The sequence below is a fragment of the Rhodocyclaceae bacterium genome (assembly GCA_020248265.1).
Classification (GTDB): domain Bacteria; phylum Pseudomonadota; class Gammaproteobacteria; order Burkholderiales; family CAIKXV01; genus CAIKXV01.
The window spans coordinates 112,120-169,348 of the sequence record JADCHX010000001.1; the positions used below are offsets into that span (position 1 = coordinate 112,120).

General features: G+C 68.3%; 54 protein-coding genes (2 of these 54 running past the window's edge). 24 read left to right on the plus strand and 30 right to left on the minus strand.

Translation table 11 applies throughout. From position 1 onward, the window contains the following. From ING98_00580 to ING98_00590, 3 genes are all read left to right on the plus strand, one after another. Window positions 1-291 carry the final stretch of a 2-dehydropantoate 2-reductase gene (locus tag ING98_00580; GenBank protein ID MCA3100348.1) on the plus strand. The gene continues 867 nt to the left of window position 1, outside the view, so the window shows 291 of its 1,158 coding nt (coding positions 868-1,158); its start codon lies beyond the left edge, outside the window; its stop codon occupies window positions 289-291. Continuing rightward, window positions 281-1,270, plus strand: coding sequence for a tripartite tricarboxylate transporter substrate binding protein (locus tag ING98_00585; protein ID MCA3100349.1), 990 nt, complete (start codon window positions 281-283; stop codon window positions 1,268-1,270). Before ING98_00580 ends, ING98_00585 begins: the two co-directional genes overlap by 11 nt. 146 nt (window positions 1,271-1,416) lie before the next feature. Then, window positions 1,417-2,409 carry a tripartite tricarboxylate transporter substrate binding protein gene (locus ING98_00590; protein ID MCA3100350.1) on the plus strand — a complete coding sequence of 331 codons (993 nt, stop codon included), beginning with the start codon at window positions 1,417-1,419 and terminating at the stop codon, window positions 2,407-2,409. A 27-nt stretch (window positions 2,410-2,436) separates the two neighbouring features. Here ING98_00590 and ING98_00595 read toward each other — a convergent pair whose 3' ends face one another. From ING98_00595 to ING98_00610, 4 genes are all read right to left on the minus strand, one after another. Then, complete coding sequence (locus tag ING98_00595) at window positions 2,437-3,489, minus strand: tripartite tricarboxylate transporter substrate binding protein (GenBank protein MCA3100351.1); 1,053 nt, start codon at window positions 3,487-3,489, stop codon at window positions 2,437-2,439. Between the two features lies 1 nt (window position 3,490). Next, window positions 3,491-4,069: a cupin domain-containing protein gene (locus ING98_00600; protein MCA3100352.1), complete on the minus strand. Its 579-nt coding sequence runs from the start codon at window positions 4,067-4,069 to the stop codon at window positions 3,491-3,493. Between the two features lie 16 nt (window positions 4,070-4,085). Further along, the gene (locus ING98_00605; GenBank protein MCA3100353.1) at window positions 4,086-4,646 is read right to left on the minus strand and encodes a hypothetical protein; all 561 of its coding nucleotides are present in this window, start codon (window positions 4,644-4,646) and stop codon (window positions 4,086-4,088) included. Window positions 4,647-4,752: 106 nt separating this feature from the next. After that, window positions 4,753-5,685 (minus strand): LysR family transcriptional regulator, encoded by a 933-nt coding sequence (locus ING98_00610; protein ID MCA3100354.1) that lies wholly within the window; start codon window positions 5,683-5,685, stop codon window positions 4,753-4,755. Window positions 5,686-5,797: 112 nt separating this feature from the next. Here ING98_00610 and ING98_00615 point away from each other — a divergent pair, with 112 nt between their 5' ends. The 13 genes from ING98_00615 to ING98_00675 all read left to right on the plus strand — a co-directional run bounded on the left by ING98_00615 (window position 5,798) and on the right by ING98_00675 (window position 19,445). Beyond that, window positions 5,798-6,544, plus strand: coding sequence for a hypothetical protein (locus tag ING98_00615; protein ID MCA3100355.1), 747 nt, complete (start codon window positions 5,798-5,800; stop codon window positions 6,542-6,544). A gap of 23 nt (window positions 6,545-6,567) precedes the next feature. After that, complete coding sequence (locus ING98_00620) at window positions 6,568-8,268, plus strand: thiamine pyrophosphate-binding protein (GenBank protein ID MCA3100356.1); 1,701 nt, start codon at window positions 6,568-6,570, stop codon at window positions 8,266-8,268. Between the two features lie 58 nt (window positions 8,269-8,326). Next, window positions 8,327-9,229 carry an SMP-30/gluconolactonase/LRE family protein gene (locus tag ING98_00625; GenBank protein ID MCA3100357.1) on the plus strand — a complete coding sequence of 301 codons (903 nt, stop codon included), beginning with the start codon at window positions 8,327-8,329 and terminating at the stop codon, window positions 9,227-9,229. Between the two features lie 29 nt (window positions 9,230-9,258). Further along, window positions 9,259-10,176, plus strand: a complete 918-nt coding sequence (locus ING98_00630; protein ID MCA3100358.1) for an SMP-30/gluconolactonase/LRE family protein — start codon at window positions 9,259-9,261, stop codon at window positions 10,174-10,176. 93 nt (window positions 10,177-10,269) lie between these two features. Continuing rightward, window positions 10,270-11,271 carry a tripartite tricarboxylate transporter substrate binding protein gene (locus ING98_00635; GenBank protein ID MCA3100359.1) on the plus strand — a complete coding sequence of 334 codons (1,002 nt, stop codon included), beginning with the start codon at window positions 10,270-10,272 and terminating at the stop codon, window positions 11,269-11,271. Continuing rightward, on the plus strand, window positions 11,271-12,257 hold the full coding sequence (locus tag ING98_00640) for a tripartite tricarboxylate transporter substrate binding protein (protein ID MCA3100360.1): 987 nt from the start codon (window positions 11,271-11,273) through the stop codon (window positions 12,255-12,257). Before ING98_00635 ends, ING98_00640 begins: the two co-directional genes overlap by 1 nt. 23 nt (window positions 12,258-12,280) lie before the next feature. Then, window positions 12,281-13,387 carry an amidohydrolase gene (locus ING98_00645; GenBank protein MCA3100361.1) on the plus strand — a complete coding sequence of 369 codons (1,107 nt, stop codon included), beginning with the start codon at window positions 12,281-12,283 and terminating at the stop codon, window positions 13,385-13,387. Window positions 13,388-13,422: 35 nt separating this feature from the next. Beyond that, a complete protein-coding gene (locus tag ING98_00650; protein ID MCA3100362.1) occupies window positions 13,423-14,424 on the plus strand; it encodes a tripartite tricarboxylate transporter substrate binding protein in 1,002 nt (333 codons plus the stop codon). 130 nt (window positions 14,425-14,554) lie between these two features. Beyond that, complete coding sequence (locus ING98_00655; protein MCA3100363.1) at window positions 14,555-15,523, plus strand: tripartite tricarboxylate transporter substrate binding protein; 969 nt, start codon at window positions 14,555-14,557, stop codon at window positions 15,521-15,523. A gap of 103 nt (window positions 15,524-15,626) precedes the next feature. After that, a complete protein-coding gene (locus ING98_00660) occupies window positions 15,627-16,655 on the plus strand; it encodes a Gfo/Idh/MocA family oxidoreductase (GenBank protein ID MCA3100364.1) in 1,029 nt (342 codons plus the stop codon). A 36-nt stretch (window positions 16,656-16,691) separates the two neighbouring features. Continuing rightward, window positions 16,692-17,783 (plus strand): hypothetical protein, encoded by a 1,092-nt coding sequence (locus tag ING98_00665; protein MCA3100365.1) that lies wholly within the window; start codon window positions 16,692-16,694, stop codon window positions 17,781-17,783. Between the two features lie 11 nt (window positions 17,784-17,794). Continuing rightward, window positions 17,795-18,607: a polysaccharide deacetylase family protein gene (locus tag ING98_00670; GenBank protein ID MCA3100366.1), complete on the plus strand. Its 813-nt coding sequence runs from the start codon at window positions 17,795-17,797 to the stop codon at window positions 18,605-18,607. Continuing rightward, a complete protein-coding gene (locus ING98_00675) occupies window positions 18,591-19,445 on the plus strand; it encodes a polysaccharide deacetylase family protein (GenBank protein MCA3100367.1) in 855 nt (284 codons plus the stop codon). Before ING98_00670 ends, ING98_00675 begins: the two co-directional genes overlap by 17 nt. A gap of 15 nt (window positions 19,446-19,460) precedes the next feature. Here ING98_00675 and ING98_00680 read toward each other — a convergent pair whose 3' ends face one another. After that, the gene (locus ING98_00680) at window positions 19,461-20,459 is read right to left on the minus strand and encodes a tripartite tricarboxylate transporter substrate binding protein (GenBank protein ID MCA3100368.1); all 999 of its coding nucleotides are present in this window, start codon (window positions 20,457-20,459) and stop codon (window positions 19,461-19,463) included. Between the two features lie 70 nt (window positions 20,460-20,529). Beyond that, window positions 20,530-21,540 carry a tripartite tricarboxylate transporter substrate binding protein gene (locus ING98_00685; GenBank protein MCA3100369.1) on the minus strand — a complete coding sequence of 337 codons (1,011 nt, stop codon included), beginning with the start codon at window positions 21,538-21,540 and terminating at the stop codon, window positions 20,530-20,532. A 114-nt stretch (window positions 21,541-21,654) separates the two neighbouring features. On the opposite strand from ING98_00685, the gene cynR reads away from it, so the two are divergent. Further along, a complete protein-coding gene (gene cynR, locus ING98_00690; GenBank protein MCA3100370.1) occupies window positions 21,655-22,548 on the plus strand; it encodes a transcriptional regulator CynR in 894 nt (297 codons plus the stop codon). Between the two features lie 33 nt (window positions 22,549-22,581). On the opposite strand, the gene ING98_00695 is transcribed toward cynR, so the two are convergent. From ING98_00695 to ING98_00790, 20 genes are all read right to left on the minus strand, one after another. Next, window positions 22,582-24,003, minus strand: a complete 1,422-nt coding sequence (locus ING98_00695) for an FAD-binding oxidoreductase (protein MCA3100371.1) — start codon at window positions 24,001-24,003, stop codon at window positions 22,582-22,584. A 10-nt stretch (window positions 24,004-24,013) separates the two neighbouring features. After that, entirely contained in the window at window positions 24,014-24,895 is an 882-nt protein-coding gene (locus tag ING98_00700) for an NAD(P)-dependent oxidoreductase (GenBank protein MCA3100372.1), read from the minus strand. A 32-nt stretch (window positions 24,896-24,927) separates the two neighbouring features. Then, window positions 24,928-25,803 (minus strand): cupin domain-containing protein, encoded by an 876-nt coding sequence (locus ING98_00705; protein ID MCA3100373.1) that lies wholly within the window; start codon window positions 25,801-25,803, stop codon window positions 24,928-24,930. A gap of 9 nt (window positions 25,804-25,812) precedes the next feature. Continuing rightward, on the minus strand, window positions 25,813-26,382 hold the full coding sequence (locus tag ING98_00710; protein MCA3100374.1) for a cupin domain-containing protein: 570 nt from the start codon (window positions 26,380-26,382) through the stop codon (window positions 25,813-25,815). Window positions 26,383-26,436: 54 nt separating this feature from the next. Beyond that, on the minus strand, window positions 26,437-27,456 hold the full coding sequence (locus tag ING98_00715) for a tripartite tricarboxylate transporter substrate binding protein (GenBank protein MCA3100375.1): 1,020 nt from the start codon (window positions 27,454-27,456) through the stop codon (window positions 26,437-26,439). Window positions 27,457-27,458: 2 nt separating this feature from the next. Next, window positions 27,459-28,481 (minus strand): tripartite tricarboxylate transporter substrate binding protein, encoded by a 1,023-nt coding sequence (locus ING98_00720; protein MCA3100376.1) that lies wholly within the window; start codon window positions 28,479-28,481, stop codon window positions 27,459-27,461. A gap of 96 nt (window positions 28,482-28,577) precedes the next feature. Beyond that, complete coding sequence (locus ING98_00725; protein ID MCA3100377.1) at window positions 28,578-29,309, minus strand: SDR family oxidoreductase; 732 nt, start codon at window positions 29,307-29,309, stop codon at window positions 28,578-28,580. Window positions 29,310-29,312: 3 nt separating this feature from the next. Next, a complete protein-coding gene (locus ING98_00730) occupies window positions 29,313-30,674 on the minus strand; it encodes an amidohydrolase family protein (protein MCA3100378.1) in 1,362 nt (453 codons plus the stop codon). A gap of 97 nt (window positions 30,675-30,771) precedes the next feature. After that, a complete protein-coding gene (locus ING98_00735; GenBank protein ID MCA3100379.1) occupies window positions 30,772-31,971 on the minus strand; it encodes a GTP-binding protein in 1,200 nt (399 codons plus the stop codon). A 122-nt stretch (window positions 31,972-32,093) separates the two neighbouring features. Next, window positions 32,094-32,999 (minus strand): TauD/TfdA family dioxygenase, encoded by a 906-nt coding sequence (locus ING98_00740; GenBank protein MCA3100380.1) that lies wholly within the window; start codon window positions 32,997-32,999, stop codon window positions 32,094-32,096. 50 nt (window positions 33,000-33,049) lie between these two features. Continuing rightward, window positions 33,050-33,925, minus strand: coding sequence for a phytanoyl-CoA dioxygenase family protein (locus ING98_00745; protein ID MCA3100381.1), 876 nt, complete (start codon window positions 33,923-33,925; stop codon window positions 33,050-33,052). Window positions 33,926-33,942: 17 nt separating this feature from the next. Then, complete coding sequence (locus tag ING98_00750; GenBank protein ID MCA3100382.1) at window positions 33,943-34,956, minus strand: tripartite tricarboxylate transporter substrate binding protein; 1,014 nt, start codon at window positions 34,954-34,956, stop codon at window positions 33,943-33,945. 90 nt (window positions 34,957-35,046) lie between these two features. Next, window positions 35,047-36,072, minus strand: coding sequence for a tripartite tricarboxylate transporter substrate binding protein (locus ING98_00755; protein MCA3100383.1), 1,026 nt, complete (start codon window positions 36,070-36,072; stop codon window positions 35,047-35,049). Between the two features lie 44 nt (window positions 36,073-36,116). After that, window positions 36,117-37,016 (minus strand): NAD(P)-dependent oxidoreductase, encoded by a 900-nt coding sequence (locus ING98_00760; GenBank protein MCA3100384.1) that lies wholly within the window; start codon window positions 37,014-37,016, stop codon window positions 36,117-36,119. Between the two features lie 33 nt (window positions 37,017-37,049). Further along, window positions 37,050-38,090, minus strand: a complete 1,041-nt coding sequence (locus ING98_00765) for a tripartite tricarboxylate transporter substrate binding protein (protein ID MCA3100385.1) — start codon at window positions 38,088-38,090, stop codon at window positions 37,050-37,052. Next, window positions 38,087-39,124, minus strand: coding sequence for an alcohol dehydrogenase catalytic domain-containing protein (locus tag ING98_00770; protein ID MCA3100386.1), 1,038 nt, complete (start codon window positions 39,122-39,124; stop codon window positions 38,087-38,089). Before ING98_00770 ends, ING98_00765 begins: the two co-directional genes overlap by 4 nt. A gap of 10 nt (window positions 39,125-39,134) precedes the next feature. Next, window positions 39,135-40,091 carry a TauD/TfdA family dioxygenase gene (locus ING98_00775; protein ID MCA3100387.1) on the minus strand — a complete coding sequence of 319 codons (957 nt, stop codon included), beginning with the start codon at window positions 40,089-40,091 and terminating at the stop codon, window positions 39,135-39,137. A gap of 73 nt (window positions 40,092-40,164) precedes the next feature. Further along, complete coding sequence (locus ING98_00780; protein MCA3100388.1) at window positions 40,165-41,298, minus strand: hypothetical protein; 1,134 nt, start codon at window positions 41,296-41,298, stop codon at window positions 40,165-40,167. Next, on the minus strand, window positions 41,295-42,419 hold the full coding sequence (locus ING98_00785; GenBank protein ID MCA3100389.1) for a Gfo/Idh/MocA family oxidoreductase: 1,125 nt from the start codon (window positions 42,417-42,419) through the stop codon (window positions 41,295-41,297). Before ING98_00785 ends, ING98_00780 begins: the two co-directional genes overlap by 4 nt. Beyond that, on the minus strand, window positions 42,416-43,420 hold the full coding sequence (locus tag ING98_00790) for a tripartite tricarboxylate transporter substrate binding protein (protein ID MCA3100390.1): 1,005 nt from the start codon (window positions 43,418-43,420) through the stop codon (window positions 42,416-42,418). The genes ING98_00785 and ING98_00790 overlap by 4 nt, the downstream gene beginning before the upstream one ends. A 239-nt stretch (window positions 43,421-43,659) precedes the next feature. Here ING98_00790 and ING98_00795 point away from each other — a divergent pair, with 239 nt between their 5' ends. Next, on the plus strand, window positions 43,660-45,270 hold the full coding sequence (locus ING98_00795) for a tryptophan 7-halogenase (protein MCA3100391.1): 1,611 nt from the start codon (window positions 43,660-43,662) through the stop codon (window positions 45,268-45,270). A 155-nt stretch (window positions 45,271-45,425) separates the two neighbouring features. Here the strand turns inward: ING98_00795 and ING98_00800 are convergent, their stop codons facing one another. Both ING98_00800 and ING98_00805 read right to left on the minus strand, forming a co-directional pair. Further along, window positions 45,426-46,514 (minus strand): ParB/RepB/Spo0J family partition protein, encoded by a 1,089-nt coding sequence (locus ING98_00800; GenBank protein ID MCA3100392.1) that lies wholly within the window; start codon window positions 46,512-46,514, stop codon window positions 45,426-45,428. 106 nt (window positions 46,515-46,620) lie between these two features. Further along, a complete protein-coding gene (locus tag ING98_00805; GenBank protein ID MCA3100393.1) occupies window positions 46,621-47,790 on the minus strand; it encodes an AAA family ATPase in 1,170 nt (389 codons plus the stop codon). Between the two features lie 617 nt (window positions 47,791-48,407). Between ING98_00805 and ING98_00810 the strand changes: the two genes are divergently transcribed. Next, window positions 48,408-49,823 carry a replication initiation protein gene (locus ING98_00810; protein ID MCA3100394.1) on the plus strand — a complete coding sequence of 472 codons (1,416 nt, stop codon included), beginning with the start codon at window positions 48,408-48,410 and terminating at the stop codon, window positions 49,821-49,823. Between the two features lie 55 nt (window positions 49,824-49,878). Here ING98_00810 and ING98_00815 read toward each other — a convergent pair whose 3' ends face one another. After that, a complete protein-coding gene (locus ING98_00815; GenBank protein ID MCA3100395.1) occupies window positions 49,879-50,808 on the minus strand; it encodes a tyrosine-type recombinase/integrase in 930 nt (309 codons plus the stop codon). Between the two features lie 366 nt (window positions 50,809-51,174). Here ING98_00815 and ING98_00820 point away from each other — a divergent pair, with 366 nt between their 5' ends. The 3 genes from ING98_00820 (at window position 51,175) to ING98_00830 (ending at window position 53,188) form a co-directional block, all read left to right on the plus strand. Next, a complete protein-coding gene (locus ING98_00820) occupies window positions 51,175-51,537 on the plus strand; it encodes a hypothetical protein (protein MCA3100396.1) in 363 nt (120 codons plus the stop codon). Between the two features lie 61 nt (window positions 51,538-51,598). After that, complete coding sequence (locus ING98_00825) at window positions 51,599-52,588, plus strand: tripartite tricarboxylate transporter substrate binding protein (GenBank protein ID MCA3100397.1); 990 nt, start codon at window positions 51,599-51,601, stop codon at window positions 52,586-52,588. Between the two features lie 132 nt (window positions 52,589-52,720). Beyond that, complete coding sequence (locus ING98_00830) at window positions 52,721-53,188, plus strand: helix-turn-helix transcriptional regulator (GenBank protein MCA3100398.1); 468 nt, start codon at window positions 52,721-52,723, stop codon at window positions 53,186-53,188. A 37-nt stretch (window positions 53,189-53,225) separates the two neighbouring features. Here ING98_00830 and ING98_00835 read toward each other — a convergent pair whose 3' ends face one another. Continuing rightward, window positions 53,226-54,131, minus strand: a complete 906-nt coding sequence (locus tag ING98_00835) for a LysR family transcriptional regulator (protein ID MCA3100399.1) — start codon at window positions 54,129-54,131, stop codon at window positions 53,226-53,228. A 206-nt stretch (window positions 54,132-54,337) separates the two neighbouring features. Here ING98_00835 and ING98_00840 point away from each other — a divergent pair, with 206 nt between their 5' ends. Then, window positions 54,338-55,888, plus strand: coding sequence for an NADH-quinone oxidoreductase subunit L (locus ING98_00840; protein MCA3100400.1), 1,551 nt, complete (start codon window positions 54,338-54,340; stop codon window positions 55,886-55,888). Next, window positions 55,885-57,229, plus strand: partial view of a DUF2309 domain-containing protein gene (locus ING98_00845; GenBank protein ID MCA3100401.1) — the 5' portion only. Its footprint extends 1,286 nt past the window's final position; 1,345 of the gene's 2,631 nt are visible here — the first part of the coding sequence; the start codon lies at window positions 55,885-55,887; its stop codon lies beyond the right edge, outside the window. The genes ING98_00840 and ING98_00845 overlap by 4 nt, the downstream gene beginning before the upstream one ends.

Genomic DNA, 57,229 nt, shown 5'->3' on the forward strand with positions numbered 1-57,229 from the left:
AACGAGATGAAGCGGATGACCGACCTCGGCTATTCGGGCATGGCGCAGGATGTACGCAAGGGGCGGCGCACCGAGAACGACTTCATGAACGGATACGTCGCGCGCCGCGGCCGCGAGACCGGGCTGCCCGCGCCGACCCATGAAGCGCTGTCGCTGCTGATAGGCCGCATCGAGCGGGGCGAGGCGACGATGGATGCCTCCCACCTCTCGGCGCTGGTGGCCACCGGCGCGCGACCAGCCACGGCACGACAGCCTGCATCGACCACACAGGAGCGCACGCATGACTGGTGACACCCCGACCGCATCCTCCAGTGCAGCGCGCCAGGGCCTCGCTGCCCTGTGCCTGCTGCTGCCGCTGGCGGCCGCCGCGCAGCCCTTCCCGTCCAAGCCGATCCGGCTCATCGTCGCCTATCCCGCGGGGGGGCCGAACGACCTGTCGGCGCGCACGTTCGGGCAGAAGGTGGCCGACCTGCTCGGCCAGCCGGTGATCGTCGAAAACCGCGCTGGCGCCGCAGGCAACATCGGTTCGCAGTTCGTCGCTCGCTCGCCGGCCGATGGCTACACGCTGCTCAACGGCGCCAGTGCGTTGACCATCGCTCCGGCGCTCAGCCGCAACCTCGGCTACGAAGTCGCGAAGGATTTCGCGCCGGTAGGCCTGACCGCGATCAGCTCGTTCGTGCTCGCGGTGCATCCCTCGGTGCCGGCCACCTCGATCCGCGAACTGCTGGCGCTGGCGCGCAAGCGGCCGGGCGGCCTGAACTATGCCTCGTCTGGCGTGGGCGCCCCGCCGCACCTTGCCGGCGAACTGCTGAAGACCATGGCCGGCGTGGACATCCTGCACGTACCGTACAAGGGCGTGGGCCAGTCGATCGGCGACCTGGTCGGCGGCCAGGTGGACATGATGTTCACCAGCCCGCCAAACGCGGTTCCGCATGTGAAGCAGGGTCGGCTGCGCGCGCTCGCGGTCTCCACCGCGCGCCGTTCAGCGCTGCTGCCTGAAGTGCCGACCATCGCCGAGTCAGGCCTGAAGGGCTTCGACATCGGCACCTGGTTCGGCTGGCTGGCACCGGCCGGTACGCCACCGGAGATCGTCAACCGTCTCAACGGTGCGCTGGCCGCCGCCGAGAAGATGCCGGACCTGCGCGAGCGGCTGGTGAGCCAGGGCATGGACCCCACCCACACCACGCCGGCCGCGTTCGCGGCGCTGATCCGCAGCGAACTGGCCAAGTTCGCGGGCATCGTCGAGCGGGCGAAGATCCCGCCGGAGTGATCAGCCGGCCGCCCGCGCGCTGCACGAGCATTCGTGCTCCGTGCCGACGTGATCTCCGATGCGGCGGCGCACGATGGACTGTCCAACTGCCACCCGGCACATCCTGCTAGATTCAGGGCTGGATCTCGGCCTTGGAGGAGGATGGGATGCAATCCTTTCGTACACGGGCGACGAAGCAGCATGGCTTCGCCCCGGCAATCGTGAAGGGCTGCCTGATGGCAGCCGCGCTATGCGCACCGGCAGTGGCCCTGTCTCAGGCCTATCCCAGCCGGCCGCTGCGCTTCGTCACCGGCGGCGGTCCGGATGCGCTCGCGCGCATCCTCGGTCCGAAGCTGAACGAGGCCTGGGGCCAGCCGGTGATCGTGGAAGAGCGCGGTGGTGCGGGAGGGATGCTCTCGGCCGAAGTGGTCGCCAAGTCGAACCCGGACGGCCATACGCTGCTGCTGGCCACCGGCACGCACACGATCAATCCGAACTTCTACAAGCTGTCCTACGACATGGCGAAGGACTTCGCCCCGGTCAGCCTGCTCGGTACCATCCCCTTCGTGCTGAACGTGCATCCGTCGCTGCCGGTAAAGTCGGTGGACGACCTGGTCCGGCTGGCGAAGTCGAAGCCAGGAGTCCTCAACTACGGGTCGGGTGGCAACGGCTCGCCCGGCCACCTGATCGCCGAGATGTTCATCGGGCGCACCGGCGCGAAGATGCTGCATGTGCCGTACAAGACGGTCGCCGGCGGCGTCACCGCGCTGGTCGCCGACCAGGTGCAGGTCAACTTCGTGGTCGGGCCGTCAGCGGTGCCGCAGATCACCGCCGGCCGCATCCGTCCGCTCGCGGTGACAACCTCCACGCGCTCGCGCGCGCTGCCCGACCTGCCGACGATGGCCGAGAGCGGCCTGCCGGGTTTCGATGCGCCAGCCTGGAACGGGGTGCTCGTTGCAGCCCGGACACCGGCACCGATCATCGCGAAGCTCAACGGCGAGATCCTGCATGCACTGAAGATGCCCGACGTGCTGGAGCGGATGGCCGCCCTCAGCTTCGAGCCGGTCGGCAGCACGCCCGCCGCGTTCGGCGTGTTCCTGAGTGAGGAGTTGGTGAAGTGGGCGAAGGTGGCGAAGGAGGCCGGCGCGCGCGCCGACTGAGCCGGCCCGCGCCTGCCGCTGCGCCCGCTACTCGACCTTCGCCCCTGAGGCGCGCACCGCCGCGGCCCACTTCGCCACCTCGGCCTTGAGCAGCTGCGCGAACTCGGCCGCCGTGCTGCCGATCGGCTCGGCGCCGAGCGACGACAGCCGCTCGCGCATGCCGTCGCTGCGCATGAGGGCACCAACATCCCCGCTCATCCGCGCGACGATCGGCGCGGGCGTGCCCGCAGGGAACAGCAGCCCGTACCAGCCGATCACCTCGAACCCGGGCAGCGCCTCGCCGATCGGCGGCAGGTCAGGCACCATCGCCGAGCGCTTCGCACTGCTCACGCCGAGCGCACGCAGCTTGCCGTTGCGTACGAACGGCAGCGCGGCCGGCACCACCGAGAACACCAGCTGCACCTGGCCACCGACCAGGTCGGTGAGCGCCGGGGTCACGCCCTTGTACGGCACATGCACCAGGTCCAGCTTCGCCATCGAGCGGAAGATCTCGGCCGACAGGTGGGTCGGCGTGCCGCTGCCGCCGGAACCGTAGTGCAGCTGGCCCGGCTTCGCGCGTGCGAGCGCCACCAGCTCCTTCACGCTCGCCACCGGCTGCGATGCATTGACCACCAGCACGTACGGCGTGCTCGCCACCAGCGACACCGGCGCGAAGTCGCGCAGCAGGTTGTAGTTGAGCTTCGGGTACAGCGCGACCGCGATCGGCTGGCTCGCGGTGGCCATCAGCACGGTATAGCCGTCGGCCGGTGCGCGCGCGGCGATCTCCGCGCCGACGTTGCCACCCGCCCCGGTGCGGTTGTCGACCACCAGCGACTCGCCCCAGCGCTCGCCCAGGTGCTGCGCGACCAGGCGCGCGACGATGTCCGGCCCGGAGGCGGGCGTGCTGGCGACGATCACCCGGATCGGCTTCACCGGATAGCGCGGGCCCGGAGGCGCATCGGCCGCAAAGGCGCCGGCCGCGAAGGCGCCGACCCAGGCGGCCGCCGCAGCGGCGGCCGCGGCAGGCAGTGCGCGCACCGGCGCCGGCCGTACCATCACGAACCGGCCGGGGCGTCCCGCGTCCCCCTGCGGTGCACGCATCTCACCACACTCCGTCGTGCGACGAGAAGGCCACCAGGCACGGCTTGCCCGAACGGTTGCTCCAGGCATGGTTGGTCCCGCGCTGCACGACGGTGTCGCCCGCCTTGAGGTGTACCTCGGCGGTGTCGAGCACCAGCGTGATCTCGCCTTCGATCACCAGGCAGAAGTCGAGCGTGCGCGTGCGCTGCATGTAGGGATGCGGCGCGCCGGCGTTGCCGGTGGCCGCCTGCGGCGAGCCCATCGACTCGAAGAAGGCCTGGACGTCGCGCGCGGACACCCGCCCGGACCAGCTGTCGTCCGGCGGAAAGGTGACCATGCGGCACAGTGACCCGCCGGGCGGCGGCTCGATCGTGTGCGGGGAATCCAGCGTCTCGGTGATCGCGACGCCGCCGACCTTCATGCGTGAGGGCGTGCGATCGGTGACCCAGACACGGGTCGACTCGAAGCCCGGGCGCGCCGGGTCGACGTGCACCAGCGCGACGGGCGCATCCGACACGGCCAGGGATTTCCCCTGTGCGTCGTCGAGGCAGACGATACGGCGGATCGGGCGGGAAGCATTTGCAGCAGCAGTGGTGGCCATGGTGTCTTCGTCCCGATCAGTCTTCGTACTTCGCGCCCATCATCATGAAGGCCATCAGGCTGCCTTCATTCGGATTGCACCAGCCGTGCCAGTTGCCGAGTTGGACGACGACATCGCCGGGCAGCATCGTGTACGTGCCATGGTCGAGCAGCAGCACGCGCTCGCCTTCGAGCATGATCCCGTAGTCGACGGTCTCCGACTTGTGCACAGGCGAGGAGAACGCGTTCGCACCGCCCTTGTCCCAGGTGCCGCCATGGCGCTGCCGCGGCTCGTGCAGCGGGATCGCGGTGTCGTCCTTCGACACGTCGTAGCCGGGCGGCTTCGGCGGCGACTGCACGATACGCAGGTGGCCACCGGTCTCGGGCGGCTCGAAGCTGAACGGCAGCCGGCCGTCGTCGCGCTCGCCCGAAAGCGGCACCGGGCATTCGCGATAGACCCAGAGATCGGTCATGCAGGTACCGGGGCGGATCGCGCCGGGGTTCACGTTTGGTGCATCGCTGTCGTACAGCACGCAGGACCGGCCCTGCGCGTCGTTGCCGGTGACAACCCGGCGGACCGGCTTGATCGCGGTGCTCATCGGTATTCTCCTCCCTCGGGGATGGTGCGGCGCTGTTTGCACGCGCTTCGCTTGCCGCCATCATGCCATCGTCTCCGACAGGACGCCTGATTCAGGCTGCGCCGGCTCAGGATGCGGGCAGTCCTTCCCGCATCCGTTGCTCGATGGTCGCGCGGTCCCACTGCGGCGCGACCATCGCGACGAAATCGTAAAGTGCGCCCTGCAGCCAGGTGCCGCGCCGCAGCTCGATCTGGGTGATCGACGGCGGGAACAGGTGCCTCGCGTCGAGGGCGCGCAGCCCGCGGTCGCGCGCCGCCTCGAACGCGATCGACGGCAGGATCGCGATGCCCAGGCCGAGCTCGACATACGACTTGATCACGTCGGCATCGGTCGCGCTCAGCACCACGTCAGGCGTAATGCCCGCGTCATCGAACGCCCGCAGCACCGACGAGCCGCCGATGTAGCTCTGGTCGAGAGTCAGGATCGGGAACGCACTGACCCGCTTCAGCGTCGGTCGCCGTACCTCTGCCAGTGCATGCCCGGCCGGCACGATGATGCTGCGCTCGAGTCGGGCGCAGTCGAGCATCAACAGGTCGGCGACCGGCTCCGGCGGTTCGGAGGTGATGCCGACATCGGCTTCGCCGCCGGCGACCCATTGTGCGATCTGCGTCGGACTGCCCTGGCGCAGCGCCAGCTGCACGTCGGGATGGCGGCGGATGAATCGCCCGATCACCCCGCGCAGCACGTAACGAGCATGGATGTGGGTGGTCGCAAGCACCAGCCGCTTCTTCGCGTGCTGGAACTCCTCGGCGATCCGGCGCACGTTCTGTGCGTCCTCGATCATGCGCCGTGCGGTGGCCAGGATCTCCAGCCCGGGCGCGGTAAAGCCCTCGATGCGGTTGCCGCGGCGACGCAGCAGCTGTACTCCCAGCTCCTCCTCGAGCAGGCGCACCTGCTTGCTGATGCCTGGCTGCGAGGTATGCAGGGCGGCCGCGGCGCGCGAGATGTTGAAGCCAGCCTCTGCTATGCCGCACACATAACGGAGCTGCCTGAGGTTCATTTTGCGATAACCTTCTGGTATCGAATGATTCGGAAATATTCTTTTCGATCATAGCGGGATCGGCGTAAAGTCGTGCGCAGGCGGCCTGCAGGGCAGGCACGGAGGAGGACACATGCCGGCAAACGGACCGGATGCGCACGCGGACGACCCCGCGTCGGCGCACTCGCATCGGGGCATCCATCTGTCGCGGGTGGCGACGATCATGTGGGAAGATCGCATCAACGTGGACAACTGGCCGAGCCAGGCTGGCATGTACCATAACGACCGGGCCAACGCGTTCACGCTGCGCCTCATCAATTATCCGTTCGGCTCGACCGAGCCGCGCCATGTGCACGCCGGATCGCACGCAACCACCGTCCTGCGCGGCAAGGCGATCGTAGACGGCCTCACCCTCGGTCCGCTCGACGTGATCCTCGGGCCTTCGAACGAACCGCACGGCCCGCTGCACTACCCGGAAGGCTGCAAGCTGCTGAGCGCCTTCCAGGGCAGCTACTATCACAGCGAAGTGCAGCAGTTGTCGGGCGAACCGCAGTACCGGCTGATCCAGTCCGCAGCGCTCGACTGGCACGACGATCCTGCCCGCGGCTGCCGCGTGAAGACCCTCGTCGACCACGGGCTGGGCCGGCTCCTGGTCGAGGTGGGCGAGTTCCGGGCCGGCACTGCGCTGGAACTGCCGGCACCGCGTCCGACACAGGCGCTGCTGGTGATCGAAGGCTCGGTGGTGGTCGCCGCGGGCACCGCTGCCCCGGTTCAGCCACCGCTCGGCGAGTGGGATTTCATCTACCTGGACGACCGCGGCGACGATGCACTGCTCCGATTCGCGGAAGCGACGACGCTGCTGATGCTGACGCTACGCTGAAGCTGCATACAAGGAGACACACGATGGCCAGACAGACCGGCGCACGCTTCATCGCGCAGACGATCAACGACTATGGCGTGACGCACGTGTTCCTGGTGCCGGCCATACTGCTCAAGGCCTGCGCCGAGATGGAGCCGTTCGGCATCACGCGCGTGGTCGCCCATGGCGAGAAATCCACCGCCTACATGGCCGACGGCTATGCGCGGGCCTCCGGGCGCCCCGGCGTCTGCTTCGCGCAGCACATCGGCGGCTCGAACCTCGCCGCCGGCCTGCGCGACGCATACCTCGCCGGATCACCGGTGTTCGCGGTGACCGGCGGCCCGATCACCGCCACCCGGTATCGGCATGCCTACCAGGACCTCGAACACTTCAGCCAGTTCGACCCGACCACGAAGTTCAACGCGCGCGTCGACGACATCACCCGGCTGGCCGACCTGATGCAGACGGCGATGCGCGAAGCGGTCACCGGCGCGCCGGGCCCCGTGCACCTGGAGATCCGCGGCCACCATGCCGAGCTCACTCTGGCCGAGACCGACTTCCCGGACACGCTGGACCTGCGCTGGACGTCGGTGCCGCCGTTCAGGCCAGCCGCCGATCCGGCCGCGGTGCAGGCGGCGCTGGCCGCGCTGGCATCGGCAGAACGGCCGGTGATCGTGGCCGGTGGTGGCGTGGCCTGGTCCGGCGCACAGGCCGAAGTGGTCGAGCTGGCCGAGCGGCTGTCGATCCCGGTCGCGACCTCGCTCAACGCGAAGGGCACGATCGTCGAGACCCATCCCCTCGCGGTCGGCGTCTGCGGGGCCTACTCCCGCGCCTGTGCCAACCAGGCGGTGGCTGGCGCCGACGTCGTGCTGTTCATCGGCAGCAAGACCGGCGGCCAGGTCACCACCGGGTGGAAGGTGCCGAAGCCCGGTACCCGCATCATCCACCTGGACATCAATCCGGCCGAGATGGGCCGCAACTACCCGACCGAGGTAGCGCTGGTCGGCGACGCACGCACCGTGCTGCGCCAGCTGCTCGATGCCTCGACCGGTTCGAAGGCGCCCGCCTCGCGCGCCGCCTGGCTTGGGCAGGTCAAGACGTTGATCGACGAATGGCGCGCCAGCCTGCAGTCGCTGATGGATTCGGATGCCGTGCCGATGCGGCCGGAACGCCTGTGCCGCGAGATCGAGGCGGCGCTGCCGGCCGGCGGCGTGCTGGTCTCCGACACCGGTCACTCCGGCATCTGGACCGGCGCACTGGTCGAGTTCACGAAGCCGGGCCAGCGGATGATCCGCTGCGCGGGCTCGCTCGGCTGGGCGCTGCCCGGCGCGATCGGCGTCAAGTGTGCACTGCCCGAAACCCCGGTGATCGCCTTCGCTGGCGACGGCGGCTTCTATTACCACATGGCCGAGCTCGAGACCGCAGCGCGCTACGGGATCAACTTCATCATGGTGGTGAACAACAACAGCTCGCTCAACCAGGAGATTCCGCTGATCGACGACGCCTACGCGAAGAAGCCGACCGAAGGGTCGCGCGACCTGTGGGGCTTCCGCGACGTGAACTTCGCGGCCATCGCCGAACAGATGGGCTGCCTCGGCATCCGGGTCGAGCGTCCGGACGAACTGCACGGTGCATTCGCGAAGGCACTGTCCGCGGGACGCCCGGTCGTGATCGACGTGGTCACCGACCACCGGGCGATGGCACCGAAGGCGTGGACCGGCACCGCCGGTGGCGGAGGCCACTGAGCGTAACCGCCACGCAGCACCGATCGAGCGAATGCAGCAGCAGACAGAAAGGAAGGTCATGGCACTGGAAATCGATACCGCCGCGGCAGGCTTCGAACGCCTGGTCGACCCGGCGGCCTCATTCGACCGGATCGCGCACGGGCTGTACTTCGGCGAAGGCCCCGTATGGGACCGCCGCACGAAACAGCTGTTCTGGGTCGACATCATCGGCAACACGATCTGGAAGTGGCAGCCGGGCGTCGGCCAGGAGGTCGTGCTGCGCCCGTCCCAGCATGCGAACGGCATGACCTTCGACCATGAAGGCCGGCTCAATGTCGCGGGCTGGTGTTCGCGCAGCGTCTGGCGCTTCGAGAAAGACGGTACCTTCACCACGCTCGCGTCCCACTATGACGGGAAGAAGCTGAACACGCCGAACGACATCGTGGTGCGCTCGGACGGGCAGGTCTACTGGACCGACTCGGCCGGCGGGCTGGTGATCCCCGGCATGGTGGCCGAGGACGTGCAGCGCTACCTCGACTTCCAGGGCGTGTACCGCGTCGGCAAGGCGGGTGGCCCGGCCATCCTCGCCACCGACGAGGTCAGCTATCCGAACGGGCTGGCGTTCTCCCCCGACGAAAAGCTGCTGTACGTGAACGACACCCGGCAGGCCTACATCCGCGTGTTCGACGTGAACCCGGACGGCAGCCTGTCGAACGGACGCCGCTTCCACGACATGACCGGCACCGAAGGCGGCGTCGCCGACGGCATGAAGTGCGACACCGAAGGCAATGTCTGGTGCACCGGCCCGGGCGGCGTGCACGTGATCGACCCGTCCGGAAAGCTGCTCGGCCGCATCTTCGTGCCCGGCCACCACTGCACCAATTTCTGCTGGGGCGGCGACGACTGGCGCACGCTGTACATGACCACCTTCACCGAGGTGTGGCGCACGCAGGTGAAGATCCCCGGCATCGCGGTCTGGTAGCAGGCTCAGCCCTTCGAAGGAGAATCAGGATGGCATGGAAGTTCGAGCCGGTCCCCGGACCGCTCAAGGGACAGTTCGGCGGGGCCCTGGGTGGCCTCGCCTGGGATGGCAGCGGCATGCTGGTGAGCGCGACCGAGGCGGGCTTCATCTTCCGCCACGATCCGGCCACCGGAACCTTCACCGAAGTGCGCAGGCATGCCAATCGGGTCAACGGCATCGCGTTCTCGACCGAGCCCGGCGTGCTCTACGGCTGCCAGGAAGGCGGCCGCCGGATGATCCAGTTCCAGCCGCGCGGCACGGCGAACCCGACCGCCACCCGGATCGACGGCAAGGTGCACAACTTCCCGTGCGATCTGTGCGTCGATCGCGGCGGCCGGGTGTGGTTCTCGGATCCGTACAGCCATGTACTGTCGTTCGGTCCGCAGATCTTCCCGCCGCTGCACCATGCATCGGTGCTGCGTCTGGGCCGCGACGAGCGCGCGCACTGGCACCTCGACCGCGTCACCGAAGACACGCTCGCGCCGCGCGCCGTGCTGCTGTCGCCGGACGAGAAGACACTGTACGTCGGCGAAGGCGAAGTCGGCCGCAAGGGACCGCGCGAGCTGCGTGCCTACCCGCTCGACGCGCATGGCCATGCCGGCACGCCGGTGGTGATGCACAGCTTCGGCGCCGACCATCGCGGCGAACAGCGCGGCATCGAGGGCATGTGCCTGGACAGCGACGGCAACATCGTGGCCGTCTGCGGATCACGGCGCAGCGGCCCTGGCCCGCATGTGATGGTGTTCTCGCCGTCGGGCACGATCCTCGAGTCGCATCCGCTGCCCGGCGACCTGCCCGCACGCTGCCAGTTCGGCGGGCCGGCCCTCGACACCCTGTACGTGAGCACGCTCGGCGGCGAGCTGTTCACCGCACGCGATATCGGACGAAAGGGCTACCAGCGGTTCTGAAGGGCAATACCAACGCATCGGCCGATGCGACCGCCACCGGTTTTCACACAGAGACAGGCGCGAGGCCAGGCAGCCATCCAGGAGGAGGCAACCATGCATGGGAACAAGCAGGCGTCGAGACGTTCCGCTCGGGCGGGAGGTCTGCTCGCGGCGGCCGCACTGGCCGGCGCAGCATGCGCCGCGGCATCTACACCGCAGGCGTTCGCGCAGGAGTTCCCGCAGAAGCCGCTTCGGATCGTGGTCGGACCCGGCCCGGACATCGTCGGCCGCATGCTCGGACAGCACTACACCGAGGCCTGGGGACAGCCGACGCTGATCGACCCGCGCCCCGGAGGCGGTGGCGTGATCGCGGCCGAGATCGTCGCCAAGGCCCCGCCGGACGGCTACAGCATGCTGCTGTCGAGTGCAGCCTACACCATCAACGCCGTCTTGCAGCCGGGCAGTACCGACCTGCTGCGCGACTTCGCACCGGTCGTGTTCGCAGCCTCGTCGCCGTTCGTGCTGATGGTGCATCCATCGCTGCCAGTACGCTCCACCGCGGAGCTGATCGCGCTCGCGCGCAAGCGGCCAGGCCAGATCAACTATGCCTCCTCGGGCAACGGCACCCCGCCTCACCTGGCTGGCGAGCTGTTCAAGTCGATGGCGAAGGTCGACATGGTTCACATCCCGTACAAGTCGGCAGGACCGGCCATCATGGACACCGTGGGGGGCCAGGTTCAGGCGGTGTTCGGCATCGCCTCGGTCGCGATGCCGCAGGTGCTGTCCGGCAAGCTGCGTGGGCTGGCGGTGAGTAGCAGGGAGCGTTCGCGGCTGGCGCCCGACATTCCGACGCTGAACGAGACCGGACTGCCGGGTTTCGAGGTGATCGGCTGGAACGGCCTGATGGCGCCGGTGGCCACGCCCCGGGCAATCGTCGCGAAGCTCAATGCCGAAGCGCTGGCCGCGCTGAAGCAGCCGCAGTTCCAGGCGAAGCTGGTCGGGGCGGGCTACGAGCCTGCCGCACCGAACACGCCGGAACAGTTCGGCGAACAGGTGCGTGCGGAGGTGGCCAAATGGGCGAAGCTGGTGAAAGAAACCGGCATGCGGGTGGACTGATGACGACCCACCTGCGACGCATCGGGCTGGTCCTGCCACTGCTGGCAGCGGCACTGGCAGCGGTCCCTGTGCCGGCCGGTGCACAGGCCTGGCCGATAAAGCCGGTGCGCCTCGTCGCGCCCTTCCCTCCAGGCGGGTCGTCCGACCTGGTGGCCCGAGTCGTCGCCCACGGCCTCGGCGAGGCGCTGGGGCAACAGGTGATCACCGAGAACCGCGCCGGGGCGGGCGGCAGCATCGGCACCGCGATGGTGGCCAAGGCCCCTGCCGACGGATATACGCTGCTGCTAGCCGGCATCGGTCCGATCGCGACCAACGTCCACCTGTATGCCGACGTCGGCTACGACCCGGTGCGCGACCTGGCCGCGATCACGCCGGTGGCCAGTGCGCCGACGATGCTGGTCGGGCATCCCAGCGTGCCGGCGAAGACGGTGAAGGAACTGCTGGCACTGGCACGGCGCAAGCCCGGGGCGCTGACCTGCGGCTCCGGTGGCGTCGGCACGCCGGCACACCTCGGCTGCGAGATGTTCAAGCTGCTGGCGAAGGTCGACGTACTGCATGTCGCCTACAAGGGCAGTGGCCAGGCAATCAACGACCTGATCGGCGGGCAGATTCACCTGGTGTTCGCAAGCACTCCCGTCGGCGTGCCGAACCTGCGCAACGGCAAGCTACGCGGCTATGCGGTGACCTCGACCAGCCGAACGCCGCAGGCGCCCGATCTGCCGACGCTGGACGAGGCCGGCGTGAAGGGGTATGTGTTCGACAGCTGGTGGGGAGCCTTCATGCCGGCGCGCACGCCGGCCGCGATCATCGACCGGGTGGCCGCGGACATCGCGAAGGTGGTCACCGGCGGCGAGGCGAAGGAACGCTTTGGCGTGCTGGGGCTCGATCCCTATGTGCTGTCGCCGGCGGCCTTCGCGGCACTGGTGCGCGCAGACGTGGAACGCATCGGGCAGCTGGTCCGCGCGACCGGCATCCGGGCCGATTGAAACGAACCAGGGGAGCAGGCGAGATGGCGGTAGCGAAGAAGGCAGTGAAGAAGACGGCGAAGACCGCGGCGAAGAAGACCGTGGCCAGGCGTTCCACCGCGCTGGCATCGGCCGCGCGCAAGACCCGGGCCGGCGGACGAAGGATCGACGTGCACAGCCATGTCGTCCCTGCGGAACTGCTGCAGGCGATCGAGCGCGACCCGTCGCGCTTCCAGATGAAGATCGAATCGCGTGACGGCAGCCAGAAGATCGTGCGCGAGGGTGGCCATGCATTCCCGGTCTATCCGGAGTTCTCGGATCCTGCCGTGAAGGTCGCCGGCATGGACCGCAAGGGACTCGACGTCTCGTTCATCTCGCCGGCGCCGATCGTGATGATGTACTGGCTCGGCGTCGATGCGGCAGCCGAGGCCGCGCGCATCACCAACGACGGCATCGCGAACATGGTGGCGGCGCACCCGGATCGGCTGCGCGGCATGGGCACGCTGCCGATGCAGCATCCCGATGCCGCGATCGCCGAGCTCGAGCGCATCGTGCGCGACCACGGCTTCCGCTCGGTCGAACTGGGCACCTCAGTCGAGCACGAACAGTTGTCCGAGCCGCGCTTCCGTCCGGTGCTGAAGCGGGCGCAGGACCTCAAGGTGTTCATCTTCGCGCACCCGTATTCGTCGACGCCGGAGTGCGGCACCGAGAACTACCACCTGCGTAACCTGATCGGCAATCCGCTGCATAGCACGATCATGGTGGGCAACCTCATGTTCAGCGGCGCACTCGACGACCTGAAGACGCTGAAGATCGTGCTCGCCCACGGCGGCGGCTACATCCCCTACCAGATCGGGCGCTTCGTCCATGGGCACAAGGTGCGCAAGGACACGAAGCAGGACACCCGCACTTCTCCCGAGAAGATGCTGCGGCGGTTCTGGTACGACGCGCTGGTCCACGATGAGGCGGCTCTGCGCTACCTCATCGAACGCGTCGGCGCCGACCGGGTGGTGCTCGGGACCGATGCGCCGTTCGACATGGGGGAAGAGAATCCGCTGGAGCGGCTGAAGGCGGTGAAGCGGCTGTCGACCGCCGACCGCGAGCTGATCTGCAGCGGCAATGCGATGAAGCTGTACGGCGGAAAGCTGTAGCACCGCGGTACGGCGCATCCGGAGGAGGTACGTCGATGAAGAGGGATCGAAGGCAGGCGATCGACCTGCCCGCAGTCGCCGCGCTGCCGTGGCTCCTACTGCTGCCTGCGCTGGCGCAGGCGCAGGGCCCGGCGGTGGCCTGGCCGACGAAGCCGCTGCGCCTGATCGTGCCTTCGGGCCCGGTCGGGCCAAGCGACTTCCTCGCCCGGGCACTCGGCAACCGGCTGTCCGAGCACCTGAAGCAGGGCGTGGTGATCGACAATCGGCCGGGCGCCGGTGGCACGCTGGGCACCATGCTGACCGCGCGCGCAGCACCCGACGGCCACACGATCCTGGTCATGGGCATGAACAACTACGTGATCAACGCGACGCTGTACCCGCAGCTGCCGTACGACTCGTACAAGGATCTGATCCCGGTTTCGGTGCTGGCCGACGCACCACTGCTGCTCGCCTCGCATCCGTCGGTACCGGCGAAGAACGTGCAGCAGCTGGTCGCGCTGGCGAAGAAGCAGCCGAAGGGACTCGACTATGCGTCCGGCGGATCGGGCACCGGGCCGCACCTGGCGATGGAACTGTTCCTGGAGCGCGTCGGCGTGAAGATGGAGCACATCGCCTACAAGGGTGCCGGGGCGGCGCTCAACGAGGTGATGGGTGGCCAGGTCGGGGTGATCTTGGTGAACATGACCGCCGGCATCCCGTTCGTGCGCAGCGGCAAGCTGCGCGCGCTCGCGGTGACCAGCGCGAAGCGCTCGCCAGGCGCTCCCGAGATCCCGACGGTCGCGGAGTCCGGGTATCCCGACTACATCACCACCGGCCAGCATTTCGCGATGGTCCCCGGCGCCACGCCGCGGGAGATCGTCGCGCGGGTGCACCACGAACTGATCCGCGCGCTGAACACACCCGACGTGCGCGAGCGGCTGGCGGCCGAAGGCTCGGAGATCGTGGGCAGCAGCACCGAACAGGCGATCGCGATCGTGCGCGACGAAATCGCGCGCTGGGCGAAGGTGATCCGGCGGCTCGGCCTGAGTGCAAACTGATACACCCGGCATGCGTTGTGCTCGTCCACCGCTGGTTCCCATCCTCCCGTCGAAGGAAAAAATCGTGCATTGCAGCCCTGCCGCTACCCGCGCAAGCCGAGGTGCCACACGTCTGTCCAGGGTTGCGTTCATGGCGCTCGCCACCGTCCATGCTTTCATTTCGCTGACCGTCACCGGCGCCCGCGCGCAGCCCGCGCCGGCATGGCCGACGAAACCGGTGCGCCTGGTCGTGCCGCTGCCTCCCGGTGGTGCGGCCGATATCGTCGCACGCGTCGTCGCCGGGAAGCTCACCGAGTCGATCGGGCAACAGGTGGTGGTCGAGAACCGTCCCGGCGCCGGCACCAACATCGGGCCCGCTTTCGTTGCGAAGTCGCCAGCCGACGGCTACACCCTGCTGCTCGCGTCGGTGACCAACCATGCAGTATCGGTGAACGTGTTCTCCTCGCCCGGCTACGACCTGGCGAAGAGCTTCGCGCCGGTGGCCCTGCTCGCCAACGCACCGCACATCCTGGTCGCGCATCCGTCGCTGCCGGTAAAGACGGTGCGCGACGTGGTCGCGCTGGCCAAGGCACGCCCGCGCGAACTGTCCTTCGGATCTCAGGGCAGCGGCACCCTCGCCCACCTCGAGATCGAACTGCTGCAGGGATTGACCGGCGCCGAGTTCACCCATGTGCCCTACAAGGGCAGCGCGCCGGCAAAAGCGGATATCACCGCAGGCCACATCCAGCTGATGTTCGACTCCTATGCATCGGCCTCGTCGCTGCTGAAGGAGCGCCGGCTGCGCGTGGTCGCGATCGCCTCGGACAAGCGCTCGGCCTTCCTGCCGGAAGTCCCGACCTTCATCGAGTCCGGCATCAAGCAGTATGCGGCGAACAACTGGTACGGCCTGATGGCACCGCTCGGCACGCCGAAGGCCATCGTCGACCGGCTCGCCGACGAAACGGCGAAGCTGCTGCAGCTGGCCGACACGCGGGAGCGCTTCGCGGCGCTCGGGCTCGAGCTGACGCCGGGCGGGCCCGCTCGGCTTGCCGAAGTGGTGGCCAGCGACCTCGCGACCTGGGGGCCGGTCGCGAAACGCGCCAGGGTGAAGGTCGAGTAGGCACGTCGACGGCCCGGCCTGCAAGCAGCCGTCCCCGAGGCCACTGCAGGGCGCTGCAGGGGGCGGATGTATACTCCAGCCGGTGTTGAACGAGAGGACTGACTTGGCTGCAGGTCTGGAAGCAGGCGCCCGCAAGGTTCGCTGGGGCGTGGTGGGCCTTGGTCGCCTGGTCGAGCAGTGGATGGTGCCGGCGATCGCGCAGAGCCCCGGCTCGGAACTGGTCGCCTGCCTGGGCAGCTCGCCACTGAAGACGCGCGAGTTTGCCGCACGCCATGGGGTGTCCGGCATCCACGACGATCCGGAGTCGCTCGCGGCAGATCCCTCGGTCGATGCGATCTACGTCTGCACGCCCAATGCACTGCACGGCGCGGCCGTGTTCGCCGCGGCCCGTCACGGCAAGCACGTGCTGTGCGAGAAACCGCTGTCGATCGACCTGGCCGAAGCCGCGGCGATGGCGGATGCCTGCCGCGACGCCGGCGTGGTGCTGCGTGTCGCACACCAGATCCGGCTCGAGCCGGTGATCCGCCGCCTGCGCGAGGTGGTGCAGTCGGGCGAGCTGGGCGAACTGCGCGCGATCTCGCTCGAGCGTAACGGCCCGATGGGCGGTACGCGCGCACCATGGCGGCTCGACGTGCGCCAGGGCGGCGCACTGTTCGACATGGCGGTGCACCTGCTCGACCTGGTGCAGTGGGTGTCGGGCCTGCCCTACACCGAGGTGTCCGCGCTGTCGCATCCCGACCGGCGCAGCGGCCTGCCCGACGAGACGGTGACCGTGCTGGCGATGCTGGGCAGCGTCTGCCAGGCGGTGGTGCGCGCCACGCGCGAGATGCCGACGGTGCGCAACGACTTCGTGCTGCAGGGCACGCGCGGCATGGCGAGCACCTCGGCACTGCGCTGGACAGACCGACATGTGCTCACCATCGCCACGCCAGAGGGCAACCGCGAAGAGACGTTCACCGCCGCACCCTCGGCCTATCGCCTCGAGATCGATGCGTTCGAGGCGGAGCTCGCCGGGCGCCGTACCGACCTGCCCGACGGCGAATCGGGCGTGGCCCTGGTCGAGGTGACCCGCGCGATCATGCAGTCGATCGACGAACGCCGCACCGTGCCGATCACTGGCGCGCGGCACTGACCGGCCCGGCGCGGCCGAATCGAACTGGAGCAACGGATGTACACGCCCTTCCCCGTCCACGAGATCGAAGGCAGCGCGCACGACTGCGGCGAGGCGCACGGTCGACTCGCCGCCGAGCGCGTGCAGCAGACGCTCGACATCTACCTGCCGTCGTTCGAGCGCCAGGCCGGGCTCTCGCTCGCCGACACCCGCGCCCGGGCACGCACCTTCGCGCAATCGATCCGCGAGATAGACCTCGACATCCTGCATGAACTGGAGGGCATCGCCGCCGGCTCGAAGCAGGCCTTCGAGGACATCGTCGCGGTGAACTGCCGCACCGAACTGCTGTACGGCAGCGCGATGGGCCTGAAGCCGGCGACCGAGTGCACGACGATCGCCGTGCTGCCCGAGGCCGCGCGCGACGGCGGCGTGATCGTCGGCAAGAACTGGGACTGGCGCAACGGCTGCGTCGACAGCATCGTGGTGCTGAAGATCCGCCAGCAACGCAAGCCGGCGCTGACCCTGATCGTCGAGGCCGGCATGGTCGGCCGCGACGGCTTCAACGAGGAAGGCATCGCGATCTGCGGCAACCTGCTGGTGTCGAACGAAGACCGCGGCCATGTCGGCGTGCCGATCCCCATCCTGCGCCGGCAGGTGCTCAATGCGCAGCACTACTACGAGGCGATCGATCGGCTGGTACGCGCCCCGCGCGGCGCCTCCGGCAACTACCTGATCGCGCATCGCGGCGGCGTGGCCATCGACTTCGAGCTCTCCCCGAAGCAGGCCTTCCCGGTCTACCCCGAGCGCGGGCTGCTGACCCATTCCAACCACTTCCAGTCGGTAGTCGCGCAGTCCACCGGCGTGGCGAAGTTCTACACCGGCGACAGCCTGTACCGCGACTTCCGTGCGCGCCAGCTGCTCGAGCCGAAGATCGGTTCGATCACCGTCGACGACGTGAAGGACACGCTGCGCGACCACTTCGGGCACCCGCGCTCGATCTGCCGCCATCCGCACGACTACCCGGGGAGCGAACCGACGATGACGGTATCCTCGCAGGTGTTCGACCTCAAGAACAACCGGGTACATATCGCCGCAGGCCAGCCGTGCCAGTCCGAGTACCACTCGGTCGGCCTGCCCGGCAGCGACTGAAGGGAGCACAGATGAAGGGACGTTACCGCTGGCCCGACGGCGTGCGCTGCGCCGTCTGCCTGACCGTGGACTTCGACGGCCCGTCGCACGAGACCGGGCGCAAGCTGCGTCCGCTCGGCGCGAACGCCGTCGGCCGCTACTCCGGCCGCTGCGGCATGCCACGCTACATGGACCTGTTCGAGCGCCACGGCGTGCCGACCACGTTCTTCATGCCCGGCTTCGATGCCGAGTGCTATCCGGAACTGGTGCAGGAGGCGCATCGCCGCGGCTTCGAGATCGGCTCGCACGGCTACCTGCACGAGAGCTGGGAACTGGGCGACGAAGAAGAAGCATTGCTCGAACGCACCCACAACATCCTCACCGGGCTGATGGGCACGCCGCCGACCGGCTGGCGCTCGCCGTCTGGCCGCAAGAGCGCGCGCACGATGCGCGTGCTGCGCCGCCTCGGCTACCGCTACGACTCCAGCGACAAGGACTACGACCTGCCGTACATGGTCGAGATCGACGGCCAGCGCCAGGACGACATGCCGGAGCTGCCGAGCAGTGCCTACAGCCTCGACGACTTCCCGTTCTACCGCTTCAGCATGACGCCGCCTTCGGAAGTGCTCGAACACTGGAAGCAGGAGTTCGACACCCTGTACCACGAGAACGGCTACTACATGCTGATGGTGCATGCACGCAGCGGCTGGGGTTCCGGCACGCCGGCGCGCGCGCGCATCGTCGAGCAACTGATCACCTACATCAAGCGCCATGAAGGCGTGCGCTTCTTCAGTGTCGGCGGCCTCGCCGACTGGGTGAGGGAAAACCATGCCAGCTTCGACTAGTTCCCTGCCGCGGCTCGCCAGCCCGCGCTGGCCCGGCAACGCGCAATGCGTGGTGCTGGTCACCGTCAACTTCGATGCCGAGTCGGTCGACCTGACCGAGACGCGCGAAGAGAACCTGTACGGCCGCTACTCCTATGGCCGCTACGGCATGCGTGCCGGCCTCGCGCGCCTGCTCGATGCATTCGCGAACACCGGCACGAAGGCGACCGTGTTCGTGCCTGCCACCGACGCGCAGCGCCACCCCGCCGCGCTCGACGCGGTGCTGAAGGGCGGCCACGAAGTCGGGGCACGCGGCTACGCGTTCGAGGACCATGGCAGCCTGGGCGATGCCGAGTTCGAAACCCTGCAGCGTGCGCATGAAGCCCTTACCGCCGCCACCGGCAGCGCGCCGGTGGGCTGGCGCGCGCCGCGTGGCCTGCTCTCGCCCGCGACGCTCGGACACCTGGCCCGTCTTGGCTATCTCTACGATGCCAGCTTCGAAGACGACGACTGGCCCTACATCGTGCAGGCCGAAGGCGGCCGGCGCCTCGTCGAACTACCGCAGTTCCAGCCCATGCAGGACGCGACCTTCTACGAACCGCGCCACTCGCATGTGCGCGTGCTGAAGACGTGGAAGGAGGAGTTCGACGCGATGCATGCCGAGGGCACGCTGGTCACGCTGACCCTGCATCCGCGCGGCGACTACGGCTCGGGACGTGCGGCGCGGGCACGCGTGGTCGAGGACTTCCTCGGCTACATGGCCGGGCGGCCAGGCACCTGCTTCATGACCTGCCGCGAACTGGCCACGTGGTGGCTGGCGAACCAGCCCGGCACGCTGGAGGGCATGCCACCGGGCTGAGCCCCTCGGCTGCGCTCAGATCTCCTTCGCGATGCGCTTGATCAGCTTGCCATAGGCCTCGAAGTCGGCGCGCATCATCGCGCCGAACTGCTCCGGCGACAGCACGGTCGGCTCCATCCCCTGCCCGGTCCAGGCATCGCGGCCTTCGGTCGATCCCAGCACCTTGCCGATCGAGCCGTTCAGGCGCGTCACCACCTCGCGCGGCGTGTTGGCCGGCGCGACCACGCCCTGCCAACCGGTCATGCTGTAGCCAGGCAGGCCCGACTCGGCGATCGTCGGTACGTCAGGCATCGCCGGCACCCGCCTCGGGCCGGTGACCGCGATCGCCCGCATGCGGCCACCCTTCACATGCGGCAGCAGGAACACCGGGCTGTTCCACATCAGGTGGATGCGCCCGCCCGTCAGGTCGACCAGCGCCGCATTGCCACCGCCCCGGTAGGGCACGTGCAGGATGTCCACGTTACCCATCGCGCCGAACAGCACACCGGCGAGGTGGAACGCACTGCCGACGCCGTTCGAACCGTACGCGATCTCGCCCGGCCGCTTGCGCGCGAGGGCCAGCACGTCGCGCGCGGTCTTCACCGGCAGCGAGGGATGCGCGACCATCAGGAACGAGAACTCGCCGATCAGCGCCACCGGTGCGAAGTCGCGCAGCGGATCGAACTGCACCTTCTGCAGCCAGGGCGTGGCGACGATGCCCGAGCCCGGTCCGGCGAGCAGCGTGTAGCCGTCGGGCGCAGCCTTGGCCACCGCCTCGGCGGCGATTGCCCCGGTGGCACCGGGACGGTTGTCGACCAGAACCGGCTGGCCGTATTCCTCCGACAGGCGCTGCGCGAGGAAGCGACCGTTGATGTCGATCGAGGTGCCCGGCGCATAGCCGATCAGGATGCGGATCGCGCGCGCTGGCCACTTGTCGGCCGGCTGGGCCCACGCATGAGGCACGACTGCGACGGTGGACACGAGGCCAGCCGCGATGAAGACGGCGGAACGGATGCTGCGACGACGGCGGACCATGGCGGGACCTGCTGCAGATACGATCGGCCCACGATACAAGGCACCGCCGCGCAACGTCAAATCGGGCGCATTACTCCTGCTCCACGCCGGCCCGCTTGATCACCTTTGCCCACTTCACGATCTCGGCCTGCACGAATGACTGGAACTGGTCGGACGATCCGCCGCCGATGTCCCCGCCCTGGCTTCGGATCATCTCGCGCACCTTCGTATCGCCCAGCGCGCGCACCATCTCTGCGTTGACCTGGCGCACCAGGTCCGCCGGCATCGCGGCCGGGCCGAACAGGCCGAACCAGGCAAGCGCCTCGTAGCCGGACAAGGTCTCGGCGATGGCGGGAATCTCGGGTAGCACGTCCGAGCGTTTCGCCGAGGTCACGCCGAGCGCGCGTAGCCGGCCGGTCTTCAGGTGCGGCATCGCGGTGGTTATGTTGGGGAACATGCTCATCACGTTGCCACCGATGACATCGGTCATGCCGGGGGTGCTGCCCTTGTACGGGACGTGCAGCATGTCGACGCCGCCGAGGTCGGCGAACAACACGCCCGCCAGGTGCTGCGAGAAGCCGGTGCCGGCCGAGGCATAGGTGACCTGCCCCGGCTTCGCGCGCGCCAGCGCGACCATCGCCTTCACCGACTTCGCCGGGAAAGACGGATGGACCACCAGCGCGTTAGGCACGCTTGCCACCAGCATCAGCGCCGTGAAGTCGCGCAATGGATGGTAGGACAGCGTCTTGCGCAGGCTCAGGTTGATCGCATGCGTGCCGCTGTGGCCCATCAGCACCGTGTAGCCGTCCGGCGGTGCACGCATCGCGAGCTCGACGCCGATGATGCCGCTGCCGCCGGCACGGTTTTCGACCACGAACGGCTGGCCGAGGTTCTCGGCCATCTTCTGCACTACGGCGCGGGTGAGGATGTCGGTGCCGCCGCCCGGCGGACCGGGCACGATCGCGCGCACCGGGCGGTTGGGCCATGACTGGGCGGAGGCCGTGCTGCAGGCAAAGGCGACCACCAGCGCCGTTCCGGCGGTGAAGCCAGCCAGCCAACGGAGCCGTTCGGCCCGCGCACAGGGTGCATCGCATGCTTCCATCTTGCTCCTCGCTTGCCGGCCGCCCCTGTCGACCCGGACGTACCGTGCTTCATGTGCCGTATGATGATGCCACAGCCTCCGTTGGCTGCACCAAGGGCAACGATGCGTCATCCCATGGAACTCCGCCACCTGCGCTACTTCCTCGCGGTCTCCGAGTCGCTCAGCTTCACGCGGGCGGCGGTCGCGCTGAACGTCACCCAGCCCACGCTGTCGCAGCAGATCCGCCAGCTCGAGGACGGCGTCGGCTGCGCGCTGCTCGACCGCGTCGGCCGGCATGTCCGCCTCACGGCGGCTGGCGAAGTGTTCCGCGAACATGCGCAGCGCGTGCTCAACGAGATCGACGCCGCCGAGAACTCGCTGGCGGAGCTGCAGGGACTGATGCGCGGCACGCTGCGCATCGGCGTGTTCCAGTCGTTCAACAGTTCGCTGCTGCCGCCGATCCTCGGCGCTTTCAGCGAGGCCTACCCGGACATCCGCGTGGTCGTGCGCCAGCTGCCCACGCGCGAGATGGAAGCGCACCTGGTGCGCGGCGACCTCGACCTCGGCATCGCCTACGTGACGCCGGAATCCTCTCGCATCGAATCCGAGAAGCTGTTCGAGGAAGCGATGACGCTTGTCGTCTCCGACACGCACCGCTATGCGCGCCGGCGCGAGATCACCGCCGGGCAACTCGCCGACCAGCCGCTCGTCGTGCTGACGCGGCAGTTCCCGTCGCGGCTGCTGGTCTCGCAGTGGTTCGCGGAGGCCGGCGTCGAGCCGCGGGTGCGCATCGAGATCGACTCCACCGACACCATTTTGGCGACCGTGCAGCGGAGTAACCTGGCGACGATACAGACGCACCGGATGGCGGCGATCTTCCCTCGGCTGCGCTGCATCCCCCTCAAGCCCAGGCTCACCCGCAGCGTCGCGATCCTGTGGTGCGGCGGTAGCGAACGCTCGGCCGCCGCCCGCGCGATCGCGGCGATGATCCGCAAGGCCTACAGCCGGCAGCGCCCCGCGCCGGGCTGAACCCGCAGCCTCCAGCACCCGCCTGAATCCGGCTCAGACCACCTTGCCCGGGTTCATGATGCCCTGCGGATCGAGCACCGCCTTCAGCCGGTGCATCACCGCGAGCTCGACGGCGCTCTTGTAGTGGGACAACTCCGCGACCTTGGCCTGGCCGATGCCGTGTTCCGCGCTGATCGACCCGGCACGCTCGTGCACCAGCCGGAACACCACTTCGTTGACATCGGTCGCCGCGATCGCCACCGGGTCGTCGCGCATCCGGCCCGGCACGTAGCAGTTGTAGTGCAGGTTGCCGTCGCCGATATGCCCGAAGCAGACGACCCGGGTGCCGGGAAACGCCGCTTCGAGCCGCGCGCCCGCCTCGTCGATGAACGACGGGATATCGCTGGTCGGCACCGAGATGTCGTGCCGGTAGAGCAGGCCTTCGACTTTCGACGCATCGGGGATCGACTCGCGGATGCGCCACAGCGCCTGAGCCTGCGCATCGCTTTCGGCCAGCGCCGCATCGCTCACCAGCCCGGCCTCGACCGCATCTCCGAGCGCCTGCTCCAGCGCCGGCCGCAGGTCGGACTCGGTGCGCGGATCGTCGACGTTGGTCAGCACGTACCACGGCGAGGCCGTCGGCAGCGGATCGCGCGTACCGGGGATGTGGGCGAGCACCAATTCGATGCTGAAGCGCGAGATCAGTTCGAATGCGCTGACCCGGTTGCCGACCTGCTCGCGCAAGCGACCGAGCAGCGCGATCGCGGCGGCAGGATCGGGTACGGCGGCGAACGCGGTGACCGAGGTGCGCGGCATCGGGAACAGCTTGAGCACCGCACCGGTGATCACGCCGAGCGTGCCTTCCGAGCCGATGAACAGCTGCTTCAGGTCGTAGCCGGTGTTGTCCTTGCGCAACCCGCGCAGGCCGCCGAGTACGCTGCCATCGGCGAGCACGACTTCCAGCCCGAGTGCGAGGTCGCGCGTGTTGCCATAGCGCAGCACGTTCACCCCGCCGGCATTGGTCGCCAGGTTACCGCCGATCTGGCAGCTGCCCTCCGCGCCCAGCGACAGCGGAAACAGCCGGCCCGCGGCAGTGGCGGCCTGCTGCACCGTGGCCAGCACGCAACCGGCCTCGACGGTGATCGTGTCGTTCAGCGGATCGAGCGCGAGCACGCGGTTCATGCGCGACAGCGACAGCACGATCGTGCGACCGTCCATCGTCGGGGTCGCGCCGCCGCACATGCCGGTGTTGCCACCCTGCGCGACTACCGCGGTGCCGGTCTCGGCGCAGGCGCGCACGACCGCCGCGACCTCTGCCGTGCTGCCCGGACGCACCAGCGCCAGCGCGCGCCCGTGGTAGAAGCCGCGCCAGTCGCTCAGCGCCGGCGCGACGTCGGCCGGGTCGGTAAGCACGTTCGCGCGGCCGACCGCCTGCGCGAGCTTCTCGACCAGCGCCTCCGCCGAGGCGGGGTCCATCCCGGGCGCGTCATTCATCGCGCACCCGCGCGGCACGTTCGCCGATCCACTCGGCCAGCGCGGCCCAGTCGCGTTCGCCCCAGCCGTCGCCGATCGCGGCGAGCATCTGCCCGCGGATCAGCGCGGCCGTCGGGAGCTCGGTATCCAGTTCCATGGCTGCCTGCATGCTGAGTTCGATGTCCTTGAGCCCCAGGCGCATCGGCAGCAGCGTTTCGCGCGACCGTGCGACCAGGTAGCCGCCATAGTACCGGTAGGCGGGTGCGTCGAGGGACGTGTTGACCAGTACCTGCAGGAAGCGCTCCGCCTCGACCCCACCCTTGCTGCACAGCGCGAACGCCTCGCCCAGCCCCTCGATCACGTTGGCGACCAGGAAATTGCGGGCGATCTTCACCAGGTTGGCCTGTTCCGGGCGCGAGCCGACCTCGAAAACCTGGCGGCCGATGGTCTCCAGCGCCGGTCGGCAATCGGCGATCGCTGCGGCATCCCCGGCGACGATCACGTCGAGTTCGCCGCGCGCCGCGAGCGGGGGGCGGCCGAACAGCGGCACCGACAGGTAGCGGCGTCCGGCTTCGGCGTGGGCGGCCGCCAGCCGGCCGCCCATCGCATAGCTGATCGAGGCCATGCAGGCATGAACCGTCTGCAGAGGCAGGCCCGGGATGCGCTTGCCGTCTAGCCAGATCGCCTCGACCGCCTTGTCGTCCGGAACCAGCGTTATCACGAGATCGGTGTCGAAGGTGTCCTCGAGCGTCGCCGCATGGGTCGCCCCGCCTGCCACCAGCGGCGCGACCGACGCCGGGTCCAGGTCGAACACCCGCAGCGAATGGCCACCGTCGAGCAGCCGCCCGCCCAGCGCCGTTCCCATGCGGCCGGTACCGATCAATCCGATCTTCATCGTCAGGGCCTCATCTTCAACGCTTCGCCGCTCTAATTGGCCCGGTTGTGCAGGCGCGACTGCTCGCGTTCGTCGTCGGGCATGTCGTCGATCCGGTGCTCCAGCCAGTCGGTCGAACGCACGCTCGCATAGCGCGCCCCGCCTTCGGCGGCTGCCAGCCAGAACGGCTGCCCGCGCCGGACGTGCATCACGTCGCCTGGTACCAGCCGGCGCCGCTCACCGTCGAGCGACACCTCGAGCATGCCGCGCACCATGTAGAAGAACACCTCGTGCGGCGCGGGCGATTCGGCCGTCGGCGCCTGCCCGGCACGCGGCGCATCGACGAACGCGAAAGCAAGGCGCTCGCCCTCGATCGTCGTCTCGCGGCGCCCGGAGATGGCCGGCGCATCGAACCCCTCGATGACCGGATGGAAGCAGGTGTCGATGCCCTCGACCACCATGCTGCTCGACCCCTTTTCGCGATGGCGGGTCGCTCCGTCGCCGCGCTCGCCAAGCTTGCCCTTGCCCTGCTCATGCAGCCGGTTGATCTCGTCGATGGTGAGCGCCCGTTCGGGCACCTTCTCGTCGACGGCAAGGCCGACCACGGTCCAGGTCTTGTCCTTCATGTACAGGTAGGACAGGTCGCCATCCTCGGTGGCGCGCATCGAGTGCCGGGCGAAGGCCGGTGCATGCACGAAGGTGCCGGGCGCCACCACCCGGCGGTCCTTGCCGACCACGGCATTGATCTTCCCGGCGACCGGGAAGATCAGCAGTTCGTTCGGATGGTAGTGCAGCTCCGAACCGGTACCCGCGGTCTTGTTGACCAGGCAGAACCACAGGTAGTCACCTTCGATCACCGGCCCGCGGGCCGTGGAAAGGTCGGGCGTGAGGTAGCTCTGCTCGATCGCTTCGAACCGGTGGAAAGGCATGTTGGCTCCTCAGCGTGCTGCAGTCTTCGTGGACTTCTCTTTCTTCGCCTTCTTCGCACCGGCACCCTTGCCGCGTCCGAAACCCGGCTCGTAGTGCGGGCCGGACATCGTGCCGTCCACCGCCATGCCGATGATCCCGTGCGAGAGGTCCTTGATGGCGATGAAGATCACGTCCTCGTCCGGGGTGGACACCAGCGTATGCGGTGCATTGGCCGGGATGTAGATCATCGAGCCGGCCTTGGCAACCACTGGCTTGCCGTTGACCGAACCCTTCAGCGTGCCCTTCACCACGTAGTTGAACTGTTCGTTCGGATGCGTATGCATGCGCGAGCCGGTACCGCGCGGCTTGTCGATCCAGCCCACCAGCATGCGGTCTCCCTCGACCACGCCGCCGGCCGAGGTGGAGTACCCGGTACCAGCCGGCACCTTGGTGAGCTTGGACATCTTGAACAGGTAACCGTTGGAGCCGCCCGCCTTCAACGCGCCCTTGGTCTTGGTCTTCGAGGAGCGCTTCGCCGGTGCTGCCTTGCTCACGACCTTGCGTACGACAGTCTTCTTCTTCGCTGCGGTGGCTTTCATCTGCATCCTTTCGTGTTCACGGGGAAAAATCGGAGCGAGGCTGTTCGGGGCCTGTCAGTCGTCGGTGATCTTCGCTTCGCGTATGACTTTGCCGAAGCGTGCGATCTCGCTGTCGACGAAGGTGCGGAAGGCGGCTGGCGTTTCGCTGGTGACAACGGCCACCCCGCCGCCGAGCAGGCGTTCGGCGACCTCGGGCTGCGCCATCGCCTTGTTCACGGCGTCGAAAAGGCGCGCCACGACCGGCGCCGGCGTGCCGCGCGGCGTGAACACGCCCTGCCAGGAGCCGATCTTCATGTCGGGGAAACCGGCCTCGACCATGGTCGGCACGTCAGGCAGGCCGGCGACGCGCGCGGGCGCGACGACGCCGAGCAGGCGCAGCTTGCCCTGGCGCGCGAAGTTGACCGTCGAAGACAACGTGAGGAAAGCGACCTGAGTCTCGCCCCCCATCAGCGAGGCTGCCGCCGGACCCGCACCGCCCTTGTACGGCACATGCACCATGCGCGTCCCGGTCGCACGCATCAGCAGTTCGGTCTCGAGCCGGTTCGCGCTGCCCGCGCCGGACGAGGCGAAGTTGTACTTGTCCGGATGCGCACGCAGCAGGGCGACCAGTTCCTTCACCGACGTGGCCGGCACCGACGGATGCGTGACCAGCGAGCCCGGCACGTCGACCACCTGGCTCACCGGCACGAAGCTGCGCGTGGGATGGTGCGCGAACTTCGGATAGAGCGACGGATTGATCGCCATGGTGCCGACATTGCCGAGCAGCAGCGTGTGCCCGTCTGGCGATGCCGTGGCGGCGACCTCGACGCCGATATTGCCGGCGGCACCAGTGCGGTTGTCGATCACCACCTGCTGCCCAAGTTCGGCGGACAGCCTGGGCTGGATGATGCGGCCGACGAAATCGGATGCACCGCCCGGTGCGAACGGCACCACCACGCGCACCGGACGCTGCGGCCACGCCTGGGCAGGAGAAGCGGCGACGGCCGGCAGGGCGACCACGGCGAGCATCGCCACGACCATTCCGGCAACGGCAGGCAGGTGCCGGCGATGGATGCTTCGAGTACGTGTATGCATGCTCATTGCGCCCGGATGTTCTGCGCCTTGATCAGTGCACCGAACGCCGCCATCTCGCTCTTCACCAGCGCGGCGAGTTCCGCAGGCGTGCTGCTGACCGCCTCGACGCCAAGCGCGGTGAACCGGTCCCGGACTTCCGCACCCTGCAGCGCCTTCACGAGCGTGGCGTTCATCTGCGCGATGATCGGCGCCGGCGTTCCGGCAGTGACGAACAGCCCCCACCAGTTCGCGATGTCAAAACTGGGCAACACCTCGCTCACCGTCGGCATGTCGGGCAGCAGCGGGAAGCGCTGCCCGGAGGTGACGGCCAGCGCCCGCAGCTTGCCTGCCTTGACCTGGGTCAGCGCCGGGGCCATGTCCGAGAACACCACCTTGACTTCGTTGGCGACCAGCGCATTCATCGTCAGCGGCATGCCCTTGTAGGCGATGTGCGCCATCTCGGTGCTGGTCATGCTCTTGAACATCTCGGTGGCGAGGTGGGCGATGGTGCCGATGCCCGACGAACCATAGTCGACCTTGCCGCCTTCGGACTTGACCCAGGCGACCAGCTCCTTCATCGACTTCACCGGCACCGTGGGGTGTACCACCACGAGCTGTGGCGCGCGTGCGACCAGCGTCACCGGCGCGAAGTCCCGCAGCGAATCGTAGTTGACCTTGATCAGCAGCGGATTGGTCGAGATCGGGGCCGCGTTACCGACGAACACGGTGTAGCCGTCGGGCGGCGTCTTGGCCGCGATCTCTGCGCCGAGACTGCCGCCCGCCCCCGGTCGGCTGTCGACCAGGACCGGCTGTCCCCACGCCTCGGTCATCTTCTGGCCCATGACGCGCGCGATGATGTCCGACGTGCCCGCAGGCGGGAACGGCACGATCATGCGGATCGGCTTGGCGGGAAACGCGGGCGCCTGTGCGATGGCAGCGCCAGAGCCGACCCCGACGAGCGCCGCACACAGCGCGGCTGCGCTGGTGCACAGCGTGGACGGCGCATTCCAGCGACGCTGGGCGCCGGGCGAACAGATGGTGTTCATCATGCTTCCTCCTTTGGACGACATGTGCGCCTGCGCGCTGGACGTTCCGGTCTCTGCCGGCTCCGTTCCCCCTGCACTACGTGCTGCTGCCCCCGTTCATTGGCCGCCCGTCCCGGTAACGCTGGTGCCACCACAGACGTACAGCAGCTGGCCGGTGACATACCCGCTGCGCCGGTCGAGCAGGAACCCGGCGGCATGGGCGATGTCCTCGGGCGTCCCCACACGCCCGACGAGGATTCCGTCGATCACCCGCTGGCGCTGCGTACTGCCCGGCGGATGGCCGTTGTCGAAGAGTTCCGACGCGACGGGACCGGGCGCGATCGCATTGACCGTCACGCCGTCGGCCCCCGCCTCGACCGCCAGCGAGTTCGTCAGCCCGACCAGCCCCGCCTTGGTGGTGGCATAAGCCGCGCGGCCGACCTTCCCCAGCATCGCGCGCGAGGCAATGTTCAGGATGCGGCCGTAGCGCGCTGCGCGCATACCCGGCAGGAAAGCCTGCGCGAGCACGATCGCCGCCGCGAGGTTTATCGAGAACACCTGGTCGAGGTCTTCGTCGGTGACCTGCTCGATCCGGCCGGGCCGGTTCACCCCCGCGTTGTTCACCAGGTAGCGCACCGGGTGGGCCTGAGCCACCTCGGCCGCGACCTGCCGCGCCGCCGTACGGTCGGAAAGGTCCACCGCACGGAAGGACAGCCGGGGATGGGTGTACGACGGCGGCCGCCGCTGCAGAGTGACCACGTCGTGGCCCTGCTCGAGCAGCACCCGGGCGATCGCCGCGCCGATGCCGGCGCTAGCCCCGGTGACCACCGCCGTTTCCCCCGTGGCCATCGGTTACAGGTAGTCCATGATCTTCCAGCTGCCGGGCGCGGCATTGACCACGTTCTTCGAATGCCCGGGTCGGCGGTCCGCGTAGACCTTGCCTTCCTTCATCACGATCTGGATGTTCTGCTTCGCCTGCAGGCACTTGATGTCCGCCAGCGGATCGCCGTCCACAGCGATGAGGTCGGCGAGCTTGCCGGCCTCGAGCGTACCCAGGTCACGGTCGAGCTTCAGTGCTCGCGCGGCATTGAGCGTGGCCGTCTGCAGCGCATGCATCGGTTGCATGCCAAGGTCGACATACAGCCCGAGCTCGCGCGCGTTGGTCCCCATCTCGGGATCGAAGCCCATGTCGGTGCCCATCGCGATGTTCACGCCCCTGGCGTACATCTTCTGGAAGGTGTCGAAGCAGTTCTGCTGGATGCTCTTCATCTTCTTGATCACGAACATCGACGTGCCCTGCTCACGGCGCAGTTCGATCGCATGGTCGGTGCGGTGGGAGAGCGTCGGCGTCACGTACACGCCTGACTCGCAGATCAGGTCGATGGTCTCGTCCTCGTGGAACACCATGTGCTCGAGCGTATCGGCACCAGCCTTCAGCGCCATGCGCTGCGCGGATGGCGTGAAGCAGTGCACCGCACAGGGCTTGTGCATCGCATGCGCCTCGTCGACCAGCGCGTCGAGTTCCTCCTGCGTCATGTTCCGGATGTCCGGCTCTTCCTTGTCCGTACCACCCCCGCCCGAAGCGCAGGTCTTTATGATGTCGCACCCGGCGAGCATGTTCGTGCGCGCCAGCTTGCGCAGTTCCCACGGCCCATCGGCCGTCTGGAAGCCCACGCGCAGCGCGGCGCGCGGCTGGATCAGGTCGAGGTGGGAGCCGGTGATCGAGGTGAAGGCGGCCACGAGCATGCGCGGCCCCTCGAGGATGCCGGCGTCGAACGCGTCACGGATCGCACAGGCCTCGTTGACCAGCAGCCCCCGGCTCGCCGCCAGCCCCATGTCGCGCAGCGTGGTGAAGCCCATGTCGAAGCAGAGCTGCGCATGGAACACGCCATACATCTGCTGCAGCTCGGGCGTGATCTCCCACTGCGCGACCCGGAAGTTGTGGAAGGTCAGGCAGTTGAACATCATCGTGTGGATGTGGCAGTCGAGCATGCCTGGCATCAGCGTGGCGCCGCCGCAGTCGAGCACCTGCGCGCCCTCGGGTATCCGGATCGACTGCCGGTTGCCGACGGCGAAGATGCGCTTGCCGCGGATCTCCACCACCGCATCGCGGATCGGCTCCGCGCCGGTGCAGTCGATCAGCCGCGCGCCCGTCACGAACAACGGGGTCGCGTCTGCGCCGGTGTCCCCGGGCTGGGGTTCGTTCCTGCTCATGGGTACTGCCTCCTCTGGAATGCCGTCGTCCGTGCTGCATGGCCCGGGCGTCCGGCCGGATGTTCCCTGCCCCGTTCTGCGGGGCGCTGCCTCCGCGTCAGCGGAAGGCCTCCATCACGCGCCGGAACGCCTCGTAGCGTTCCGGCCTGAGCACGGTGTTCCTGCGATCGCGCCCCGCCTCGATCCGGAACGCATCGAACGTGGCGGTGATGTCCGCCTCGCGCATGCCGCGGGCAATCACCACCAGCCGGGTGCGCCGGTCCTCGTCGGGCCAGCCTTCGAGTTCGACCGGTTCGCTGATCACCCGCTGCACCGCATGGATCGCCACGGGGCGTCCCTCGACGTTGACGATGCCCTTCACGCGCAGCAACCCGGCACCACGGAAGCCGGCGAGCAGGTTCAGCCAGAGCACCAGCCCGGGCCGCGTGACCTCGCCTTCGTGAACGAGCGACAGCGTCCGGATCGCCGGATCGGTCGGCCCGCCAGGCGCCGCGGCCGACTGCTGCAGTTCGGCGAGCCAGGCGCGGGCATCGCGTGGGCCGGCCTGGTCGGACCATGCGCTGGCGGCGAGCAGTGCCTCCACCCCCACCCGGCCGTGCGCGGCGGTGAACAGCCGTGCGCCCGGGTTGAGCGCCGCGACGCGGGCGCGCAGCGTATCGATGGCATCCTCGTCGGCCAGGTCGCTCTTGCTGATCACCACCGTGTCCGCGACGGCAAGCTGCTTCAGCGATTCCGGATGGCGCGCGAGGGATTCCTCGCCCATCAGGCCATCCACGACGGTGATCACCGAACGCAGCGCGAAGCGGCGGGCGATCGCCTCGTCGGTCAGCAACAACTGCACGACTGGCACCGGATCCGCGAGGCCCGAGGTCTCGATCAGCACGCAGTCGAACTGGTGTTCGGGGCCGTCGTCACGGCTCGCATCGAGGTCCAGCAGGCGCGCTGCGATCTCGTCGTGCACGTGTCCGCAGATGCAGCCGCTGTCGACCAGGCGCACGCGCTTGGACGGCGCCTCGATCAGGACATGGTCGACGCCGACCTCGCCGTATTCGCCGACCACGACCGCCGCCTGGGACAGCGCCGCATCCTTCAGCAGGCGGTTGACCAGCGTGGTCTTGCCGCTGCCAAGGAACCCGGTGATCACCCACACCGGTACCGGGCCGTCGCGATGCCCCTGCGCCGGCGTGGCGTCGCCCGCAAGCGCGCAGGATCCGTCGTGGACGTGGCCGGCGTGCGCGTGGTTTGCCCCGGTGTGCGCATCCGGTTCCTGCTGCCGTAGGTTCTCGATCTGGATCACAAGCGTCTCGCTTCCCGTTCTGAGACCGAGGCTAGCCCGGCGCTCTCTCCGCAATCAATATGGCAGCGGCAATGAGACCCATAGGCACCGCCTATGCATGGCAATCCAGCCCCGGACACAGCTCAGGCCGCTGCGGTCGCAGGCGCACGCGGCACGCTTCCCTTGACCTGCGTGCGCCACAGCGTGCGGGTATCGCGGTCGAATGCATACGGCGTCGCACGGTGCAGCAGGCAGCGGTTGTCCCACACGACCAGGTCTCCCGGCTGCCAGCGATGCGCATGCACGAATGCCGGGCGCGTGATGAACGCCTCCAGTTCGTCGATCAGCGCGCGGGACGGCGCGGCATCCATGCCGACCACGTGCGACACGACGTCTTTCGCGACGAACAGTGCAGGCTGTCGCGTGGCCGGATGTTCGACGACCAGCGGGTGCACCGCCGGCGGCACGCCGGCTACCTGTTCCGGGGTCAGGGGCGCCCGGTTCGGATAGAGCGCCGAATAGCGGAAGTTGCGGTCGTGCACCGCGGTGAGGCCAGCCAGGCCCGCCTTCGCCTCGTCCGGCAGCGCGGCCCAGGCCGCCGTCGTGCTGGCGAACTCGGTATCCGCGCCCTCGGCCGGGCACTCGAGGCCGTACAGCAGTGTCGCGAGTGCGGTCACCGGCTTGTAGGAGAGGTCCGAATGCCAGTGCATGCCGCCACGCGTGATGCCCGCGGCGCTGCCGTCCTTCTTCTTCGCGTTGGACAGCACGCGTACCTGCGGCAGTTCCGGAAACACATGTTCGGTCATGTGGTGCACGTCGAGCGGTCCGAACCGGGCGCTGAACGCGACCAGTTGCGCCGGCGTCAGCCGCTGCCCGCGCAGGACGATCACCGAATGCTGGTGGAAGAACTCGAGGATGCGCTCGAACGCGGCCTCGCCCAGCGGCAGCGCGAGGTCCACGCCGTGGACCTCTGCGCCGATCGGTGCGGCCGACGGCGTGGCGTGGATCCGCGCGGCATCGTTGGCGGCCGGCTTGCGGGATTCGTCCATCGTCTTCTCCTCGTGTCGTCCGTCAGGCGCCGTGGGAACCGTGAGGCCCGTCAGTAGACGAGCCCGGCGGCGGCTTCCTCGGGCAGGTCCTTTTCGGCTTCGTCGAGCTGCTCGTAGAAGGAATCGATGTAGGCGCGGAACGTGATGTCGTGGCGCGCCATCTCCGCCGTCCCGAAGTCCTCCACCGGCCGTGGCTGCAGGTCGAAATGGCCGTGGCGGTCCTCGCCGCGCACGAGCGCGGCCGGCATGCGCCGGCGTCCGATGTAGCGGGTGTGCGTCGGGATGTAGCTGAGCGCGATGCCGATGCGGCGCGTATCCGATGCGTTCGGACGCGACTGGTGCACCACGCAGGTATGGTGCAGCGAGAACTGTCCGGGCTTGAGGATCGCGCGCGCGATCTCGGACTGGTCGAAATGCTCGACGATGATCTGTCCGGCGGTGTTCACGCTGTTCTTGATCAGGCCACTCTTCTGCTGCAAGGCGCCCCGGATGTGGCTGCCGACCGCGAACTCGACCGGGCCGGCCTGCTCGGTCACGTCCGACAGCGCCACCCACGCCGTCACATGGTCGAACGGCCGCAATCCGAAGTAGGTGCAGTCCTGGTGCCAGGCAGCGATGCCGTCGCTGCGCGGCTCCTTGATGAAGAAGCGGGTGGTGTAGAGCAGCAGGTTCGGGCCCAGCAGCGATTCCACCGCATCGAGGATGGCCGGTGTGCGCGCCAGTTCGTCCATCCAACGGCACATGATGTGCAGGTTGCCGCGGTACTTGCGGTCGATCGCCATCAGCGATCCGCCCAGGCGGGCCTCGGTGCCCTCCAGTGCGGCGCGGTAACGTTCCACTTCGGCGCCGCTCAGCGCGTCGAGCGGATGCAGGCATCCGTCCGCCCTGTAGTCCCTCGACTGCGAGGCCGTGAGTCCTAGTGCCATGGCTGCTCCTTCCCTGTTCATTCGACCGACTTGATGCCCGCCTCGCGTGCCGTCTCGCGGTTGATGCGCACGTCCTCGCGCACGAAGGCGGCGAGTTCCGCCGGCGTCTCCGAATAGGCATCGGCGCCCTGCGCGGCGAGCAGGGTTCGCACGTCGGCGCGCGCGGTCGCCTTGCGCAGTTCGTCCTCAAGGCGCTTGAGGATCGCGGCCGGAACTCCTGCCGGCGCGAACACGCCGTACCACTGGGACGCCTCCGCACCCGGGAAGCCGGCCTCGGCCGTCGTCGGCACCTCCGGCATGTGCTGCGAGCGCTTCGGTGCGGCCACGGCCAGTGCGCGCAGGCGGCCCGAGGGTACGTGCTGCTTGGCGGAGATCATGTTCACCGCCATCAGGTGAACCTCGCCGCCGACCAGGCCATTGACCGCGAAGCCACCCCCCTTGTAGGGCACATGCAGCATGCGCACCTTGGCCACGTTGGCGATCAGCGCACCCGCGAGGTGGGTGCTGCCGCCCTGTCCGCCGGAGGCATACCGGTACTTGTCCGGATTGGCGCGCATCAGCGCCACGAGTTCCTTCATGTCCTTTGCCGGGACGGACGGATGCACCACGATCACGTTGTCCAGCACGGCGATCCGCATCAGCGGCGCGAAGTCCTTGTAGAGATCGTATGGCGTCTTGCGTCCCAGGGCCTCGAGGATCGTGTGGTTGTTGCCGAGCATGCCTATCGTGTGGCCGTCCGGCGTCGCCTTGGCCAGGGTATCGGCGCCGATGATCGCGCTGGCGCCCGGCCGGTTCTCGATCACGATCGGCTGGCCGGTGGACTCCGTCACCGCGTTGCCGACGATCCGCATGATCGTGTCGTAGGAGGCACCGGCCGGGAACGGGACGATCGCCCGCATCGGACGCTGCGGGAAGGTCTGCGCCGCGGCCCCCTGCGCCAGCAGGAGGGCGAAGGCGGCAAGCACACACCGCCCGTCCGGCAGGCGCCAGCGCGGTGCACGGCTGGGGATCATCGGCTTCGGCGTCATCATCTGGATCTCCTCCTGCGGGTGCGGGTCGCGCTGCGGGCTGCAGCCACGATTGGGCATTCGAGCGGCCGTGGGTCTGCTTTCGGTCGGCCTTCAGTCGGCCTTCAGGCCGACCTCCTTCGCCATCCGCGCATAGCGGGCGTGCTCCGCGGCCATGAACTTCCGGAACTCGGCTGGCGTGCTCGCCTGCACGTCGATGCCCAGGGCGATGAAACGCTCCTTGACGTCCGCATGGGCGAGCGCCCTGCGCAGCGCAGCGTTGACGCGGTCGACGATCGCAGCGTCGCTCCGCGCCGGCAACACCACGCCCCACCAGGTCACCATGTCGAAGCCGGGCACGCCACTCTCGTCCATGGTCGGCAGGTCGGGCGCGACCGCGGTGCGGCGCGCACTGGACGCCGCGATCGCGCGCAACCGGCCGGCCTTCACATGGGCTGCGGTGATCGGCATGCTCGCGAACACGAAATCGATGTGGCCACCGAGCAGGTCGGTCACCGACTGGCCGGTGCCCTTGTACGGGACATGCACCATGTCCGTCCCGGTCATCGAGCGCAGCAGTTCGGTGGTCAGGTGCGCAGGCGTTCCGCTGCCGCCCGATCCGTACTTGAGGCTCCCCGGCCGGGCCCGGGCCAGCGCGACCAGCTCGCCCACCGTCTTCACCTGCAGCGTCGGCCCCACCACCAGGATGGTCGGCCCGGTCGCGAGCAGCGTCACCGGATCGAAATCGCGCGCCACGTCGTAGCCCAGCCCGGCGTGGATGTGCGGGGCGATCGCCAGCGGCGCGATGTTGGCCAGCAGCAGCGTGTAGCCGTCCGGCGCGGCACGCGCGGCGATCGCACTACCCAGCGCACCGCCGACGCCGGGCCGGTTGTCGATCAGCACGGGCTGGCCGACCTGCTCGGCAAGCCGGGTGCCGACCGCGCGCGCCACCAGGTCGGAGGAGCCGCCGGGTGGATAGGGTGCGATCCAGCGCAGCGGCTTGGACGGCCAGGGCGCCGGCGCCTGGGCCCGCGCCTGCCCCGGCAGCGCGGCCACCAAGGCGCAGGCGAGCAGGCACCCGATGGCGGCGTCCGCCCGGCGCGAGGCCTTGCGCGTGCACTCCGGAACGTCCGATCGCATCGTTACCCTCCGTTTAGCCACGTCGCTGGAAGTGCGTGCAGCGCTCAGCCCGTGCGCCTGCAGCGGGCAATCGCCTCGACGATCAGCGCGTTGTCCTGCGCGCCCTCGCCGAGGGCCATGCAGCTTTCGAGCATGCGTGCGTAGACCTCGGCGAACGGCAACGGCTGCCCCCTGGCGGCTGCCTGCTCGATCATCAGGTGGAAGTCCTTCAGGCTCTGGTCGACGCGGCTCTGTGGATCGGAGAACTGCCGGCGCGCCATCAGCGGCCCCTTGGTCTCCATCACGGCGGAGTACGCGGCAGAGCCGCGCGCGACGGCGAGGAACGCCTCGCGCTCCAGGCCGAGCCGTTCCGCGAACACCAGCCCTTCGGCCATCGCGGCGCGGTTCAGCCCGAGCACCAGGTTCACCGCGAGCTTCGCGCGCGAGCCGTTGCCCACCGCACCCAGGTAGTGCCGCTCGGGACAGATCGCGTCGAGCACCGGCGCCACCGCCGCCATCGTCGCCCGGTCGCCGCCCACCAGGCCGACGCCGGATCCGGCCGCCACCTGCCGGCTGGTGCCCGATACCGGCACTTCCAGCAGGCGCAATCCGCGCGGCGCCTGCCGCCGGTCGAGCGCCTCCAGCCGGTCCGGGTCGCAGGTGCTGGTGCAGATCACCACCGGCGACGCGCTGCCGGCAACGATGCCGTCGAGGAGTCCTCCCGGGCCTTCCACCACCGCCTCGACCTGGTCGGTATTGAACACCGCGAGCACGACCGCCGGGCAGGATGCCAGCGCAGCGATCGAATCCACCGGACGCGCCCCGATCGAGGCCAGTGCGGCCGCCTTCGCGGCATCGACATCGAACACTGAAACGTCGAAGCCCGCCCCGCGCAGGCGTGCGCAGACGGCACTGCCCATCAGGCCGGCACCGACCACGCCGCAGATCCGTTCAGCGGCTGCCATCGGCACCTCCCGTACGCCCCCGTTCGTCCATGGCTATTCGACGACGATGCCGGACTGCTTGACGATGCGCGCCCAGCGCGCCGTGTCGTCACGCACGAACTGCGCGAACTCGGCGCGCGAGCGGCTGCCGACCGGCTCGATGCCGGCCACCGCCTGCCGCCGCTTCAGCTCCGGCGACAGGATGGCCTTGTTCGCTTCGACGAACAGGCGCTCGGCGATCGCCACCGGCGTGCGCCCGGGCAGGAACAGGCCGTTCCAGTTGCTCAGCCCGAACCCCGGTATCGCCTCCGACAGGGCCGACAGGTCGGGCAGCAGCGCCTGCCGTTCCGGCGTGGTGACCCCGAGCAGGCGCAACCGCCCGGACTTCACATGCGGTAGCGCGACGACATAGGTCGCGAACATCAGCTGCAGGTCGCCAGACATCAGGTCGACCAGCGCCGGTCCGCCTCCCTTGTAGGGGACATGCGTCATGGTCACGCCTGCCGCACGCTGGAAGAACTCCGCGGCGAGGTGGTCGGGCTGGCCGGTGCCCGAACTGCCGAAGCGGACCGGCTCCGTGCGCTTGCGGGTCCACTCGATGAAGTCCTTCACGCTGGCGACACCGATCGAGGGATTGACCACCATCACGTTGATGATCTCGCCGATGCGGCTCACCGGCAGCAGGTCGCGCTCCGGATCGTAGGGCAGCTTCCGATAGAGCGACGGGCTGATCGCGATGCCACCGACGCTGCCGACCAGCGTGGTGTAGCCGTCCGGCAGGGCGCCGGCGAGCATCTCGATCGCGAGCCGTCCGCCGGCACCCGGGCGGTTGTCGATCACCACCGGCTGGCCGAGCTGCTGTGCGAGCTGGTCACCGGTCGTGCGCCCGATGGTGTCCGACGCGCCGCCGGGCGGGAACGGGATCAGGATGCGCAGCGGACGATCCGGCCAGGATGCAGCGGCGGGCGGCGCTGTGGCGGCGAGGCAGGACGGCGCCACCGCCAGCAGCAGCGCGGCCAGCGGGACCCGCCACGACCCGGCACCGCGGCCGGCCGGACGGTGGGTCGAAAGGCCGGTCGAGAGGCCGGTACTCATGCCGCCACCTGCGGATGCAGCACGATCTTGTGCGCCTCGACATCGCGCGCCTCGAGCAGCCGCAACGCATCCTCGGCCTTCTGCAGCGGGAAGCGGTGGCTGATGTACAGGTCTGGATCGACCTTGCGGCTGGCGATCAGTTCCAGGCAGGGCGCGAAGGCCTTGAAGTTGCCGCGTGAGAAGTTGAGGTCGATCTCGCGGTCCTTGATGTAGGCGATCGGGATCGTCGCCCGGTTCTCCGGGAACGTGCCGACCACCGTCACCTGGCCGCCGCGCTTGACCATGCTGATCGCATCGGTGACGGTGCGCTCCTGCAGGCCGCCGACGCATTCCACCACCTTGTCGAAGCCATGCCCGTCGGTGACCGACAGCGCCCACTCGCGCAGGTTACCCTCGCGTGCATTCCTTCCGTGCGGAATGCCCAGCCGCGCCGCCATCTGCAGGCGGTAGTCGAGCAGATCGAGGATGGTCACCTCGGCGCCGAGCGACATCGCGACCAGCGCCGCCCCGAGTCCGATGGGGCCCGCACCGATCACCGCGACCTTGTCGCCGGGCTGCGGCTTCACGCGATCGGCCACCGCGTGGTAGCTGATGCCGAGCACCTGCACCGCCGAGGCCTGGTCGTAGGTCACCGCGTCGGGCAGCGGATACAGGTTGAAGTGCGGCACCGCGGCGTACTCGGCATAGGCACCGTCCTTGTCGAAGCCCATCGTGCGCAGCTTCTCGCAGATGTTGCCCCGGCCGGCCCTGCACGGCCCGCAGGTGCCGCAGGCGAGGTCGATGTCGCAGCACACGCGCTGGCCGATCGAGAAGCCGCGGATGTCCCTGCCCAGCGCGACGATCTCGCCGGCGAACTCATGGCCGAGGATGCGCGGGAAGGTGAGCCGCGGGTGCTTGCCATGGAAGGCGTGCAGATCCGAGCCACAGATCGAGCAGGCGTGCACCTTCACCACGACCTCGTTCGCCCCGGGCTCCGGGTCCGGAACGGTCTCGTAGCGCATGTCCCCGCCGCCCCTGAGCATGATTGCCTTCATCTGACCTCCATCAGTGGATGCCCGCGCGCGGGTGTGCGTCGCGGCTGCGTGCGTCGGGCGCCTCGAACGGGCGATGGCCCCTGACCTGGGTGGCATGCAGCTCGCGTTCGGTGCCCGGGTCGAACGGGCCTCGCTGATGGACGCTGCAGCGGTTGTCCCACATCACGATGTCGCCCGGCTGCCAGGCGTGCTCGATCATGTGGCGCTCGTCGACGAGGTGCGCCCACAGCTCGTCGAGCAGCGCCTCGGAGTCCTCGATCGGCAGCCCGTTCACGTAGTGCTTCAGCCGGCGCCCGAGGAACAGGCTGTTGCTGCCTGTCTCGGGATGCGTGCTGACGATCGGATGGCTGGGGCCGGTCGATGCGCGCACGTCGGTGACCTCGGTCGCGCCACGCCGCAGGTTGCGGTTGGTGTCGTATGCGGTGTCGTGCTTGATCGTGCGACCGTGCACCAGGTCCTTCAGCCGCGGCGGCAAGGCGGCATAGCCCGCATAGGCATTGCAGAAGCGCGTGTTGCCGCCGGACCCGGGCGGCGGCAGCTCGACCGCCTTCAGCATGCGCATGCCGGCGATCACCTCTCGGAACGAGTAGTCGCTGTGCCAGATCACCTCGCCATCGCCCAGTTCGCCGATCGGCACGCCACCCACCTTGCGGTTGGACACCACCGTGATCTCCGGTGGCCCGTCGAAGTGCTGGTGGCTAGAGCGTTCGCTGGCTGTCGGCGGAGTCTCCAGCGGCCCGAAGCGGCGCGACACCTCGACCTGCTGCACGTCGGACAGCTCCTGCCCGCGCACCAGCACCAGCACGTGGTCGAGATAGGCCTGGTACAGCACGCGGAACGATTCATCGTCGAGCGCGCGCAGGTCCAGCCCGCGGATCTCCGCGCCCATCGCGCCGTCGAACGGGACCACTTCGAGCTTCCCGAAGCGACCGCTGATCACCGCCCGGGGTCCTGCAGTCGTTGCCATCATGATCGGTCCTTCTCCTGGTGCGTTACCGCTGGTGCTTCCGTGCTGGCGTCCTTCGCTCTGTTCCGCCCGGCTAGCGGAGGCGGAAGCGCTCGACGCGCGATTCGCTCACCTGCACGCCGAGGCCGGCACCGGCCGGCCGGCGCAACGTGCCGCGCACGATCGGCACCGGCATGTCGCACACATCCTCGGCGAGGTAGTGCTGGGTGACGTTCAGTCCCCAGTCGAGGTTCGGGGCGAGGCAGCCCAACTGCGCGACCGCCGCCGCCGCTATGCTCGATTCGGCGACCTTGCATGCCAGGTTGATGCTCAGCCCGAGCGTGTCGCAAGCCCACATCGCCTGCACCGCCGGACCGACGCCGCCGAGCTTGATCGTCTTGATGTTCGCGCCCTGGATGGCGCCCATCCGGTGCAGCATGCGCAGGTCGGCGACGCTGCCGATCGACTCGTCACCGTTGAGCGGGGTTTCGCATGCGCGCGCGAGCGCCGCCATGCCGTCGAAGTCGTCGCCGGGCAACGGCTGCTCGATGAACATCAGGTTCGCCTCGCGCGCCCGCTGCGCGAAAAGGCGTGCATCGGCGAAGGTCATGCCGGTGTTGGCATCGGCGCACAGCGCGACATCGGGTCCGAGGCAGCGACGAACCTCGACTGCGGCCTGCGCTTCCTCGAGCGGATGCTTGATGCCGATCTTCAGCTTGAAGAAGCGCCAGCCAGCCGCGAGCTCGCGCTGCGCCTCCGCGATGTCGTCCTCGATTCTCGGGTTGCCCAGCAGGTACATCGGCAGCAGGTCCTCGCGCAGCGCACCGCCGAACAGGTCCGCCAGCGATACACCGAGGTGCCGGCCGACGAGGTCGGCCAGTGCCATGTCGACTGCGCACTTGGCACCGGTGTTGCCGACCAGCGCGCGGGCGCAGCGCCGGGCGAGCGCGGCCCGCTGCAGCGCGTCCTGCCCCGCCAGCAGCGGTGCGAGGCAGGTGTCCACCGCGGCCACCATCCCGGGCAGCAGGTCGCCGGTCATCTGCGGCGCCGACGACGCCTCGCCCCAGCCCACGAGGCCGTCCTCGGCCTCGATGCGCACCAGCAGGTTCATCGAGCGTTCGATGCGCTCTCCGGCCATCACCACCGGCTTCTTCAGCGGCAGGGCGACCGGGATCGCATCGATGCGGCGGATCTTCAGCGGCGCCGTGTCGCGGCCTGTCTCGATCATGGGCGGGCTCCCGGAGGTTCGTTCGTGGCGCCTGGGACGCCTGTGGTCGCTGCGGCGGCTGCGATGGTCTCGGCGAGAAGGCAGGCACGGCCACCGTTTCGCGCCGAGGCGAGCGACGCATACACCGCCGCCAGCGCCTGCACGCCGTTGTCCGCGGAGATCTCGGGCGCGCGACCGAGCACGATCGCGTCGGCGAACTGCTCGAGCTCGTCGCGGAACATGTCCCTGGCCGGCACCGCGATCTCCTCGCGCGTCGCATTGCCCTTGCCGCGCGCCTGCACCCAGAGGCGCGCGCCCTCGTGCAGGCGTCCGGCATCGCCCCAATGCGCCTGGTCGATTTCGTAGCACACGGTCGCGCGGTCGCCGGTGACCCGGATGTCGTAGCGTCCGGGGCTGGTCCAGCTGGAAACCACCTGGCCGGACTTGCCGTCGGCGAAGGTGGCTGCGACCAGCCACTGGTCCTCGACCTCTGCCGCCAGCGGCGACCGATGCGCGCAGGTGGCAGACACCGAATGCAGGTCGCCCCCGAGGTAGCGCAGCGTGTCGAACTGGTGGATCGCGATCTGGCTCAGGCAACCCCCGGGCGAACGATCGCCGTACCAGCGCCAGTCCTCCGGCGTCAGGCGCAGGCCACGGTCGTTGCAGAAGGCCGCCTCGATCAGGTTCACCGTGCCCAGCCGGCCCTCGTCGATCATCGCGCGGATCATGCGCGTGCCGGCCAGGAAGCGCGCACAGTGGCCGACCACGACATGGACGTCGTGCGCCTGCCCGAGCCTGCTGACCACGATCCCGTCGGCGAGGGTGTTGGCGACCGGCTTCTCGAGGTAGACATGCTTGCCCGCCGCCGCCGCCTCGCGTGCGAACGGCAGGTGCATCTCGTTCGGCAGGGTCAGCAGCACGCCGTCGATGTCGGGGTCGCGCAGGACCTCGGCGTAGCTGCCCGCGGCCGGGATGCCGGTGGCATCGACGAAGCGCTCCAGCCGTGCCCGATCGCGCCCGACACAGCAAATGATCTGCAGTTTCGGCGAACCCGCGGCCGCCTTCGCCAGAACCAGTCCCCAGGCCCCGGTCCCCACCAGGGCCAGCCGGGCGGCGCGCGGCGCCACGCCAGCCGCCTTCATTCGGCCTTCACGCCGGCCTCGCGCGCGACCCTGGCCCACTTCTGGAGATCCTTCTCGAGAATCGCGCGAAACGCCTCTGGCGTACTGCCGACGCCCTCGGCCCCGAGCGTGGCGAATTGCTGCTTCATCTGCGGATCGTTGACCGCCTTCACCGAATGCGCATGCAGTTGCTTCAGCACCGCCGGCTGCAGCCCGGCCGGGCCCAAGAACGCGTACCAGGAACCGAGCTCGTAGCCCGGCAGCCCGGACTCCGCGATGGTCGGGATGTCGGGCAGCAGCTCTGAACGCTTGAGCGAACCGATGCCGATCGCGCGCACCTGCTGCGCACGAATGGCGGCCGTCGAGGCCGAGATGGAGTTCCAGGTCGTCGCAAGTTCACCGGCGATGGTGTCGGTCATCGCCGGTGGCAGGCCCTTGTAGGGGACATGCACGCCCTTGATGCCGGCCATCAGGTTGAACAGCTCGTAGCCGAGGTGGGCCGAACTGCCGATGCCGGAGGAACCGTAGGTGTACTGCTTCGGGCGCGCCTTCGCCCAGGCGATGAAGTCCTCGACGTTCTTCACCGGCAGCTGCGGGTTGACCAGCAGCACGAAGGGCGCTTCCGCCAGCAGGGACACCGGCGTAAAGTCTTTCAACGGATGGTATGGCAGCTTCGGGTAGATCGCCGGATTGGTGGCATGCGTGCCGGTGGTACCCATCAGGATCGTGTAGCCATCGGGTGCCGACCGGGCGACCAGTTCAGAGCCGATGATCCCCGATGCGCCTGCACGGTTGTCCGCGAGCACCGCCTGGCCGGTGTTCTCCTGGATCCTGCGCCCGATGAGCCGCGCGAAGATGTCGGCACCACCGCCGGCCGGGAACGGAATGATCAGCCGGAGCGGCTTGGCCGGATAGCCCGGGCCGACCGACTGTGCCTGCGCCGACGGCACCGCGATGATCGGGACGGCAAGGACGGCGAGCATGGCGGCTGCGGCAGCGAACGCGACAGGCATGGCAATCATGGATGCTCCGGCGGAAGCGGGTCCCGGAGCAACAATCCCGGGCACGCCACCGACAGCCGCACCAAACCGGCCAGGGCGATCGACGGCGATGCCGGCGCGGCTGCACGGAACCGAGTGCACTCGCGCCGGTCGCCCGGGACTCCTCCTCCAGATCGGGCGCGAAGGTGTATCCCTTCGTCACCACTGCGACAGACGATACGGCTGCCACCCCGGCAGAGCAATCCGCTGGCAGTTATGGCTTGCATAGCCAGCATCTATGGCCCGCCGGCAGCACGGACAGCGTCGCTCGCCTGAGCGCCGAGTGGCTGGCGCACGTGCTGGCGCAGCCGGTCACGGTCGAGAACCGCACCGGCGCCAGCGGCACGATCGCCGCCGCTTTCCTGAACCGATTCCTCGATCCGGCACGCTGCCGGATCACGCTCGTGGAATCGGCAGCCATCGGTGTCGGCGAGGCCACCGTGCCGCCGCTGGTGTCTCTGCTGCGCCTGCTGGGCGTAGAGGAGGATACGTTCCTGCGCGCCTGCCATGCGACGTACAAGCTCGCCATCCGCTTCGACGGCTGGGCGCGACGTCCCGTGTGGCACCCGTTCGGACACGTGGGTGCGGGACAGCTCGAAGGCCTGCCGCTGTTCCATCACTGGCTCGACCGGCAACGCGCCGGGGACGAGGCGTCGCCCTACTCGGCTTTTTCGCTGCAGGTCCGGCTGGCGGAGGAAAATCTCGCCCCTCGGTCGACCCAGGCGGCCTCGGAGATCATTCGCCGGGGAGCCTACGCCTACCACCTCGATGCGCGGGCCTTCGCCGCCTTCCTCTCCGAGCTGGCCGTAGGACGCGGCGTGCACTATCTGGTGGACGATATCCAGCAAGTGGTACTCGACGCGGATGGGGCCATTGGCCATGTCGAGACACGCGAGAACGGGCGGCTTCAGGCCGACCTCTACCTCGATTGCACCGGCTTCCAGAGCCTGCTCAGCGAACAGGCACTGGGAGATCCGTTCATCGACTGGTCCGACCAGCTGCTGTGCGATCGCGCGGTGGTGCTGCCACTGCGCGCGGAGCGGCCGATGCCTCCGTTCACCCGGGCCACCGCGCTGAAAGCCGGCTGGTCGTGGCGCATCCCGTTGCATCACCGGACCGGGGCTGGCTATGTCTATTCCAGCCGCTTCGCGTCCCAGGATGAGGCGGCTGCTGAACTGATCGCGCATTGCGGGCTGGATCCTGCAGCCAGCAGTCCTGGACACCTGCGCATGCGCGTGGGCAGGCGTACCCGCTTTTGGACGCGTAACTGCGTGGCAGTGGGGTTGTCTGCTGGCTTTCTCGAGCCGCTGGAGTCCACCGGCATTTTCTTCATCCAGCGCGCCGTCGAACTGCTGCTCGACCACTTGCCCGACGCCGACTTTGCGCCCTCGCTCGCCGATCGCTACAACCGGCGCATGGCCACCGAGTTCGACGAGGTACGGGACTTCATCCTCCTGCACTACCTGCTCAACACCAGGGAGGAGCCGTTCTCGCGAGCGAGCCGCGCGGTGGCGCCACCGGCGTCGCTGGTACGAACGCTTGCCGACTATGACGAGACAGGCGTCGTCGACTGGGAGGGTCGCGCGCTGTTCGGCGAGACCAGCTTCTATGCGATCGCGGCGGGCTTCGGACGGCTGCCCCGACGCGTGCATGGCATGACCGGACAGACCGACCCGGAGCGGGTGCGACGCGCCCTCGCGGCGATCAAGGCTGGCAACGACGCCCAGGCGCGCCAGCTGCCGGGACACGCGGAGTTCATCGACGCCCTCAATCTCGGCGCCGGCCGCAGTGAGGGCGCCACTGCCGGCGGCACGGGGAGCCGATCCGGGTAGGGCGAAGCATCATTGCGCGGCCTGCATGCGGTTCGGAGCCTGATTGCAGGTGCCCCGCAGATACTCACCTTTGTCGGGACGCCTGACCTGTTTGCTGTCCGCAGTCGGCTGCGTCGGCGCGCGAGGCGCCGCACGTTTTCGGTTCCCGTAAAGGCTCACCTTTCCGGATCGCGTCCGGACACTTCACCATCCAGCCATCGCGCTACCTGTGCGGCGACGTCCTGCAGATCGGCCGCGCGGTGGATTTCGACGACGACGCGCTGTGCGCTACCACGCCGGATCGTTGCCAGCTTCACGCCGTCACGCGATACCGTGACTGGTGTGTCCGGGGCGGGGATGCTCGACGCACCTTCCCCGAGCAACTCGGCCAGTATCTGCTTCGATGCGCGTGGTACGGTACCACGCACTCCGAGGCTTCGCGCACGCGCCAGAACGGACTCGGGATCGATCTGAAGTGCCCTGGACAGGGGACCGGCCCAGTGAACTTGCAGATCCGTCGGCTTTTCGAACGCCGCCACGATGTCGTCTGGTAACTCGGCCAGCTTGAGCAGCTTGGCAGCGTTGCTGAAATCGATGCCGGCGCTTTCGGCGAGGCGCCGCACGGAGGGAAACAGACCACTGCGAAGCGCCATCTGGATGCTTCGACCCTGCTCCCACGGGCTCAGGTCGCGACGGCCACGGTTCTCCTGATCCATCTGCAGCCACAGGTCCCGGTCCGTGACCTCCTCCACGATGGCCAACACCTCCAGGCCGAGATCGAGGCAGGCGCGGTGCCGTCGATGACCGAACACGATCTCGAACGTACCCGACGCGCCGCCTGGCCGAACCTTGATGGGCTGAACGTTCACCCGTGCCTGTTCGATCTCACGTTTGAGTTCCGCGAAGGCTGGCGAGGTGTACTCGGTCGAATGCCGGTTGGCGAATGCGCTCGGCTGGATACGCCGGGGATCGAGCAGACGAACGGGGAGTGTGCCCTCGAACTCGGCGAGTCGGGCTTTCACCTCCTCGAGTTCCTTGCCGAGCGCTCCCCCTTGCCCCAATGCGGCCATCATGGCACCGACGCCGGTAAACGCTCGCGACGACGCGACTGCGTTGCCGGCAGAGACGCCCGGTCCGGGCACCGTCGGCCCGTTGGCCATGGAAGGGGAGGGCAGCGGCATCTTTCTGCCGGAGACATCCTCGCGGCCTGCAGGGGTGGCCGGCGGCAGATTGATCAGTTTCGATTTTTCCGCGATACGTTTCATGTCCTCTGCCTTCCCTGATCGACGCGCGACCCTGACCACCGGTGCGAGGGCCGACTGTGGCGACCCGATGCGCGTGGTACCGTACCACGCGCAGTCAGGATCCTGTTCATCTATCCTGGACCTGGCGGCGCCAGACAGCCTGAATCAATTGCTCGATGAGTTCGGTCACACGCTCGTAGGCGTCCGCCGCACGCTTGTAGGTCCGGTTGTTTCCGTCATAGCGGGTGACGTCGTAGACCGTCCCGAACTCCGCCGCACTGCTGTTCGCGACCGCTGTCTTCGGGATTTCGACCGGCATGACTTTTCCCTCGTAGGCCTTGCCGATCCATTCACGTACGACGGATGCCGTCGCGTCGTTGTTGTCGACCCGGGTCAGCAGTACACGGATGAAATCGAATTCCTTCGTGATGGCGCGGCGCTCGACGAGCTGGGCCGTCAGGTCGGAAAACAGCCGCCAGAATTGCGCGGACGAGGCGACGTCCAGCGCATTGGGCGGAAGGGTCATGATGATGCCGTTGGCTGCCATCAGCGCGTTGATCGTCACATAGGACAACGCTGGCGGCGTATCGATGATGATGACATCGTAGTCGCGCCGGACGTCGTCGATGCCGAGATTGAGTACATCCCAGAAGGCAAACGATGGGTCCTGACTCTGTCGAGCCGGCAGCATGAACTCGGCGGCGAACAGCAATGGTGCCGCTGCGACGAGATCGATACCATCCCAATAGGTGGAGCGGATCGCCGGTCTGATCGAGCGCTCGGTCCCGGCGCACAGTTCCAGGATGGTCTCGCTTTCGGCAACCTCGGAATCGGGCAAGATACCGTGCAACGTGGTCAGGCTTCCCTGTGGATCGCAGTCGATGCAAAGCACCTGATGGCCGCGCAGGCTCAACCCTTGTGCGAGCGACATCGCGGTGGTGGTCTTGCCGACACCGCCTTTGAAGTTCGCGATGGTCAGGACGCAGGCTTCCGCGCGCTCCGGCCGCCGAGCGGCAGGACGATACGCTCGTACCCAGGCGCGGGTTTCTGCCAGCGTGAACTCACGCCGCGCACCACTCTCGTTTGGTGTTCCCGAAGGCAGGTCGCCCTTGGTAAGCCGATAGGCGATCTGCCCTCTTTCTACGCCACACATCGCGGCGACCTGCGAGGCATTGAATCGCGGCGCAGTCTTCCGCGCCGTCGGAGACAGCATCGCGCCCCTGACCTGCGATACGAGAAGGGCGGCACGATCCGCCTGGTCGATGATGCTGCTCAGTGGTTGTGGCGTGAGATGGATGACCGGAGCATTCATGTGTGGTGACCAACGTTGTGTATCGTTAGTGAGATCATGTCTGTTTGCACGTGTATGGTTCCAATGTCCCTGACTGGTTGGCGCACGAATTCATCACTACTGGACATCATTGTCCTTTCATGAAGAGTTTTGTAAATACCCTTCAATCTCTTCAAGACCTTTATCCTCCGAAAACGAGCGGTCGGTCAAGCAGTTACCTGCAATCACGTGAGGCTTCACAGGAAGGGACGTGAGCAATTGCAGGCCTGCGCGTGAGCGCATTCAGGCAGCTGGCGGAGCCTTCGCAGGTCATATCGTGTGTGGATACAGGAAGTTGCGCGAAGGCCCCAGCCTTCCCGTGCGAGCTCACGTTGCGGCCGCCATGCCGTCTTTCGCACCTTTGGCGTACGAGTACTGGTGCCCGCACAGCGCCTGGGAGAAAGGACTATTGGCCTGCCGCATACGGGAGGGCAGGCGATCGTGTCTGGTGCGCCCGATTGCGACCCCGGCAGCCGCCTGACTGTGCATATGTGAGCTTTTGCGGGAAACCTTCGCGCATTGTGCCAAGATCGGTTGGTGAGGGCGGGCTTGCGCCGGCGTTCACAAATCCATACGCTCGACCCATGGCCAGCATCGCACAGCAGCAGGAGCACACGCACGCGACAACCCCGCATGCGGCAGGCGTCACGGCTTACGCCGGTGCGAATCCCGATGGCGTCGTACGCAAGCATGTCAACACCATCGCGCTGATGCCGACCGAACGACGCATCGGCCTGCTGACCCGCAAACTTTTCAACGTGATGCTGCGCCTTGCCCAGCAGCAGGGCGATACCGAGACGTATACCGCTCCGTTGCGCGAACTGATCACGCTCGCGCGGTTCGACTCCAAGGACTACCAGCTTCTGAAACGCACGCTGCGCCAGATGATCAGCACGGTCGTCGAGTGGCAGAGCCCGACCGACCGCGAGTTCGTTCGCTGGGAAGCCTGTGGCCTGGTTTCGGGCGTCTCCCTCAGCAAGCCCCCAGAGGCCGGTGGCGCTGTGATCCTGCAATGGAGCTACGCACCGCAGATCCGCAATCAGCTGCTCAGCCCTGAGCGCTACGCCCGCCTGTCGCTCGAGCTGATGACCCGGCTGCGCTCACACACCGCGCTCGCGTTGTACGAGATCTGCGCGCGGTACATCGACAATCCCAGCCACCTCACCGCACGCCAGCCGTGGCGCTGGTGGAAGCCTGTGCTCACCGGACAGCCCGACCGCGAGGATGCCGCGCAGGCGCAGTACCGCTATTTCAAGCGCGATGTCCTCCTGCCTGCCATCGCGGAAGTCAATGCACTGACCGATATCGTCGTCGTCGGCCCGATCGAAGCACGCGGCCCCGACAACAAGACAATCACCACGATCCAGTTCGAAGTTCGTCGCCGGGAGGAGGGTGGGCGAGCACGCAGCAGCCCGCCATCCGATCTCGTCGATCTGCCCGTCCTGGGGTATGCGATTCGAAACGGGCTCTCGCAGGCCGAGGCGGAACGCCTGCTGGAACAGTACGACGCCACGCAGTTGCGCGCGGCGGTCGACCAGCTCGTGCAGCGCCAATCCGTGCCCGAGTCCGCCGCGCTGCCCCGTATCGGCCAGCCCGCGCGATGGGTCGCGGCGGTGCTGGAAGCAGAGCGCAAGCGCAGGCCGTCGCCCGACAGCTGGAACGCGCGGCGGATCGGGCAGGGCGTTGCACCCTCCCGCGAGGCGCGCTGGCGTGAAGAGTGGATCAAGCGTCGCTATCGGGACGTGCACGGCATGTTCGTCGAGCATGACGCCGCCGCCCGCGAAGGCTGGCTTGCGCGCTATCGTGAGGAGTTGCTGGCGCAGCGCTCCGTACTGGTCAAGCGGCTCGATCGCGATGGCTGGGAGCACCCGATGGTGCGCGTCGATTTCCTGCGCTACTTTGCCCGTGCCGTGATCGGCGAGCAGTGGGACCAGCCCACCGCCGAGGACATCCTCGGGCTTGCGGCCGAGATCGGCGACGAGCCGGCGCCTGCGGCCTGAAGCGTGTCACTTGCATTTGTCTGCCGCCGCCGGCCCCGACCGACCGTAGTTGGGTTCAGGCGACTTCGATCCCGTCCGGGTTGACGATGCCGTGAGCGTAGGCGGCTGCCGATCCTTCGAGCGCAAGACCCATCCAGTCACGCAGTACGCGCGCCGGTTTGCCGGCACGCAACTGCCGAGCAGCAAACGCGCCGCGCAGAACGCGCGCCCCCTTGTGCGTGCGCTCGATGCGCGCACGATCGAGCCATGCCTCGCAAGCCCGATGGACGGTTCGAACGGTCAGCGAACCGCCGCGAGGCGTGGCACGGAACAGGGCGCCACCGGTATCGGTACAGAGCCGCGCCCGCTGTTGCAGCCAGGCGTCGAGAAGGGGTCGTACCGATGGACTCACCGGCGCGACCCGCTGCGGGCGCCGGCCATAGGCGGCAACGGTGACGAACGGAGGCACTTCATCGAGGTGCATGTCGCGGCCTTCCAGGGCCACGATCTCGCGCGGTTGCAGCCCTGAGCCGATGGCCATCGCAACCATCGCCGCATCGCGCAGCAGGCGCCAGGCGGCTTCCGGTCCGACGCCGCCGCTGCAGGATGCCGACAAAGAGGGTTCGGTCACCTGCTGCAGCGCCGACAGCAGGCGGCCTTCTTCGTTCGGCGTCAATGCCTCCGGCAGCGGTCGTGTCCGTGGCGCTGGATACTTCTGCGAGAGCAGGCGGGTGGGGTTGTCGCTGCGCAGCCCGGCGCGAACCAGTTCGACATGCAGGCATTCGAGCGTACGCAGATAGCGATGGCGGGTGAGGGCGGGCGTGCCATCGCGCTGCAGGTGTTCGAGGGTGTCGAGGAAGCCGGCGATCTGTTCGACGCCGGCGGATTCAAGCGATGACGCTTGCGCATCGAGCGATGCGAGGTACCGGCGCACGATCGACAGGTGTTTCTGGATCGTCGCTGTCCGATAGGGCTCGCCGTCGTGGCGTTGCTGGTGCAGCCACACGAGGGCGCAGGAGAGGGGGGCCGATCGCCAGTCCGCGGCGCTCGATACGCGTGCCGTTCCCCGCCCGACTTCGTGCTCGCTGTCGGTGAAAAGGTCAGGTTTGGAGGCAGGGGACATGTGCCGCAGTGTAGCGCCATTCTGCGGTAAGGCTTCTGGATGTCCTTTCCCCGAACCAGAGCGGCCGCCGACAGCGCGTGGAGGCGGTGGTTTTCATTGGCTTGGTGCGCTTGGGGAAAGGACATTCAATGGTGCGTGATAAGCGCGCGAGGGTGTCGCGGCGGGCGCCGGCAGCCTTAAGATGGGAGCCGGGCAAGCCGCAGCTCAGGCATGCGGCTCCGGACATACCGACAACCCGAGGGGGACTGGATGGCCACGATCGACAGCGCAATCGGCGAGGCGCCGTACTGCATGATGATCACGTTCGAAATCGACCCGAAGGACGAAGCCGAGTTCAACGACATCTACGACAACGACCATGTGCCGAACATCATGAAACTGCCAGGAGTGACCGAGGTCCTTCGCTTCCGCGAGGCGGAGGCGAACGCGAAGGGTTTCCTGGTCTACACCGCGGTCTACATGATGGCGACCGAGAACCTCCACCTGACGTCGGAATGGACCGTACTGTCCGACCTCGGGCGCTGGGCGCCGGTAATCCGCCCGAAGGTCAAGTCGCGTACGCGCAGCACCGGGCCGGTCATCGCCCGCTTCCGCAAGACCGCCAGGGGATGAGGGCCCTGCTGCGCCCGCGCACTGGCTGCACCTCATTGCAGGCTACCAACGTGGAGGCACGATGAACGACACACCCGGCACGCCGGTGCGCGCGGCACTCCTGCTCGCTGCCATCACCTTCACGGCCGCAGTACACGCCCAGCCCTCGGCTGCGTCCTATCCCGCGAAACCCATCCGCTGGATCGTGCCTTACCCTACCGGTGGTACCTCCGATTTCCTCGCGCGGCTGATCGGACAGAAGCTGACCGACGCCTGGGGACAACCGGTGCTTGTCGACAACCGCAGCGGTGCCAACGGCAACATCGGCACCGAAGTCGCTGCGCGCGCCGCAGCCGACGGCTACACGCTGCTGCTGGTGGCGAGCACCTTCACCATGAACCCGGCCGTGTACCCGAAGCTGCCGTTCGACAGTGCGCGCGACTTCGCGCCCGTCACTACGCTGCTCTGGCAGCCCTATGCGCTGTCCGTCCACCCCTCTGTACCGGCCACGTCGGTCAGGCAACTGCTCGACCTCGCGCGGGCGAAGCCTGGCGACATCACCTACAGCTCGGGCGGCAACGGCAACGCAACCCATATCGCGGCCGAGCTGTTCGCATCGATGGCGAAGGTGCAGTTCACGCATGTGCCCTATCGGGGCGTCGGTCCTGCGATCCAGGCATTGCTCGCGGGCGAGGTCAAGCTTTCATGGGCGTCGTCGGTCGCGGTCCGGCCCCATCTCGCCTCCGCCAGGCTGCGCGTGCTCGCCGTCACAGGAACCAAGCGCATCGCGGCGCTGCCCGACGTGCCCACCGTCTCCGAATCCGGCGTACCCGACTATGTCGAAGGCAACTGGCAGATGGTGCTGGTGCCGGCACGCACGCCCGGGCCACTGATCGAGCGGCTCAATACCGAGCTGGTACGCATCCTGCGCACCCCCGAACTCACCGCGTCCATCCAGCAGACAGGCTCCGACGTCATGGCCAACAGCCCCGCGGAATCCGCCGCACTGATCCGCGCAGACCTCGTCCGTTATGGACGCCTGATCCGCGCGCTCGACATCCGCCCCGAATGACGGTACTGGCAGCATTGAACCGGCACGCGAACGGACCAGACGACTCCCGCGTGAGGCGTACGCTCTGCGTGCGTCATCAGCCTTCGAGCGCGTACCATTGGGGCCCCGTTGGTAGTGAAGGCAACTGTCCCCATGGCTAACCTGACATCGCTCTTGCGCGACGAGATCACGCGCCTCGCCAAACGCCAGATCAATGCAGAGATCGCTCCGCTGAAGAAACGCTGGGCCCAGCAGCGCCGCGTGATCGCGTCGCTCAAGGAAGAATGCGCGGCACTGCGGCGCGAGCTGACGCAGCTCGACAAGCGCAGTGCACGGACATCGATGGCAGCCCCCATCGTCACGGCCAGTGCCGGGCCCTCCATCGAAGGAGGACCGCGTCGCCGTTTTCGCGCCGACGGACTGCGCTCGTTTCGGGCCCGGCTCGGGTTGACGGTGCGCGATGTAGCGCTGTTGCTTGGCGTGAGTGAACAGACGATCTACAACTGGGAAACCGCTTCCACCCGCCCGCAACCGGCGATGCTCGACGCCATCGCCGCGCTGCGCGCGCTCGGCAAGCGTGAAGTGAAGGCCCGGCTGCTCGAGCTGCAGAAAAAGAAATAATCCGGCGGGGCATGCCGCTGCCGCGACCCATGCGGCTTCACTCGCCTGCGAAGGCCAGCACGTCCGCCTCCGTGCGGCGCAGCAGCGACTTGAGCAGCGGCGGCTCGAAATGCCGCTGCACGGTGATTGCATAGAAGTTCTCGTGCAGGTCCGGCACGACGCAGTATTCGGCGAGCGTACCGCTGCGCAACTCATCCTGGACGACAACGGTCGGCACCAGCGCCACGCTGTCCGAATCGCGGGCGAGCAGCCGGAGCAATGCCATGTCGTCGACCTCGGCACGCAGGCGGTAGCGCAGCCCGCGCTGCTCGCAGATCAGGTCGAACCCGGTGCGTATGTCGTTATCCCTGCCCGGCAGCAGCAGCGGCACGTCGGCCAGTTCATCCGGAAAACGGAACGCTCGCCGTTTCGGCCGCGGCTTTCCGACAAGGCTCACCGGCTGACGCGCGATCCGGCGGCAGCGCCACGGATCATCGACGGTCGCCGGCACACGGCGGTTCGACAGCACCAGATCGATCGCATGCACCCGCAGGCGCGCGAGCAGTTCCTGCAGGCTGCCCGATTGCAGCGCGAGCGATACGTCGTCGCGCGCGAGCAGGGGCCGGACGAAATTCTCCTGGAAATTGCGCGACAGGGTCGCCATCGCGCCGATGCGCAGGACCTGGCGCTCCTCGCGGTGGCCATCGCGCAGCAGCGCAAGCAGCTCGTTGCCCGACGCGAAGATGCGCTCGGAGTAGGCGAGCGCGAGATGTCCCGCCTCGGTCAGCTTCAGCGTACGGCCGACGCGAGCGAACAGCGGCTGTCCGAACGCTTCCTCGAGCTGCCGTATCTGGCTGGACAACGCCGACTGCGACACATGCAGTCGCGCCGCCGCGCGCGTGAGGTTTCCCTCCCTGGCCACGGCCCAGAAGTAGTGCAGGTGATGGTAGTTGAGCCGTGCCATGGCAGCTGTCCTCGTCGATTGGAGGTGACGTAGCAGGTTTCGTGGACCGTTCTGTATTGATTGACGGATCGTGCGGAACATTGAATTTTACGCATGCGACGCGCCTGCGTAGATTCGCGCTGTCGCCACGTCTGATCCCCGGAAGCCCTTTGAACCCTGCCGCGCTCGACACGCTGACCCAGGACCTGCCTGCCTGGCGCAGCGCCCTGCTGCTCAGCCTGCCGGTGGTGTTCGGCGTCACGGCGGCCGCGCTGGCTGCGCTGGGCCCATCGGTGCGCGTCGCCTGGTCGCTGGTGCGCCTTGCCAGCGCGATCGCGCTGGCAGCCGCCCTGCTGGCGTTCGCGGCGTTCGCTGCTGCCGGTGCAGCCGTGCTGCCGCTCGGGCCGCTGTACCTGCTGCGGACGGACGCCGCCGGCGCCGTGATGACGCTGCTCGTGGCGTTCGTCGGCTGGGTGATCGCCGGGTACTCCAGGCGCTATCTCGAAGGCGAACCCGGGCAGGTGCGCTATGCCTGCTGGCTGATGGCCACCCTCGCTGGAGTGGGCGGCGTCGCGATCGCGAACGACCTCCTGCTGCTGGCCTTGTGCTGGCTGGTTGCCAGCGCGTCCCTGCAGCGGCTGTTGCTGTTCCACGGCGCACGCCCGGCGGCGCGTATCGCCGCGCACAAGAAGCTGATCGCGAACCGGCTTGCCGAGGTGTGCCTGTTCGCTGCGATCGCCGTCCTCTGGGCGAACCTCGGCACGCTTCGTATCGATGCAATGGTCGCGCACCCGACTCTGGCCGCGGGGGCTGGTGTCCCGCTCGCGGTGCATGCGGCGATGCTGCTGATCGTGCTCTCGGCCCTGCTCAAGTGCGCGCTGCTGCCGTTCCACGGCTGGCTGATCCAGGTGATGGAAGCGCCGACGCCAGTATCCGCGCTGCTGCATGCCGGCGTGGTGAACCTGGGCGGCTTCGTACTGATCCGCCTCGGCGGCCTGCTCGATGCCACCCCAGCTGCGCAGGTGCTGCTGGTCGTTGCCGGCACTGCCACAGCCGTACTCGCAGCGCTGGTGATGACGACCCGCATCAGCATCAAGGTCTCTCTCGCCTGGTCGACCTGCGCGCAGATGGGCTTCATGCTGATGCAGGTGGGGCTCGGTGCCTACCCGATGGCCCTGCTGCACCTGGTCGCCCATTCACTCTACAAGGCCCATGCTTTCCTCGCCGCGGGCGGAACCGTACGCCGCACCACCGAGCTGGCACTCGCCGGCCGACCGGCAGCTCACGATGTCGCGTCAGCACTCGTGGTCGCGGCGGGCGCAGCCGGGGTGATGGCGACGGCGTTCGGCGGATGGGCGCTCGCGTCCGGCGGACATTCCACGATCGAGCCGGCCCAGTGGGCCCTCGCCGCGATCGCCAGCCTCGCCCTTGCGCCACTGCTGCCGCTGTCGGCCCGGCGCGGCGCGGTCCAGCCGGCCGTACTCCTCCTGTCTGCCCTTGCGGTGGCCCTCGTGTACGCAGGCCTGCACCAGGTCGCGGGGCACTGGCTGCCAGCCCGGGCGAGCGGCGATGCATGGCTGCCCTGGCTGCTGTCCGCGTGCGTGCTGGCCGCCTTCGCTGCGCTATACCTGCTGCAGTCGCTGTTGCGCGCCGACCCCTGCGGCGCGCTCTCGCGGCGGCTGCACCCCTGGTTCTATGCCGGGCTGTTCCTCGACGACCGACTGACCCGGGTTGCCTTTGCGGCCTGGCCGCTGCGCGGCCCGAGGAGCCACACATGAACATGCCGTCCGAAGCACTGCTCGACCGCGCACGGGCGATCGCCGCGGCGGTGCATGCCGCAACCGCGCGCATCGTGCCTGCCTGGCCGCTGGACCGGCTGATCGCGGTCAATCCCTATGAAGGACATGCGGACAAGCCGATCGCCGACGCACAGGCCAGACTCGATCGCCTGTGCGGGACCTCGATGCTCATGCCGCGTACCTGGTATCGCGACGAGTGGCTTGCGGGCCGGCTCTGCCGCGAAGACCTGGAAGGTGCCGTCGACCTCTGGCTGGAAGAGGCTGGCGCGAGGCGAAGCGACAACGGGGACCTGCCGCGCCGCGAGCGGCTGCTCGATGCGCTGCTGGGTGCGCTCGAACCGGGCAGCGAGGACGAGCCGTTGGATGGGCACCGGCTGCCGCTGGCGACGGCACTGGCCGATGGCCCGCACCTGCCCGGGCAGCCGGTGAGCTGGGCCGAGCTCGTCGTGCACCAGGTCAGCCAGCATTGTGCGGCGTGGTTCGACGACGGCCAGTCCGCATGGCGGCCCGACCCGGCAGCGAGCCTCTATGCATCCTGGCGCGAGCGTATCGCGTTCGACCGTGGGCTGCCGTCCCGCGATGGCCGCGCGGGCTTGCGCCACTGGGCGGCAGCGCTGCCGGCAGATCCGCTCACTGCGGTAACGGCGACAGCGGACCTTCTGTGCGTCGCCGATGCCGACCTCGAGGAATGGTGCGAAGCGCTGCTGCTCGACGTCGGCGGCTGGGCTGCCGCATGCGCCTATCGCCGGCGCCAGCAGGCCCCGACGCATGTCGAGGGCGCGCTGCCGCCCGCCGACCCGATGGAAGACCTGCTGGGCATCCGCGCCGGCTGGGAATGGCTGCTGCTGCACGACGATACGACGCTCCCCGGGCGTCTGCGTGCCGCCTGGCACGAAACGGCCAGCGCGCGTGCGCGCGCTGCGGCTGCCGACCCGCCTGTCGACTGGCTTCTGCAGTCGGCGCTCGAGCACGCATACAGCCGGCCACTCTGCAAGGCCCTGGCGCAGGACGCGACCGACGAGAAAGCGGCAGATCACGCGCCTGCCGCATGTCCCGCGGTCCAGGCACTGTTCTGCATCGATGTGCGATCCGAACCCTTCCGGCGCGCGCTCGAAGCGGCCGATCCGACGATACGCACGTACGGATTCGCCGGCTTCTTCGGCGTTCCGCTCGCCCACCTGCCGCTTGGGACGGATATCGCCTCACCGCGCGTTCCCGGCCTTCTGGCCGCGTCGGTCTGCGCGACCCAGACACTGGGTACGGTCGGCGCCGACGCCTGCGCGGCCGATGACCGCCTCACCGAGCTGCGCCAGCGCAGGC

Coding starts and splice junctions, on each gene's coding strand:
- ING98_00650 (MCA3100362.1), top strand. CDS start 13,423: ATGAAGAGGGATCGAAGGCAGGCGATCGACCTGCCCGCAGTCGCCGCG.
- cynR (MCA3100370.1), top strand. CDS start 21,655: ATGGAACTCCGCCACCTGCGCTACTTCCTCGCGGTCTCCGAGTCGCTC.
- ING98_00600 (MCA3100352.1), bottom strand. CDS start 4,069: ATGGCCACCACTGCTGCTGCAAATGCTTCCCGCCCGATCCGCCGTATC.
- ING98_00670 (MCA3100366.1), top strand. CDS start 17,795: ATGAAGGGACGTTACCGCTGGCCCGACGGCGTGCGCTGCGCCGTCTGC.
- ING98_00655 (MCA3100363.1), top strand. CDS start 14,555: ATGGCGCTCGCCACCGTCCATGCTTTCATTTCGCTGACCGTCACCGGC.
- ING98_00765 (MCA3100385.1), bottom strand. CDS start 38,090: ATGAGTACCGGCCTCTCGACCGGCCTTTCGACCCACCGTCCGGCCGGC.
- ING98_00720 (MCA3100376.1), bottom strand. CDS start 28,481: ATGAACACCATCTGTTCGCCCGGCGCCCAGCGTCGCTGGAATGCGCCG.
- ING98_00610 (MCA3100354.1), bottom strand. CDS start 5,685: ATGAACCTCAGGCAGCTCCGTTATGTGTGCGGCATAGCAGAGGCTGGC.
- ING98_00620 (MCA3100356.1), top strand. CDS start 6,568: ATGGCCAGACAGACCGGCGCACGCTTCATCGCGCAGACGATCAACGAC.
- ING98_00835 (MCA3100399.1), bottom strand. CDS start 54,131: ATGGCACGGCTCAACTACCATCACCTGCACTACTTCTGGGCCGTGGCC.
- ING98_00760 (MCA3100384.1), bottom strand. CDS start 37,016: ATGGCAGCCGCTGAACGGATCTGCGGCGTGGTCGGTGCCGGCCTGATG.
- ING98_00695 (MCA3100371.1), bottom strand. CDS start 24,003: ATGGACCCCGCCTCGGCGGAGGCGCTGGTCGAGAAGCTCGCGCAGGCG.
- ING98_00640 (MCA3100360.1), top strand. CDS start 11,271: ATGACGACCCACCTGCGACGCATCGGGCTGGTCCTGCCACTGCTGGCA.
- ING98_00785 (MCA3100389.1), bottom strand. CDS start 42,419: ATGAAGGCGGCTGGCGTGGCGCCGCGCGCCGCCCGGCTGGCCCTGGTG.
- ING98_00635 (MCA3100359.1), top strand. CDS start 10,270: ATGCATGGGAACAAGCAGGCGTCGAGACGTTCCGCTCGGGCGGGAGGT.
- ING98_00775 (MCA3100387.1), bottom strand. CDS start 40,091: ATGGCAACGACTGCAGGACCCCGGGCGGTGATCAGCGGTCGCTTCGGG.
- ING98_00800 (MCA3100392.1), bottom strand. CDS start 46,514: ATGAAACGTATCGCGGAAAAATCGAAACTGATCAATCTGCCGCCGGCC.
- ING98_00770 (MCA3100386.1), bottom strand. CDS start 39,124: ATGAAGGCAATCATGCTCAGGGGCGGCGGGGACATGCGCTACGAGACC.
- ING98_00725 (MCA3100377.1), bottom strand. CDS start 29,309: ATGGCCACGGGGGAAACGGCGGTGGTCACCGGGGCTAGCGCCGGCATC.
- ING98_00830 (MCA3100398.1), top strand. CDS start 52,721: ATGGCTAACCTGACATCGCTCTTGCGCGACGAGATCACGCGCCTCGCC.
- ING98_00745 (MCA3100381.1), bottom strand. CDS start 33,925: ATGGCACTAGGACTCACGGCCTCGCAGTCGAGGGACTACAGGGCGGAC.
- ING98_00810 (MCA3100394.1), top strand. CDS start 48,408: ATGGCCAGCATCGCACAGCAGCAGGAGCACACGCACGCGACAACCCCG.
- ING98_00665 (MCA3100365.1), top strand. CDS start 16,692: ATGTACACGCCCTTCCCCGTCCACGAGATCGAAGGCAGCGCGCACGAC.
- ING98_00585 (MCA3100349.1), top strand. CDS start 281: ATGACTGGTGACACCCCGACCGCATCCTCCAGTGCAGCGCGCCAGGGC.
- ING98_00645 (MCA3100361.1), top strand. CDS start 12,281: ATGGCGGTAGCGAAGAAGGCAGTGAAGAAGACGGCGAAGACCGCGGCG.
- ING98_00750 (MCA3100382.1), bottom strand. CDS start 34,956: ATGATGACGCCGAAGCCGATGATCCCCAGCCGTGCACCGCGCTGGCGC.
- ING98_00630 (MCA3100358.1), top strand. CDS start 9,259: ATGGCATGGAAGTTCGAGCCGGTCCCCGGACCGCTCAAGGGACAGTTC.
- ING98_00790 (MCA3100390.1), bottom strand. CDS start 43,420: ATGATTGCCATGCCTGTCGCGTTCGCTGCCGCAGCCGCCATGCTCGCC.
- ING98_00705 (MCA3100373.1), bottom strand. CDS start 25,803: ATGCCTTTCCACCGGTTCGAAGCGATCGAGCAGAGCTACCTCACGCCC.
- ING98_00605 (MCA3100353.1), bottom strand. CDS start 4,646: ATGAGCACCGCGATCAAGCCGGTCCGCCGGGTTGTCACCGGCAACGAC.
- ING98_00710 (MCA3100374.1), bottom strand. CDS start 26,382: ATGAAAGCCACCGCAGCGAAGAAGAAGACTGTCGTACGCAAGGTCGTG.
- ING98_00685 (MCA3100369.1), bottom strand. CDS start 21,540: ATGGAAGCATGCGATGCACCCTGTGCGCGGGCCGAACGGCTCCGTTGG.
- ING98_00755 (MCA3100383.1), bottom strand. CDS start 36,072: ATGCGATCGGACGTTCCGGAGTGCACGCGCAAGGCCTCGCGCCGGGCG.
- ING98_00615 (MCA3100355.1), top strand. CDS start 5,798: ATGCCGGCAAACGGACCGGATGCGCACGCGGACGACCCCGCGTCGGCG.
- ING98_00825 (MCA3100397.1), top strand. CDS start 51,599: ATGAACGACACACCCGGCACGCCGGTGCGCGCGGCACTCCTGCTCGCT.
- ING98_00715 (MCA3100375.1), bottom strand. CDS start 27,456: ATGCATACACGTACTCGAAGCATCCATCGCCGGCACCTGCCTGCCGTT.
- ING98_00590 (MCA3100350.1), top strand. CDS start 1,417: ATGCAATCCTTTCGTACACGGGCGACGAAGCAGCATGGCTTCGCCCCG.
- ING98_00680 (MCA3100368.1), bottom strand. CDS start 20,459: ATGGTCCGCCGTCGTCGCAGCATCCGTTCCGCCGTCTTCATCGCGGCT.
- ING98_00595 (MCA3100351.1), bottom strand. CDS start 3,489: ATGCGTGCACCGCAGGGGGACGCGGGACGCCCCGGCCGGTTCGTGATG.
- ING98_00820 (MCA3100396.1), top strand. CDS start 51,175: ATGGCCACGATCGACAGCGCAATCGGCGAGGCGCCGTACTGCATGATG.
- ING98_00625 (MCA3100357.1), top strand. CDS start 8,327: ATGGCACTGGAAATCGATACCGCCGCGGCAGGCTTCGAACGCCTGGTC.
- ING98_00700 (MCA3100372.1), bottom strand. CDS start 24,895: ATGAAGATCGGATTGATCGGTACCGGCCGCATGGGAACGGCGCTGGGC.
- ING98_00675 (MCA3100367.1), top strand. CDS start 18,591: ATGCCAGCTTCGACTAGTTCCCTGCCGCGGCTCGCCAGCCCGCGCTGG.
- ING98_00730 (MCA3100378.1), bottom strand. CDS start 30,674: ATGAGCAGGAACGAACCCCAGCCCGGGGACACCGGCGCAGACGCGACC.
- ING98_00740 (MCA3100380.1), bottom strand. CDS start 32,999: ATGGACGAATCCCGCAAGCCGGCCGCCAACGATGCCGCGCGGATCCAC.
- ING98_00780 (MCA3100388.1), bottom strand. CDS start 41,298: ATGATCGAGACAGGCCGCGACACGGCGCCGCTGAAGATCCGCCGCATC.